The sequence below is a fragment of the Marinoscillum furvescens DSM 4134 genome, from assembly GCF_003386095.1.
GTDB classification, from domain to species: Bacteria; Bacteroidota; Bacteroidia; order Cytophagales; family Cyclobacteriaceae; genus Marinoscillum; species Marinoscillum furvescens.
In genome coordinates, this window is record NZ_QREG01000006.1 from 89,288 (window position 1) to 146,958 (window position 57,671).

A 57,671-nucleotide genomic window follows, 5' to 3' on the forward strand; every position below is an offset into this window, starting at 1 on the left:
TGACAGCTCCTTATTCATTTGCCTGGAACAATGTGGCGGCTGGAAGCTACGACCTCACCACAGTAGCCACCGATGACCAGGGCGCTACGGGCACCTCAGCGGTAGTGTCAATAACCGTAAATAGCACATCAAATGCCAACCCTACAACTTCCATCACTGCACCTGCCAATGGAGCAAGTTTCAATGAAGGTGACAACATTACGATCTCCGCAGATGCTACAGACACTGATGGCACTTTAAGCAAAGTGGAGTTCTTCCAGGGGGCCACCAAGCTGGGCGAGGACCTTACAGCTCCTTATTCATTTGCCTGGAACAATGTGGCGGCTGGAAGCTACGACCTCACCACAGTAGCCACCGATGACCAGGGCGCTACGGGCACCTCAGTGGTAGTGTCTATAACCGTAAATAGCACATCAAATGCCAACCCTACAACTTCCATCACTGCACCTGCCAATGGAGCAAGCTTTAATGAAGGTGACAACATCTCGATCTCCGCAGATGCTTCAGACTCTGATGGTACCGTAAGCAAAGTGGAGTTCTTCCAGGGGGCCACCAAGCTGGGCGAGGACCTTACAGCTCCTTATTCATTTACCTGGAACAGTGTAGCTGCTGGAAACTACGACCTCACCACAGTAGCCACTGATGACCAGGGCGCTACGGGCACCTCAGCGGTAGTGTCTGTCACGGTAGCGGCACCTGCATCAGGACTACAGGCTGGTACTATCTATCAAATCACAGCTAGCCACAGTGGTCAATCCATGGAAATCGTAGATGCTAAAACTGATAACGATGCTGAGGCTGTCCAGAATCACTACACCGGAGCCAATCATCAAAAATGGGAACTGGTAGATGCCGGCAGTGGACTGTTTAAGCTCAAGGCCCTTCACAGTAATAAATATTTACAAATAAAGGATGGTAAAAACGATGAAGGCATGGAGGCTGTGCAAAGCTCCAGCAACTCGTCCAATAACCAAAAATGGGACATTGTCGCACTGAGCAATGGAAACTACAAAATTGTCAATCAAAACAGTTTCAAAGCGCTAGGTGTATTGGATGGAAAAACCGATGATGGAGAAAAGGTGGTACAATATACTTACAACGGCAACTCCTCTATGCAATGGTCCTTCACTTCAGTAGGGAGCAGCTCCAAAATCATGACCATTACACCTGATGAAGTCTCAACTACTTTGAGCGTCTTCCCTAATCCGGCCACCCAGTTCATTGCACTGGAAATGAATGTCTCTGAGGTTGCTGCTTTCAGCGGACAACTCCTGTCTCTGGATGGAAAAGTGATTCGTGATCTGAAGCCCGAAACGCTGCATAAAGGAACTCACACCATCACCATCGACCTGAGTGACTTGCAGCAAGGTGTCTATTTCCTAAAAACCTCTATTGGTGACAACCAACTAGCGCATCGAATTCTGAAAAAGTAAAGGAATCGAGACCTAAACAACCAGCTAATCTTAAGTATCAATTTTACCTAAACTAATAACTATGAAGAACAATCCAACCACGATCCGCAGTACTGTCTCACGTAAGAGCTGGCATTACTTGTCATCCCTTTTCTTTGGACTGACTCTACTGATCTGCTGCAGCTTTATAAGTCAGGCGCAGACCTACAATGCACCTTATGACATCCCGAGGTTTCAGGATTTTATAGGGGAGTGCAAACTTCAAGCTCCTACGAGTTCTACAGAAGCCACCAACTCAGAGCTGAAAGCCGGCTACACATCCAGCTGGTTTTATGTAGTCAATGGTGATAAGGTAGCCTTTAACCAGTCTGGCTCCAAGCAGCGCACAGAACTTCGTGATCTACGCAATTGGGACCTTACCCAGGCTGATCAGTCGCTGTTCGGCAAAATCGACATTGTGCAGCAAACCTGTGATCAGGTGACGGTGATGCAGATTCACGATGATGCCAATGCAGGGAGTGGCCCAAACAAGCCACTGCTACGGATCTACAAGCACAACGCCAAGTCACCCACCAACCACATCTGGGCGGCAATTAAAACTGACAATGGAGGGTCTAACACCACCCACATCGATCTGGGTGCCGACCCGGGTGGATATTTTACTTGCCATGTAAAGTTGGAAAACGGCCGCATGATCATCGATTATGAAGGTGTAGAAAAAGTGAACATGGACGTTTCCTTTTGGGATTTCCCCAGCTACTGGAAGGCAGGCGTATATCTGCAGGACGATGGAGAAGCCACCGCTCATTTTGATGAGCTGCACACGGGCACTCCCTCCTCACCTTCAGACTACACGCTGACTACCAGCACGGTAGGCAATGGCACCATCAGCCTCAACCCCGGAGGAGGCACCTACTCGCCGGGCACCACAGTATCTCTTACTGCCAATCCCGCGTCGGGTTACCAGTTTGATCACTGGAGCGGTGATGCCAGCGGCACATCGGCTACTACTTCGGTGGTGATGGATGCCAACAAATCCGTAACGGCACACTTTGTATCTACGGGTGGCAGCATCCAGATCAGCTATGATGATTTTGAAAATGGCTGGGGCAGCTTCTCTGATGGTGGTAGCGATGCTTCCAGGTATACCGGAGGCAACTACGCTTACGGTGGGGATGCCGCTATCAACATTCAGGACAACAGCTCATCGTCTGTAATGACCTACACTAACAGTGTGGATATCAGCAGCTATTCTTCGCTCACTGTAGACTTTGCCTTCTACCCACGATCTATGGAAAACGGGGAAGATTTTTGGCTGCAGCTCTATGACGGCTCCAGTTATACCACTGTGGGCTCCTGGGCACGCGGCACTGACTTTCAAAACAACAACTTCTATACGGTGAGCGTAACGGTAGATCCTTCTATTGTGAACTTTGCTTCCAACATGAAGGTGCGCTTCAGGTGCGATGCATCAGGAAATGCTGACGATGTATACATCGACAATGTAGAAGTAACGGCCAATGGAAGTGGCAGCCGTACGAGCGGTTCGAGTATTGAGTGGATGGGACGGCTGGAGACTGAGTCTCTCGAGCCTCAGGCGCTAAGCATTAATGCTTTCCCTAATCCCTTTGCGGAGCAGCTAAACATCCAAATAGCGGGAGAAAATACTAAACCAGCACTCTTGCGTATTTATAGCATGGATGGCAAATTGGCCTACAGTAAATCAATAACTCCCAGCCAGGATGGCGTCAATATTACCACCGACCATTTAAAGTCAGGAATGTATTTGATACACCTACAGCAGGGAGTGAAAAAAGCTTCGTTCCGAATACTTAAACAATAGTTCCAAATAAGTTAGAGAGGGTGCTGTCCTGAAGTAATCAGCGGTGATGACAGCACCCTCTTTTTATGTGATACCTTTGCGGTATGTCGCCGAAAGATCCCTCTGCTTTTTATCTTGCTCAACCTGAACCAAATCAAAGCTGCTTTTTGGCCCTACGCCAACTACTCTTAAATTTTCACCACGAAATCAGCGAATGCACCAAATACGGCATGCCTTGTTTTTGCCTAAGACAAAAAGCCTGGTGCTACTTGTGGCACGACAAGAAAACTCAACAGCCGTACCTACTATTGGTAGATGGTCAGCAGCTCAATCATCCCCTCCTGGAGCGTGGAAACCGCGCTCGCATGAAGATATTCAACATCAACCCGACTGAAGACCTCCCGGTGGATTCCCTCGCCCAAATCCTCAATGAAGCTTTAGCAGTTCGCAATAGGTGACCGGATGCTCATAAATCAGGCTAGACCAAAAGTGTGATCTGCTGAAGCAGTAATGTAATAACCATCCGGATCTCGAAATGAAAACTCTTCTATTCCAGAGTTTGGATTCAAATGCACCTCCTCAACTACAGGGAACCCCAGTTTTTCCATTCTCGCACGAATTGCATGCATCTGCGGTGTCCGAAAATAAAGAATCAGCCCGTTTCCAGGAGTATCTGATGGTGCTCGTAGGGTCGGGTGCTCATGCGTTCCCCATTTGTGCAAGCAGAGCATCACCTCACTACCTTGTTGGGTAAGCACCTCAAATTCTTCACCTCCATGGCGAGCCTTCCACTGAAAAACCTGCTCGTACCACATAGCACTAGCACGCACATCTTTCACTCCAATGACCAGGTCTGGTTTCATAGTCTGCTATTCAAATGAAAATCAAACATAGCACTTTAGAATCGCCTATCCCACCTTATAAACAGACCCCTCTCGCACGTAGCCTAGTTTTTCATAGTAAGTGTCCACATCTGAGAGCACATAAACGTCCGTCTCTGGAAAGCTCAAATGGACATGTTCCAGCAACTGCCGTCCAATGCCATGGCCTCTAAAACGAGGAGCCACCAGCAAGTCTATAACCCATACGTAGATGCCATGATCCAAAATGGCCCTTACGTATCCACCACATGCACCCTGACAATACGCCACATAGGTGGATGATCCCGCCAGAGCCTGCTGATAACCCGGCTTCAGGTAGTCTTTCCATTCGTCACCTTCAGACCTAAACAGCTCCTTTAGCGGCTCATAATCTACATCGCTATACGCCTTGATTTCAGCTTTCATGGCTTTAAAATCTTTATAAGTCACACTTTACTCCACCCTTAATTTACTCATTTCACCTGTTGCAGCCAGATGCTAAGCGTGGCGTGCACTATTGATGCTGATAGGCACCGGACGAATAAGTCAGCTCGTAGCTATGGGTATAGATTTCAAAGACGATTCCGAAAGGGTCTTCTACATAAACCATTTTAAACGGTTTTTCCCCAGGGTAATATTCCCTGATAGGCATGCGCTGCTTACCACCAGCCTTCACAATGCGCTCTGTCAACCCTTCGATATCCGGATCTTGCACGCAGAAATGAAACAAGCCCGTCTGAAATGGATTGAATGCCGGGGTCTCTTTGGGTGTTTCTGGAAATGAAAAAAGTTCTACACCTATACCATCAGATGTAGCTAGATGTGCTATCTCAAAAGTTTCCCAATTTTCTCCGAATACATCAATACACATTTGTCCGATGGCTGTCTCCCGTTCCTTTTTCACCTCATTAGGCTCCATAATGAGGTACCACCCCATTGTTTCTGTATAAAATGCTACGGCTTTTTGTATATCAGGAACGGTAATTCCGATATGTGAAAATGATTTTGGATATTGCTTGTTCATCGTCTTTAGTTTATTTGATTTTACCACCTATACGGTAGCCAAAGCCAAAAAGATAGTACCCTACCCGTATGTTACATGGTTACCAAAAGGTGTTAATTGATGATTGTCAGCAACAACAGCATGCTAAAAAAATGAAAGAAAAATTTATTTGTCCACTGCATTACACGATGGAGCTGATTGGAAGCAAATGGAAACCCTTGCTGTTGTTTCACCTACTGAGTGGGCCACTGAGAGCAGGGGAATTGCAGCAATCAATCAGTGGTATTTCCAATAAAATGTTCACCCAAAACATCCGCGAACTGGAGCGTGATGGACTGGTGGAGCGTACCGTTTTTGCAGAAGTACCTCCACGGGTAGAGTACATGCTTACCAATCGAGGGAAATCGCTTGAACACATACTCAGACAAATGGACGAGTGGGGAGCCGAAGAGCTCAAGTCATTTGCTTCAGGGGATAAATAATAAACTCAATACCTTCTCAAAACGAATAGCTCAGCAACACTGCCAACTGGTTCTTTCCAAAATAGCTTTGGCTGCCAGGGTATTTGGTAAACCGAACCTCTGCAGAGATCAGGTTGCGTACCGACACATAGCGCTGTACACCGATCCCCATGGATGCTCCCGCCATCAAATTCGCCACATGAGCTACGTCTGACTCATGCACACTCCCACTGGGGGAGACTTCCTTTAGGTAAGTTTCATTTGCGAGGTGATAAGCAACAGCGCCTCCAAAATTGAGAAACGGTCTCCAATTGTTGGTCTGTAACGTATAGCGCAACAGTACAGGTAGCTCCACTGTCGTATGAGTCATCTTCATAGACAAATCATACTGCCCGGTCACTGCTGAAGCCTCCACTTCAGCTTTTGAGAAAAATAAGCCCGTGTAGAAAGAATAAGCGTTTCGTATAGGCATGTCTGCAAACGCACCAAAAACAACACCCTGAGCAGGGTCGAAAACAAGGTTTTTTAGCTGACTATTGGAAAGCTGACTGGTGGCCATATTGAAGGATACCGAATGGCTGGATTGTGCGAAACCTGCAGTTACTCCCATTCGGGGGAAATTTAACCGGCGATTTTCACCATCGTTGTACATGTCCAGCAGCTGCTCCATGGATTTGGTGCGAAAAGCTACCAGTTCGTGTTGGCCATACGCCCAATCAAAATCTGCAGTATAGTCCATTAGTAATTGCCTGTAATTGTCTTCTGTTAGCATTACCAGTTCAGAGCTATCAGAACTAAGGTAAAACTTTCGACTCCCTGGCTCCTGATAGCTATACAAGGTCAGTCCGCCGTGTGTAAGCCGTTCTAAGAAAACAGGCCTGATTTCACCTCTTAGCTCTATTTCCCTGGATACATAGACGGTACCATCCTTGAGCCCATACTGCGTAAGCTGATGCGGCAGGTAAGTCACAGGCCTTCCCTGCTTGATTCTGGTTATATAATGAGCGTTTTCACTATCGGTTCCTGCCACCAGTTTTACTCCAGACACTAAAGAGGTATCCGTGGCAATGAAGCCACGCTTTTGCGCCTCGGCCAGTACCGTTAGACATGCAAAAACAACAAGCAATACATATCGACTCATGGGGTTATGCGGAATTTGAATCTTAAAAATGAAACTGGAAAAAGTGTGGCTAATTTATAGTTAGGTGCGAACTCACACAAACAAGCAGGGTGTTTATTCTTGAAAACCCACCTGCAATGGCCTTTCTGACAGGTTTGAACAATCCCTCCCCTTTCAATAAAACACCATCCACCCTACCTATGTCCACCAACCGCATACTTTTGATGTATAATCCTTTATTCATAAAACCTTAACTAGTATGCTAAAAAACAGAATTTATACCCTTAGCCTTTGCCTACTCCTTTCATTGTTTTTCGCCAGCTGCGGCAGCAGCAGCGATGACCCAAAAACTGCACAGGAGTTGACTATTGAAGCGCTACAAGGTACATGGACGTTGGACGCATCTCAGTCTGTATTTGCCAATACCGGACTGGATGGTTCCGACCTGACGGTAAACATTAGTGAGACTGGTTTCACCTTATCTGGAAGCATTACCAGTTATGTGAGCGGCGGCACTTATACGGTTTCTGAGGCTGGAGCACTGGCTGATCTGGCGGTGGCCCTGGAGTCTGCTGATCTTGAGCTAAGTGGCAACCCTTCTATTCAGATCAATGATGCGCTAACGCAAATCACTGTTGCTTTTTCTACCAAGCAAGCCGACAGCCGTGTAGCGGGTCTTGGTGAGTTTAAGTTTGTCTTTGTAAAATCAGAATAAGTAACAAGCTCGTCTCATGGTGACTAATTACACCATGAGACACTTTATTCTACCTTCCCTCTCCACCTGGAGTTACTGTCCCCACTCCCCATCATCTGTCCGAAAAGGATATACCGGAAGTCCGTATTCATTGACCAGGTTAACCTTCGGCTTACCTGCAAAGGCATACCTTACATACTTAGGCGAGCCTATTTCAGTAGCAGATAAGACCACACGATTTCCTTCAATTTTTGCCTGGGCCTCTACCCAGTTCTTACTTTCATCAGCTATCCAAAAACCAGAAGGTTTTCTTCCATTGGTTGTTTTCAGCCTATTGGCATCATCAAAATAAACGACCAATTGCCCTTCACGCTGTTCTACTTTTTGCATCACCGGCCCATCAGCCGGCACTTTCAGGTTAAGCGCGCGTTTGGCTGCCAGCAATGCCCCACGCTGCCCAATCGGCAATTTATCAGCCGGGTGAATATCTAGCGCTTCACCCAGGTCAATGGTATTGATCAATGAAGTGTTGGGCAGCTCCAGCACTTTGCTTTGAGACTCCCTCATCCAGGCCCACGATGGCTCGGTAGGACTCTCTGGATCGATCTCCTTTTTCGCTTCTGTTCCTTTCCCAAAGCCAGGCAGCATCACCACCAGAAAATGCATTTGCTCATCAGCCCATCGCTGACGGTAGGTTTGCACCCATTTTTTGAGCACATCTCCATACTCTTCCATGCCACACACGCGGTGAAACCAGTTTTTTTCATCTACCTCCGGCATCCCCGACAGATAGCGGGTGTTGCGCTCGCCCTGACACCAAACCAGCCCCCTGTTGGCAAATGGAATCAGTGGATGCATCATGGCATTGTACAGAATATTGGGCTGGCGGCGTAAAAACACATCTTCCTTGCCCGTACGGCTTTTGCCTTTGGCAACGATTTCCTGCACCCTTTTGGCTGTAGCCGTGTCTGCATCAAACTCCTCCATAATGGTCTTAAAGTGCGGAACCTCCCCGGTCATGCTGCGTGGCATCCACGCCTCTATAGACGAACTTCCCCAGGCAGTAAGAACGATGCCCACGGGCACCTCCGCCAACTCCTGAAGGAAATAAGCAAACGAAAAGGCCACTGCACTCGATGGATGAATCTCCTGCCACTGCCCGATCACTTTTTCCTGCTCCTGGAGACCAACCGTACGAGTCACCTCAAAAGTCCGGATGTTCTGGGCGTAGGGAATCAACCCTCGCACTTCGGGAGACTTATTCGCATTAAACTGCATATTGGACTGCCCGGAACAGATCCAAACCTCTCCCACCAATACATCAGAAATGACCACTTCCTGCCTGCCTGAGACCACCAAATCCCTGCCTTCCAGGGATGCTTTCATAGGGCTCAACCGAACCATCCATCTACCGTCTTTTCCAGCTTTGGTCTTTAGCGTTTGTCCTGCAAAAGAAACCGTTACCTTCTCTCGAGGGGCTGATTTGCCCCAAACAGGAACTTCCTTTTCTCGCTGCAAGACCATGTGATCGGTAAAAATAGATGCCACTTCAAGCTCCTGGCCCAGCGATGTGAATGCCAGAGCGAGCAAGATCACGTAACTTATCGTTTGTTTCATCATTGGAGTATTTTCTAAAATTATAATCTATTGGGTAATGGTATAGCGCAATGCATCTACTGTGTCCAAAGGAGTGCCTTTCCAAAGTCCGTTACCCACCGCCTCAAAGGTCAGCTGCTCAGATACAGGCACTTTGTCCTTCGCCCAGATCAGCACCGGGCCTGCTTCTTCTACATCGATCACTACACGGTCCGCTGAGATGCTTTGTAGTGTATAGCTACTGGCTCCCAGGTATTTGTCTGCCCGCCCGATGATGGACCATCCTTTTTGTATAGGGCTCAGCTGCACCAGTTTTTCTTGTCGGGTGCCCAGGCTGAAAGTATATTCACCATTGAGCATTTGAGCTTTTTGCTCGAAGTAGTCATATAGCAGCAAACCTTCGGCTGGAATCTCCCATTTCCCTTCATAGGGCTGAAGCATGCCTGAGGCATGGGTGTAGTCCTCAACCATAAAGCTGGCTTGCACTTCTGTATCGCGATTGAGGTTAAAAGCCAGGATAACTGCCGACTGATTTTTCAGCGGGGCAATAACCCGAAAAGCCTCACCTCCTGTATAAGGATCCTGCATCAGCGTTTCCGGTAGCGGTACTGCCGGGGCAAGTGTGCCTAAAAGCCTACCATCTTCATACATCAATGGTTTCAGGTAAGTATCATCGATGTTTTTGGTTTCGTCAGAGAGGTACACAGGCCCACCCGATACAGCCCGCGCCACTGCCATGAGTCGGGCCGTTTCCTTAAAACTGGTATGAAACATGTCCTGATCGGTCCAGTGCACATGCCCCAGCCAAAGCGCATTGGTGAAATTTTGCGCAAGGGTAAGGTCTACCCGATCCAGGTCGTTTTTATAATCTACACTCGAGCGAATCACCGAAGAGTAGGTCTGATGAAAAACGTTGAAATTTTGCATGGCTATGCAATTGATCATGTGGAGGCCCTTCGCCTTTACCTGCTCCTCTAGTGCTTTTTGGTTTTGATATACCGCTCTTATGGCATTGGATTTTCCGCTGTTGTATCGCCAGTTGTCCGACTGAAAATCCACCTTGATGATATCAAAGCCATTGTCATAAGTATCATTGATCATTTTTTCATAAAACTGATCCGAAGCAGCTTGTGATACTTTAGTGGTGAGTAGAGATCTTTTCCGTGACTGCCACATACTCTCTTCCAGCTGAGGTGCCAGCTCGGTCATGGTATGATCGGGAGATATTCCGCCCATGTAGCCATTGAAATTCCTCCAGATACCGAGCCATTTCACTTTGTCATCTTTCAGTTGGGTGATCGGCCCCCAGCCATTGGGAAATTTCTTTTCATCCACACCGAAAGAAAGCAGCTGCCCTTTATGCTGATGTAGATAGCCATCGTCCACCATCACCCAGCGGATGGGCAAATCACTTTGCTGAATATCTTTAATGGAGTTGGCAATGATGTCCTCATTGATTTTTTGTCTAAAATGCTCCCATGAGCACCAGCCCAGGTATTGGAAAGGTTCCGGGAAAGTTTTGTCACTTCGCCAGTTGATCTGACCTGCCAAAACGGGATGACTTTTGGCCAGCTCCCATACCCGACGTGTCGCTGCATAGGGACTTTCATCTTCGGCATACGCCAAAAGCGGGATTTCGATATCCACCGTATCTGTCCCGTAAGTAGCCGTTTGAAGGTAAAAAGCGCTATCCTTCACCGAAAAGGTGTTGCCCACCTCCTTAGATACCAGCGGCATCACTGCCAAAAACTGACCATTGGTTTTTCTCAGTAGCATAAACGCCCCGAACTGCATATTGTCATCCTCACGAGGCCTCTTGAGCTCATAGTTTTGTAGCTCCGCAGGGCTGCTAAACCACAGCGCCTCCATTCGATTGCCAGAGGCCACTCGATCAGAAAACGGACGGTAGTACATCCCTTTTTCGTAAGCGGGAAGCTTAATGGGAATTGTCGCGATCACCCCAACAGAGTCGGGAGTAAATTCCTGCTTGTTAATGGAAAAAATGCCTTCTCTGGAAACCTCGTTCACCGCCAATAGCGAAGGAATTTGATCAAAGTTCCCAACTTCATTTGCTTGTAAGGCCTGCTCTTTTTTTACTTCACAGGCAAGCAAGAATGCTGTGAGTAAGGTGATGAAGTGAACGTATTTTCTCATTGTAAATTCGGTTTTTCTCTTTTTGTTGAGCAATAACATCATTCGGAGTTCTAGTTCGGAGCTCCACTCTTCCAAAGTGTGATTTCTTCTAAGTCGTTATCTGATAAAATGCCTCGCCTGGTGTGCCCCATGGCTATATCTGACTTCAGGTCCTTCAGTAGTTTGTCTACCACTTCCGGCCTGGATTCAAACAGGTTTTTCGTCTCTCCAGGATCAGCATAGAGGTCGTAAAGCTGTGCTGCTGGCGCGTCTTCTGGCATGTCTTTCTCACGAGGTGCTGTCCACCCTCCCGAACCTTTGGCCAACAAGAGTTTCCACTTGCCCTGACGATACGCAAAATGCCCGCTGATCGAATGGTGGATAACACCTTTCCTTTCCGACTCAATTGGCTTTCCGTAAAGCGCTGGCAAGAAACTAAAACTATCCTCAGCCCCGGTGGCGGGAAGCTCCGTCTGCGTGATATCAGCCACGGTAGCAAAAAGATCGGTAAGGCAAATCAATTCATCAGACACTGATCCAGCCTGCACTTTTCCGGGCCAACTCACAATGAAAGGCACTCTGTGACCACCGTCCCAAAGGTCGGCCTTCGATCCGCGCATGTGTGCGCTGACCAAATGGCCCTGCTGGGCCAGCTCCGGGATGCCGGCAGCTTTTGAGCAGCCATTGTCACTGGTAAAAATGATCAGCGTGTTTTCATCCAGCCCGTTGGCTTCCAGCGCCTTCACCACCTCACCGATTACGTTATCCGTTTCCATCACAAAATCACCGTACTTACCCAACCCGCTTTTGCCTTGCCACGCAGCTGATGGCACAATCGGTGTATGGGGTGATCCCAAAGGCAAATACAAGAAAAATGGCGTGTCTTTGTCTTTAGCCCGTTCGTGGATATAAGCTACTGACTTCCGCGTGAGTGTTGGGAGCATGTTGATCTCCGGCTCATGGCTGATCACCCGGGTGTTTTCGATCACCTCTTGCATGCTCCCGGCATGGTGAAACCCATAGTAATAATCAAACCCACGCGTCAAAGGGCCATCCAGTATCTCTGTTCCAACCGGTGCTTTAAACGGTTTCCTTTTTGGTTTTTCCAAAAACTGGCCGGTCTCAGGATCCTGGTATTGAAAATTAAGGTGCCACTTGCCAAGGATTGCGGTATGATAACCGAGCTCCTTTAGGTGACTGGCCACTGTGGCTCTCTCGGGCGCGATCAGGTTGTCTGCATAGCCCTGCACCACGCCTCTCTGTAGCCTGGTTCGCCAGCTGTAACGACCCGTCAGCACACCATAACGCGTGGGTGTGCATACGGATGAGCCGGAGTGTGCATCTGTAAAAACCATCCCAGCGCCGGCTAACTGGTCTGCGTGTGGCGTAGAAATCCTGGAAGTCTCAGGAGCCAGCGCATGCACATCGCCATAGCCCAGGTCATCACAAATGATGTAAATGATATTAGGGTGACGGGGGGAGTCACACGAAACGAATGCTAGACTCAGGATAAGCAATACAACATTGAGTGTAAATACCTGCAAATAATTGATCTTCACCTTCGTTGGTAGCATTTATCCTTTTTTAATGGTGAAAGTCACCGGTTCATCCTGATTGAAGGCCTTTGCCTTTTTAAATCTCACCGTGCCAAACCCGTCCAGTTCGAAGGACTTCAGATTCATTTTGCCATTGAGTAGGGAAAGCGTAACCTCTTTTTTGGAATCCTTTCCAGCTATTTTCACTGTTCCGAATTGATAGCCATTGGACCAGAAGTACGTGCCCGGCTCGGAAGTAATCGACATGGACTTGTCTACGGCCGAATAATGGAATTTTGTAGTAGCCAGCACGGCTCCCCATGCCATCATGCTGCGGGCGTAGTGATTCCCATACTCTGCTTCATTAAATGGGTTTCGCTTGTGGCCATCATAGCGATCTCGAATATCCGAAATGGTTTTGAGTCCGGCTTCCGTTTGGTCTTCATAAAGCATACCCACCGCTGCGGTATGCTCAAATCCGGTCATTACTTCCGTAAAATAAGGGAAAGGCTGCTTCGGTCGCTCTTTGGGGTAAGCTGCCATGAGTAGCGCTGATTCATCGCCATAGGCATAGGAGCGCATGAAATTTGGATGCTTTGTCAAGCTTTCACGGTAGTTGTACTTCAGAATAGCTTCGTTGGTCTTTGCTATGTGAGATTCCTCAGCCAAATAGCCCAAATCAAGGATATGAGCCATCACCTGCCCTACCAGCTGATCTACCAACACCCCTTCTCCGAGCTGATACTGCGGATCATCTGGAACCAGCCTTCTTTTCACCCGAATCAGTCCATCGGCGATACTGTCCAGCGACATGGGAGGCACGATTTGCTGGATGTAATATTCTCCATTGAACAAATTTTCATCCATCCATGCCGACCCACTTTCATACAGTGACCGGCAAGTATTGGCAAATGATTCGTCTCCGAGGTAGCGGGACATCTCTTCACAGGCTCTGAGCGCACCGAGGTACCAAAAGCCCATCTGTGGATTGGGTCCGTAGTACTCTACGTCCATGGTGTTGTGCTGGGCACCTTCCATGATACCATCTTTGTCCGGGTCCCAGCCGTTTTTGATCCAGCAAAACTCCAGCGCCCGTTTTACTTTGCCCCAGTTTTGTTTCAGAAAATCATCATCACCCGAAAGCTGCCACTCTCTGTAGTACTGCATAATACTGCCGGTCTGCCCATCAGCAGCACCCAGTTTAAAACTGGTTCCCTTGGTAGCCAATGGCAAATCGATGCGGTAGTTCATCATGCCCCGGTCATCCAGTGCATAACCAAACTCTACCTCGCGCATATTTTTAGCTACTTCCCCGAAGAGGAAAGGAACGGTTTGTTCGTAGTTCCAAACGTGTGTACAGGTACCAGTCCCACTCCCCCGGTCATCTCTGGTTCCTTCCCAACCATGATAGTATCCAAACTTCGTTTTGAAAAAGAGCTGAGTGCGCAAATGCGCCAGGTTAAACAGTGCCGCTTCTTTGACTACCTGAGGAATGTCACTATTCACAAAAGCATTGACGAAAGAAGTGGTCTGCTGCTCCAATTCGGGAAGTCTCGGAATCACCTGACGGGCCACATCCCATGAGTCTTCAAATCTGGTCGTGTAGTAGTTGCCCACGTTTCCTTTATTGGTCCAGTTGGGACGGTTAGGGAAATGCCAGGTCAGGTAAAAGCGAAACGTTTTTTCTTCATTGGCTTCCAGGGTGGTTTTTAGGGCCAGTGAGCCCATTGGCCGGTCACTATTCGATGTTCGGTCACCGAGCATGCCATCATCGGTAAAATCATCCCAAAACTCCACAGTGCTGTTACCCCATTCTCCCGGCTTCCAGTCCGTGCGATAAGAAAACTCCCCCTCAGCATCAGTAGTCAGGCTAAAGGTGCCCCACTGCATGCTCTTCTGATCTACGCTATCCGAAACAAAGTGAATCCCTCTGATTCCGTCTTCTTCTCGATAGATATTCCTATTGCTTTTCGCCTTTCCTTCTACCCCATCTTCTCCAATAAAATTGGGAATGTTTCCTACCAATGAAATGGTTAGTGGCTTGTTGCTCACGTTTTTGACCTTGTAAGTAAGAATAGCGATGGGCAGGCTACTATCGTCCACATTTCCCGGGATGAGCGGATTGAACGCTTCCACACTAACGGCTACCGGAACCTCCTCGTCTTTTAGGTTTACCCGTCCGAAAGGATAGGCGGTCTCAAAAATTGCTTCATCGAATCTCGGCAAACCGTGATTGGCAGCTGTGGAGCCATAATAGCCTTCGTCATAACGCACAGGTATCGGGCCTTCCATGGCCAGGGCCTGTCCTGCTTTGTTTTCCTCTTTGAAGTATATCGCAAAAAAAGGTGCACGCTTCAAGACACCTAGACCCATTTGTGGATTATACCCTTTGGCCGGGCGGCTCATGATCTCCCAGTCCTCAATGGCACCACGCCCCGTAAGAGAAACCGTACCCGTACCAATCCCTCCAATCGGCATGGCAATCCGATCAAGGTGCTCCCGGTCATAGGTTTTCAGGACCGGCCAATTTTCTGACTGTTGGCCATACAGCAGCTGCGAAAGAGTAAAAAGAGAACAAAATGTTATGATCGATTTCAACTTCATCTTTATTTTAAAGTAAGAGGCCTGGGACTATCCACCACCCCAACAGGTCGTGCGTTTGCAGTGATTTCTTTGTCAAATTTTTGCATGGCGGCTTTGAGCTGCGTCACAATTTCTGGATGCTGATCGGCAAGGTTTTGCGTTTCAGAAGTATCCGATTTCAGGTTGTACAGCGCTTCCTTGCCATTTACTATTCTAAGTTTCCAATCTTTCCAGCGTACGGCTTCCAGTGTTCCCCAATGCGAATAGAAAAAATACTCGTGAGGACTTGACTCCCCTGCCGTGAGAACTGGGAAAATATCCTTCCCGTCGATGATCCGATCATTGGGCACCTCAGCGCCCATGAGACCTGCAAAAGTGGGCAGCAAGTCCATTGCGGTGATCAGTTCATCGGTATCACTTCCGGCCTTGATGCCCTTGGGCCAGCGAATCACCGTGGGCATACGCATACCACCTTCCAGGGTACTTCCTTTGCCACCTGATAAGGGACGAAGCGAATTTTTTCTATGCCGGCCAGCTCCATTATCACTGGTGAAAAGCACGATGGTATTTTCATCAATGCCATGCTTTTTGAGAGCCGAAAGGATTTGACCTACCGACCAGTCAATCTCATGAATAGCCGTCTCGTATATTTTTGATGAGGCCTCTACCCCATTGGCGAGGGCTTCAGCATAAGCTTTTTTGATTTCCGCGGAAGCCGCCACCGGACCATGAGGTATAGGATGTGGCACGTACAAAAAAAAGTTTTCGTCTTGATGCTCCTCGATAAACTGTACTGCTCGTTCGGTTATCCTTCGCGTGAGGTAATCCGCATCAGGATCCAATTCAATCACTTCCTCGCCTTCCAGCAACGGCAATGGAGGGAAATTGAAGTACTCCTGTCTTTTGTGTCTGGGCATGATATCATGGCTATAAGGAAGCCCAAAGAATTCATCAAACCCCTGGCGGGTAGGTAAAAACTCCGGTTGATCTCCCAAATGCCATTTCCCAAACATCCCGGTTCGGTAACCAGCAGATTTTGCAATCTCGGCGATGGTAATTTCGTCTGGATGCAGCCCATGGCCATCTGCTGCGAGACAAACTGGAAAACGCTTGCCTTCCGGGACATGGGGCAAAGCCACCACCCTGCTTGAGGGCGGCTCCATGCTGACGCGTCTGGGATAACACCCCGTCATCAGCGCTGCTCGTGAAGGAGTACACAGGGGTGCGGCTACATAAAAACTCGTCAGTCGAGCTCCTTCCTTTGCCATTTGGTCTATGTGGGGAGTGTAGACGTGATCGCCACCAAAGCAACCAAGGTCTGCATAGCCCTGATCATCTGTGAAGATGATGACGATGTTGGGGCGGTCTTCTTTCGGCGTACAACCCGCATTTACTACGAAAGAAACAATGATTAAAAAAGCAATTCTGACATATTTCATGGTTAAATCATTTCTTTAATTCAGCAGGATCACGCTCCTGAGGTGCTTCCAGGTTTGGTACGCGTTGGTCTGTCCCGATTACGTTCACATCACCCAGTTCTGCACGAATGGCTTCAGCTTGTGTTTTTAGCATGGCAACCACTTCTGGATTTTGGTCGGCTACATTGGTCGTTTCGCCCACATCTTCTTGCAAATTGTAAAGCACGTAATCATCCAGAGTAATGAACCCCTTGTCCACTTTCGGGTGGGTAGATTTGGACCAAAAAGGCTGATCTGCCACCGTTCTGGGCAGGTGCAGTTTCCATTTGCCTTTTCGAACGGCCTGGAGATTGGTCCCATTATAATAATAGGTAAACTCATGTGGAGATTGCTCCGACTCTCCTTTGAGGATATCAAAAATGTCTTTGCCATCTATGGTTCTGGCATTTGGTAGCTCTGCTCCGGCCAGTTTGCAAAAAGTAGGCAAAAGATCCATACTTGAAATGAGGGTATTTGAAACCTGCCCTCCGGGTATTTGCCCTGGCCAATAAAAAATTCCCGGCACGCGATGGCCACCCTCCATGGTGCAGTATTTTCCACCATTGAGTCCTCCGGTTTGGCCTTTCCAGGTGGGGCCATTGTCGGAGGTAAAAACCACCAGGGTGTTTTTGTCCAAGCCATTTGCCTTTAAGGCCTCCATGATGCGGCCAGTGCTATAATCCAGCTCTTGCACGAAATCGCCATAAGCACCACGATCAGAAGTTCCCTTAAACGCTTCGCTGGGCAACAGTGGACTATGCACGATATGGTGGGATACATAGATGAAGAAAGGCTTTTCTTTTTGTTCTTCAATAAATGAAACCACTTTATCCGTATAGGCTGATGTCAGCATTTCACAGGCTACATTCTCCTGCAAGACTTCTTTGTTGTGATAGAGGGTATTGTTATCACCCCAACCTTTGGGATCGTAGTTTCTTGGAATCCCCAGCCACTCATCAAATCCAGCATCCAAGGGGTGCGAACCCGGCACATTCATGCCGAGGTGCCATTTCCCCACCATAAGCGATCGATAACCCGCAGGTTTTAACAGCTCCGGAATGGTCAGCTCCTCAGCGGCTAAACCATAGTCCTTATACTTGAAAAACTGGGGTTTGGTGGCAATCGGATAGCCATTTCTCATGGGATACCTGCCTGTAAGCAGCGAAGCTCGTGATGGACTGCAAACATTGGCCGGGATGAAGAAATCAGTGCTTCGAAATCCTCCTGTAGCCAATGCATCTACATTAGGGGTCTTGATACCCTCTGCCCCATAGCACCCTATGTCGCCATAGCCCAGATCATCTGCAAAGATGACAATGATGTTAGGGGGTATGGCATTCGTTTCCTTACTTTCAGGGTTTGAGTTACAAGCTGAAAGAATTACTATCAGGCAAGCAACACATAAGCTCTCTAATTTCTGAATGTATTTCATCATGTGATCAGTCTAATGTCTGTTTCTCTGTGTTTAGCAGTGCTTTCAATCCTTCCGGATCAGGCGTTCTGTTGGAAGTGGTAGTGGCATCACCGTACCAGTATACTCCCACTCCATATTCCATTTGGCAATCGGTCCAGCTCCACACTTCCATATCCAACTGCAGTGAGCTACCAAATGGCATCACATCCAATGCTCTTGTGCGTGTTTCGGTGCTGTACAGCTGAGTGTTGCGATCGCCAAATTCTGCTTCGGTTTTACGGTTGTTTTTATTGTAAACATTGCTGGCAGGCTGCGCATGGAAGGGATGCTCGTAAAAATCATTACTCATGCCACCCCAGGAGTATCCGTAGTAGTCTTCCGTACCGGTACCAAATATGGAAGGGAAATCTTCACCATCGACCCATATTTTTTCATCGCCTTCACCCCACCATTTTTTTACCGGGTTCCAAATGGTCAATGCATCCCCCACATAGACGCCACGCCCCTTTAGCGTAACATAGTTCCAGTCTGAAAATGGACGCGTAGCTACCGGGTACTCCCCTCTCCAGGTGGCATTGAAGTACATGCTGTTTTCGTCCCAGGTGTAGTCTGCGACCTCTGCCTCTAGTTCAATCTCTACTGCCGCTTCACCCAGGTTTACGACAGAAACCTTCGCTGATTCCTGATAGGGCATCACCCACCGGCAGGACATGGTGCCATCGTCAGCGACTGTGCGGTACCACCCCTGAAAAGGATTGAGCCCAATGCCACTGCCGAAAAAATCACCTATTGGGCACCATACGGTTGGCTGTCCATCAAATTCCATTTTGAGCACCACGGATCGGGTCACTGTAGAATCCTGGTAGCTGCCCAGTTTGAGCTTCAAATTTCGAATTGCCTTCGATCCTGAAGGCAAGGACATAGAGACTTCATCGCCTGTTGTCAACCGCTGTTTTAAAGATTGAGGTGCTCCCTCCTGGTAGCTCTGTGGAGCCAGCAACATATCCCCAACACTAGCTATCTGTTTTTCCTTCGCCTGAAAATCCTCCATTGTGAACGTCTTTACCTTTGTCCCCTCCTCATATTCCCGGTAAGTAAACTGGAAGAAAAAGGGCTTTTCGGTGACGGTGACTTTGCAGCTTTTGGCATACGGAATGGGGAAAAAGGAAATAGCCGAGCGCAGTGACTGGTGGGCAAACGGAAAGGGAATCAAGCCTGTACCGTCCAGAAGTCCCAGCATGTTGCCTTCCAGAGCAGGCTCCTCTGCACCATCCAGGTAAAACTTAATCACGCTATTGGTTCCTGGCTTTTTAGGACCATTGAAAGGCATCCAGGTTCTCACGATGGCTCCCGGCCCCTGATGGTCCATTAGTACCCATTCCTTCGCTCCATTTTTCTCTTCGATACGAACAAAGTTCTGATCCGTTTCTTTACTGTTGAAATCATGGTTGGTAAACCAGCCTACGGTATCCTCTGGAGTCTTTGAGGCTCTATTGTAGCTGCTCTCCTGCTTCAACCGAAAGTCTTTTTCGGGAAACCGGGTGATCGCCTCACGATCAACCATTTCGTTGAGCAGTGATTCGATGCTGATCTGTACTGGTTCAGGTTGCGAACAGGCAGTGATAGCAAATACCAACAAAACCGCAAAAAGCGGATGCTTCACCTTTGCAAAGGTTATAATGTTAGATTGTCCGTTCATCCAAAGCGCATTTTCAAATAGTGATCTCATTTCTTAGTCAGGTTTGTTCTCATTTCGTTCAGACGTGCATCCATATGGGCCACTACATCCGGATATTCATTGTACAAATTCTGGGTTTGATTGGGGTCGGCCTCAAGGTCGTATAGCTGAGCAGGAGGTGAATCCGCTTTGATCTTCCCACCCTCGATATCGCTGTTTGTGCCACTTACCAACTGCACCCCGGCCGGGCCACCCCACGCATGATGGTGTGGCTTGGACCCACCAAAGCCGCCACTTCCCTGAGCGGGTATGTACATCCACTTGCCTTGTCTGAGTCCCAGGTTTTTCTCTTTTCTTGGTGCCAAAAGCAACTCTTCCCGTTTACTCTTTTCATCACTCAAAAAGGTGGGAAGTACGTTGACACTATTTTTCGCTGATAAACTCAAATCTTGCTCCTGACCAGTCAGTGCCGTAAAAGTGGCCAGCATGTCGATGTTGGAAATCAGCTCGTCAGATACTGTACCTGCCGGTACTTTACCCGGCCACTTGACGATGAAAGGTACCCGGTGACCACCTTCCCACACACCAAACTTGAAGCCCAGCAAGTCACCGTTGATTTTGTGCCCTTTTTCCACTGCTATGCGACCGCCCAGATTGAGCATGCCTCCATTGTCACTGGTAAAAATGATTATGGTATTTTCTGTCAGTCCGTTTGCTTCCAAAGACTTTACAATCTCTCCCACCATCCAGTCGAGCTCATGGATGTAATCACCATAAAGGCCGGCCTGGCTGGTGCCTTTGAAGCGTGGTGCCGGAGTAAAAGGATGGTGAATATTGGTAGTGGCGAAATACAGAAAGAATGGATTGTCCTTGTTTTTGGAAATCCACTCCGTGGCTTTCTCCGTGAGATAAGTTCCGGTTTTTTCGTCATCGTAGATCTGATGGGCTTTGTGCGCCCCGGCAAACCAGTTTTCTGTTTTAACGGACGCTTCTTTAGGGAATGTGGGTGTAGGTGAAGGCTCCAGATCTCCCTGATAATTTCTTCCTAAAAAGACCAGCGGATCATTAGGGTCATGGCCAACTACTGTTTTGTTTTCGACATACACGTAAGGGCTGCCACTATTCACAAAAGGTATGCCCCAGTAGTAGTCAAAGCCCACCTCATTGGGTCCGGGTGTCAGAGGTACCTGCCAGTCATTTTCATCCTTACCAAACCCTAAATGCCACTTGCCCAGACATGCCGTGGAGTAGCCTTTCTGCTGGAAAAGCTTACCCACGGTGAGTGTAGCGGTATCAATAATGAGCTTTGAAAGCGTAGGCAATGGCCCCCAGCTATCCACCCGGATGGGATACTCTCCTGTAAGCAATGCATAGCGGGAAGGTGTACAAACGGCAGAAACGGTGTGGGCATCTGTAAATCTTCGGCCCTGCGCTGCCAGTTGGTCGATGTTTGGTGTTTGCACTTTCGTAGCGCCCTGGCAGCTCAGGTCCCCATAACCCAGATCATCCGCATAGATGAGGATGACATTGGGAGGAGTATCTTTAGATTCATTTGTCTGAGAACAACTGATCAACAAAACACCAATAATGAACACTCCTAATAAGTGAGGTAAATGTTTAATCCAACGTTTCTGATTCATATTTATGGTTTTTCAGCGTATGGTGATTCTTTTAGTTCAGCGAGGCCTTTGGTAATACCCGGGTTTTACCGGTAAAATGTCCGTTTGCCAGGTCTCCGCCACAGGCTTCAATCAATTTAGCCTTTAGTGCTATGTACTTCTCCTCGTGATCAGCTATGAGGTCGTTTTCTTCTTTGTAATCCTCTGGCAGATAGTACAGCTGGAATAAGTCCTGTTGGATAAAATAGCGCAGCTTCCATCCATCATTGGTGACCAGAGCCGGTCCCATAAACGAAGCATACACGGTAAAGTCCCTACTCGCTGATTCGGGTTCTCCCATCAAATGAGGTAGGTAAGATCTGCTGTGCTTATCTGCCGGCAGCTGTATGTCCAGCAGGTCAGCAAAAGTTGCCATCATGTCATAGTTAGCCACCAATTGATTGATGGTTTTACCTCCTTCGATATTTCCATTCCAGTAGTAGATCAGAGGCACACGCACTCCTCCTTCCCAGTTGCTGCGCTTAAGTCCAGCCATGCCATCATTGCCATCAAAGACATCCACTGCGGTTTCACTGTAATATTTGACGTTGATGTTATCTATTTTCTCTCCGTAAATATTCTTTTTGACAGGCTTGGGCAGCTTGCCTTCACTTGGGTAGTATAGCTCATGGCCATTATCAGAAGAAAACACAATGATTGTGTTGTCCATCAAATCCAGTTCCTCGAGCTTATTGACGATGGCGCCTACATGGTCATCCAGCATTTTCACCATCGAAGCATAAGTTTTTTCGATCTCCGTCAGGTTTGGGTTGTCTACAAAGTCAGGGTGAATTTCCGGCACAGCAGATGGGCCATGTGGCAGCTGGGTAGGATGATATAAAAAGAATGGTTCGTTTTGGTGATCTTCCAGAAAGGTTAAAATCTTGTCCAGAAAAAGGTTTTGGGAGTATTGCTTTTTGCCGGTCATGTCCCAGCGCTTTTCATAGCCTCCATTTTCATCATATTCGGGTGTTTTGCCACAATCAGCACGGGTATTTCCTGCTATGTCTACCTGATGGCCATTTTCGAATAAAAACGGCGGGTAGAACCCATGGCACCTCACATGGTCATAGTAGCCAAAATAGTAGTCCCAGCCGTGTCTTTTGAGCCGGTTGTGGGTGGTAGCAAAGCCCCAATCCAACTTCCCCACCTGGCCCGTCACATAGCCGGCTTGCTGAAAAACCTCAGCCAAAAACACTTCATCCTCCGGAATCTCACCATACTGTGCGTTTAGTGCGTTTTGGATCATGGTGTGGTTTACCGTGTCATTCGTCGTAATTGCTTTATAAATCCCTCCGTTTGAAATTTTCCACTTATCGGTCTGACAGTCATGGTAGCCTGTCAGCAAACTGGCCCTGGCCGGCGCACAATACATGCTTCCGTATGCGTTTTCGAAACGCACGCCGGCTTTTGACAGTTTGTCAATATGGGGTGTAGCGATGATCTGCTGCCCTTCACTCGATAGCAATCCCCTGCCCAGGTCATCGGCATAGATAAAAACGACATTGGGTGTTTTTGGAGCTCCCGTCGTTTTTGAGAATGTACAACTCCCCAACACGAGCAAAGCACCAACAATCAGTAGGTAGTTTAGGGCTTTCATCTGCTTATTTTTTGTTCATTTCAAATCTCATCAGGTAGGCATAGCCTCTTCCCTGTGTCATGGAAATTCCCCATCCGGGAGTTGTTACATCTGGATTTCCAGATTCCAGATGAGGTCGATATAGACCAGGAGCCATAGGAATGTTTTCCAGGCTATCGTACTTCATGGTAAAGTTCAGGCCATCTGCAGCGTGGTTGATCGATTGGCTCAAAGAAGCCAAACAGGAGACACCCTCCCCTTCCTTCCAGATCAGGACTTCATGACCTCTGTCCAGCAGAGAGCCTTTTTTCTCAAACGGGCCTTCCGGAGAATCGGCGATAGCCACTCCCATTTCGGTGAGTTTGGGTCCTTTTTTACCATGCTCAATACATCTCCCTTTATAATAAAGCCAAATTTTCCCATCTCGCACCAGCAAACTGGCGTCATCTACCCGGTAGCTGTCAAAGTCAGATGAAACCTCACTATGTGCGATCACCGGATTGTTTGGCAAACGCTCAAATGGTCCATCCGGGCTATCTGCTACAGCCACACCGATGGCCGTAAAGTCATTGGTGCTGTTGCCCTCAAACTTACCCTCGGGATTGCTGGGAGTAGGACGCACCGCAGTGTAGTAGAGGTAGTATTTTCCATTGTATACCAAAATATTAGGCGTAAATACCGAATGACTATCAAAAGCACCAGCTTCGCCCAGCCCTAAGGCCATGCCCTGCTCCTGCCAGGTATAGCCTTCATCCTCTGAGGTAGCGTACCAGATGGTACCCCAGTAGCCCGAGCGAACGGGGCTGTCCATACGTGTGTAATACACATAGTACTTTCCGTTTACCTTGATGATATCACTGGGATCCCGCCGATTGTAAACAGAATCTCTTCCGATTCCTGCTACATCCTGATAAGAAAAGGTTACCGTCTCAGTAGGTCGCTGTTCCTGAGTATCTTCTGCTTTACTACTTTTTGAGCTGCAGCCTGAGGTCACAGCCAGAGCATGCACCAAGGCGAAAAGTATAAATGAATTCAAGGATATTTTCATCGTCGTGCTTTTATCAATTCTCGATCTCTAAAAGGTGATTGAAGGTCAAAACTTCTCCTTTGTCCATTTCATAGGTCTTGTAGATGTTTCCATACCTGATCTTTGCCGTGTTGCCCAGCAATGATTTTACCGTGAGCCGGGTCAGTTTACCTTCTGCCCAGGCTATGTCCACTTCAAACCCTCCACGGGCGACAATGCCTTTGATACTGCCCGTAGGCCATGCCTGAGGAAGTGCCGGCAGTACTAATATTTCTCCATCCTGGCTTTGCATGAGCATCTCGGTGATACCTGACACCACCCCAAAGTTGCCATCTATCTGAAATGGCGGGTGCAGGTCCAGGAGGTTGGGCAAAGTAGACTTTCGCTGTAGTGCCAGTATGTTTTCATGCGCCTTTTCGGCATCCTGTAGCCTGGCGAAGAAGTTGATGATCCAGGCCCGGCTCCAGCCAGTATGTCCACCACCGTGAGCAAGTCGGTAATCAATGGTTTTTCTGGCAGCATCAAACAGTTCAGGCGTTTTTACTTTAGAAATCTGGTTGGATGGATGTAAGCCATACAGGTGTGAAATATGGCGATGGCCGGGCATAGGTTCTTCAAACTCTTCTACCCATTCCATCAATCGTCCATCACTGCCAATCTCCAATGGTGGCATTTGGTCCATTTTCATTTTTAGCGTATCAGCGAACGCCTGATCGATACCCAGAATATCGGCTGCTTTGATACAGTTGCTAAAAAGTTCAAAGATGATCTCTCGGTCCATCGTTGGTCCCATGTTGATGGTAGCTATTTTGCCATCATCGGTATTGAAGTTGTTTTCTGGAGAGACAGAAGGGCCTGACACCAACAACCCCGTCTCCGGATGCGGCACCATAAAATCAATCATAAAAAGTGCAGCCTCCTTCATGACGGGATAGGCATAGTTTCTCAAATACGCTTCATCCTCAGTGTACTCATAGTGGGTAAACAAGTGCTGACAACTCCAGGCAGCTCCCATTGGCCACATGCCATACCGGGCTTTGCCAAATGGAGCTGTAGCATGCCAGGCATCGCTGGTATGATGGGCTACAAATCCCCTGGCTCCATAGATTTCACGTGCTGTGATACGTCCCATTTCCCGGAGGTCTCCGATATACTCCAAAAATGGTTTGTGTAGCTCTGCGAGGTTGGTCATCTCCGCCATCCAGTAGTTCATCTGGATGTTGATGTTGATGTGGTAGTCGGAGTTCCACGGTGGCTTGAAACCGGTGGCCCAAATGCCCTGCAGGTTAGCTGGCAAAGTACCCGGACGCGAACTGCTGATCAATAAATACCGACCATACTGATACTGTAAGTGGGTCAGGTAATTATCTACATTTCCTGCCTTCACATTTTCCAATCGCTGATCAGTTGGCAAATCATTCCCGACGCTATCAGAAAGGTCAAGGCTTACCCGATCGAAAAGCGACTGATAGTCCGCAACATGACTTTCCAGCAAGCTTTCATAAGGCTTACCTAATGCCTGAGACAGGTACTGATCCGTGAGTGCTTGTGGATCATCTCCCCTGTAGTCGCTGGCCGCCACTATTCGCAGCACCACTTCGTCTGCCTCCTCTATCGCGAGGGAATTCTCCTTTACCACGGTACGACCTCCTTTTAGGTCAAAATGAATGATCGCATCGAATGTTACTCCATAGCCATTCGAGACGTGCTCGGAGAAGCGAATGGTGTTTTCGTCTACCGCAATTTTCGTGTTTTCTGTACGGTCTATGGCTGCAGAAAAGTTGATATTTCCGGGTTGGTCTGCTGTGTATTTGATGACCATTACCTTGTCTAGGAAGCTTGAGAAACTCTCCTGAGTGTATCCCACGCCATTTTGTTCAAATTCGGTAGTGGCTACAGACTTTCTAATGTCCAGCGTCCTCTTGTAGTTGCTAACATCGGTCAGGTCAGGGCGTGTGATGAGCAGATTGCCCAACATCTGATAGCTGTGCGTACCCGATGGCAAACGCTCAGCCAGCACCTTTGCCTGCACCAGCTCTTCCGCCTCCACATATTTACCATCAAAAAGGAGCTGTCTGATAGAGTCCATGTACAAATGCGCATCGGGCATGTCACGGTCATACTGCTTTTCTCCAGACCAGATGGTCTCCTCATTCATGCAGATGATTTCCCTGTCAGGGCTGCCGTAAAACATCGCTCCCAGGCTCCCATTGCCAATAGGCAGCCCTTCATTCCACTTCGTGGTAGGTGCATCGAACCAAATGGTAAGCGGTGTTTTTGGTTGGTCAGCCCCCTCTTGCTTGCAGGCTATCAGACCCGAGATAAAAAGCAGAATAAGTAATTTGATAAATAGCTTCATGTTAGTCGTTAATTCATAAAATAGTACTCGCCATCAGCTTTCCAGCAGAGAAGCTTGTGGCAATGGCACATTGTTTTCCTTTCTCCATTTCGTCAGTTCCATCAGCAGCCGCGAAGCGATTTCTGGTTTATCATCCACCAGGTTTTCACGCTCCGCCAGATCTTTTTCCAGGTCATACAGCTCCACTTTGCCATCGTTCAGAAATTGAATGAGTTTCCATTTCCTCTTTCTAATAATGCTACAAGGCGGGTTTTTGTAGCGGCTGCCGATGTGCCAATACAGTGGTCGTTCCTCTGAGGACTTGTTTAGATAATGAGGCACCAGACTTTGGCCATCGAGCACGCCAGTGTAATCGCTGATCCCAGCTAGCTCCAGAAAAGTTGGAAAATAGTCGAGCCCTGAAATGAGGACATCAGTCTGTCCGGGGCTGATCTTACCACGCCAATGAGCCAATGCAGGCACCCTTAACCCTCCTTCGTAAACGGTTCCTTTCGCTCCTCTAAGGCGATTGTTCGTACTCTGTAGTCCGTTAAAGCCATTGTCTGAGGTTAATACAATCAGCGTGTTTTGGCGTAAACCTTGCGCATCCAAATGCTCCAGCAAACGCCCGACATTATCGTCCAGCGACTGGATCATCGTAGCATACCCCGCGATCTCTTCCAGCCTTTTGGTGCCTTGCCCTGTGACAGAGTCTGGTAGCTTGTTCATAAACTTTTCCCACCAGACAGAGTCCCGAACTACTGTAGGCCGATGTGGCGCGTAGTAGTGCAGGTTGACAAAAAATGGATTCTCCTGATTGCGATCTATAAAGTCAATGGCTTCATCCGTGAGCCGATCCGTGAGCCACTCATCAGATGGCTTATCTTCGATAAACGGATTTTTGAACGGGGCTATATAACCACCGCTGGGCGCTTTGTAGCCCAAATCATATCCCCTAGCCGGATCTCCCCACCAGGTACCTCCCACATTTTTATGGAATCCACGCCCCTTCGGATAGTAGGCTTGCACTTCATCCGATAAATGACTTTTAAGCCAGCTCAAGTCTCCATTTGCCGGCTGACTTAGTGGCTCTTCAAAAGGGTATTCTTTTGCTGTTTCCGCTAAAGGGTCCGGCCCTACTATGTGCCATTTTCCTATGTGAATGAGGTTGTATCCCGAATCTCTTAAAGGTTCGGAATATACTGTATGTTCCTTGCCCACCGTCCAGCGTGAATAGAGGTTTTGCTCTGGGGCATGCTTTTTTTCCAACACAGGCACGTTGTAAACCTGCGTCCTAAACGACTGCTTGCCTGTAAGCAGTGCTGCGCGAGAAGGTGAGCATGTGGGGTACATATACGCCTGATTGAAAACCAGACTTTGTTTTGCCAGGGCATCCAGATTTGGCGTTTCAAACCACTGACTGCCCATAAAACCAACATCCTGCCACCCCAAATCATCGGCCATGATGAAGATGATGTTGGGCTTATCGGACGTAGGCTCGGCACACGCTGTACTCAGCAGTACCAGCAAAAGTATGATGAGCTTATTTCGATATATTATGTCCACATTGGTTTTCATTTGCATACTAGCACCTGCTTAATGATTCCCATCCAAATCCACCTTTTTCGTGCCTTTAAAGGCATTGTCTACATTCTGCTCTATCGCATTTGGTGTGTGCTGCTCACGGCTGGTCTGTATCTCAAAAGCCCAGGCATGCTGACTTTTACCTAAGTCAGCAGGTGGAACGATGGTAAGTCCATTCGAATCCATACTCCATTCGACAGCCCCATCAGCCCCAAGTAGCTTCACGGATTTAACCTCATTCTGCCCCCAGTCTTCAGTTCCCTCAATGGTGAATTCACCTGTAGGCCGATCCAAAGCGATGGCGTAGAGGTTTTTTCCTTTGGTGGTGAAGGCCAGGTTTCCTGCCTCCTGGTGGTTGATCTTCCAGTAGCGGGTGCCATAAATAGCCTCACCGTTGATACTCAGCCACTCACCCATCGCCTTTAGGCGCTCCACTTGCTCGGGCACCAATGTACCATCTGCCTTCGGACCAATGTTGATCAGGAAGTTGCCATTGCGACTTATCACTTCCACCATTTCGTGGATCACACCCGCTATACTTTTGTAGGTATCACCTTCCAGGTATCCGAAAGACGTACCAAACGTGGTGCAGCTTTGCCATTTAGGGCCTATGGTTTTGAGCTTCAGGTTATCTTTTTCAAAACAGCCCACTCCATCTGGCCAATTGCGATTTCTACCTTTATTGTTGACATAAACTTCCTGTCCGTTAGCTGCTCCATTGTTCATAAAGTCGGTGATCAGCAGTCGGCATTGGTCATACAGGTATTTGATCTCTGGCTTGAAAACTTTTGGCTCCACCTGAGTATTGTTGCCATCGCGAGTGAAGATCGGAATATCATCTATCCACAGCATATCGGGCTGATATTTTGCCTGAATCTCTTTCCATCGAGCTACATACTCATCAATGGCTTCTTTGCTAAAGCCAAAGGGCCCATAAAGTCTTTCTGCTTCGGGCATGCGCTCAATTTCCTCCAGAATGTCTGGACGCGGCTTAGCATCCACCACGTACTTTTTCGTGGTAAAAAAGCTGGTGTGTCTTTCTCTATGATAGGAAGGAGCGTATTTCAGTCCCTTCTTTCGCACGGCTACCCCCAGATCCCCAACAAGGTCCCTTTTTGGGCCCATATCCACGGCATTCCACGGAGTGATTTCAGAATCCCAGTTGGCCCATCCGTCATGGTGCTCGGCTGTAAACACCACATATTTGGCGCCCACCTCAGCAAAAAGCTGTGCCCACTCGTCCGGGTTCCACTTTTCTGCTTTGAACATGGGGATGATGTCCTTGTAACCAAACTCCGGAGGTGCCGCTCCGAATCGCTCTCTCAGGTACGGATAGTAGTGGGCAGTATCATCATAAATCAGTTTCGGCACGTGCTCAGCATATCCCCTTCCGCCTTTGCGATAGCCGATGGCACTATAGGGCCCCCAGTGTATGAATATGCCAATTTTACCGTCATTGAACCAATCTGGCACGGGCATTTGCTGGAGCGACTCCCAACTACCATCATAGGGAGGCTGTTGTGCTTCAGCTTGAGCACCTTTCGGCTGACAGGACACCATCCAAAGGCTAACAAGGAGCACGTTAAGCAAGACAACCACTGATCTACAGATACTTAAATTCGATTTCATTTTAACTGCTTTTTCAAATAGTTAGAAATGTGTTTCCCTAGCTTCTCACTTCCCTTTTCGGTATAGTGCACATCATCATCTCCTTTGCCGTATTTGCGGTGAATTCGCCTGGATTTGGCGTAGATATCGTTAACTGCTACACCGTGCGCTTTCATGATTTTCTTAGCCACTGCATTGTAGCGCTGCGCGTCTTCAGAAAACCTTCCAGCTTCTTCTTCCGGCACGTAGGTTGTAGTTACGAAGATGAGCTCAGCATCTGAGTACTTTTTGATGAGCCGCACCAGCGAGTCCAGATTGGTTTCGTATTCTTCCAGACTGTAGGTAATGGTACCGTTTACTTTGTCTCTCTGACCTTGCACCTGTGACTCAGGATGTCGATAGCACAAATCCCACAATCCCCAATTGAAGTGAATGATGTCCCAATCCGTTTCGCCGATCCAATCTTTGATATGCTTCAGGCCATTTCCGGTATGCTTACCATTCCCCGGATTGTGAACAACTTCTGCGATCCCGTCCAGGTTTTGTTGAACAAATGGCGTATAGCCATTGGAAATAGAATCCCCGATGATGAGCACTTGCTTTTTCTTGGTTTGAAAAGCAGCAACGGTTGTCAGTAGAATTAATAAAACACCTACTCTTATAATGGTCTTATTCATTTATCAATAGTTTTGGTTCCGGCCATTTCAGGTCATAGCGACGTAAAAACGGAAGGCTGCCTTCTTCACTGGCAATCTCAAGCCCCCAGGTAATTGGACTAATATTCGCACTTCCTGCAAAGTGATTTGAGCGATAGGCTCCAGCTGCTGCTGGGCCATTTACCTGATAGTGTTTTTTGAAGTGTAAACCGTCCGAAGCATACATCACCGAACGGGTGATTTCCGGAGGACCTGTACCATCGATCATGGCTGCTACTCCTGAACCTTGCGGCCATACCAGCACCGCATGATTACCGGGGATAATTGGGTTATCCTCATATTTCTTGTAAGGACCTTCCGGGTTGTCTGCCACAGCCACTCCCATCTTGGTTTCATGAGGGCTTTTATCGATTTGGCGTCCTTTGTAGTACAGCCAATACTTCCCTTCCCTGACAATCATGCAAGCATCATCTATCAGGTAGCTATCAAAGTCTTCCGCCTGCTGGCTGTTTGTAAGAATGGGATTGATTGATAGCTTTTCCCATGGCCCGTCAGGAGTGTCTGATACCGCCAATCCAATTTTGGAATCAGGCTTAAATCCTTTTCCATAGTTTTTAGAAACCCCCGTATAAAAAAGCCAATAACGTCCTTTCGCCACCATGATGTTCGGGGTAAAAACACTACCCGCATCCCACGATCCTGCCTGACCTTTAGCAATACACTCTCCTCGTTCTGTCCAGGTGTACCCATCAGGAGAAGTCGCATACCACACCGTAGCATTGTAGCCGGTCTTCTGCGGACCTTTGGAGTACCACACGTAATACTGACTGTCCACCTTAATGATGTCACTAGGATCTCTGCGCATTACTCCCTGCTCCCGGCCAATTCCCGTCACCTCAGTATAAGATACCTTAACAGTATCAAGTCCATCCTGAAAGGGATCGGTTATTAATAGAAAACAGAGCATAAGTAAAGTGGAGAGACTCGTCATCATTTCTCCTTATTTAAAACGGACTCTATTTCCACGAGCGACACACCTAAAACCTGTACGGCAATACGATTGAGAGCTTTTTCATCCCCTTCGAAATGGCACGTGAGCTGCACGTGAGTTCCAGCTTCGCCAGACTTGAGGGCGAGTGCCGGTGAGGATGTTTCCAGTTCGTAAAACGGTCCTAATGGCTTGGCTCCAGGCTCTGGAGGTCCATCATTGTAAGAATTGACTACATCACCGGCATAAGGCGCGTCCTGAATCTCCCACATGGAGTTTACATAATCTGTCACACCTTCCGGTTGATTGTATTTTACGATCGTCAAGATACCATTGGCGGCATCATACGAACCCAGCACATCTTTGGCCCGCTGTGGCGACAAACCAATCTTGCTGCGGAACTGGCCATCACCAGAGAAGAACAGCACACTGTCCCTAACTACCAGCCGATCCTCAGGCACTTTGCCAAAATAAGCGTCATTGACAGCAGGCCCAAGGTCTTCGGCACTGCCAGGCTTGAAAGGAATCACCACGGTGGTGGCAGGCGAGTGGTTAAACATACCCAAAAGCCAAATAGACAGCAGTCCCGATTCTTTTTCCCAATCCTGATTTCCTACATTGGTCAGCGAGTTGGTAGTTTGGTAAGCTACTACGCTGAGTTCCTTTTGTGGGGCTACACCCAACGCCTCAAAAACCTCTTCTGCCGCCAGCACTTCTACTTTGCGCTCAATGGCCATATCAAACTCGAAACCAGAGTAGTTGGTTAGGGACGCATTTTTAGTAAATACAGCACTGCTTTTCGTCTGCGATAATATCTCAAAAGGCTCCAGATCGATCAGTCTGGGTGTGTACCAGTTGTCAAGGTTAAAGTCTGCACCATTTTCGAAGAAAATAGAATACTGACCACCCTCCGGCCCCAACCAAAAGCGCTCCTCACCACCGTAGACGTTGATGTGCTCCATGGTGTCACCTGAGGCAAAAAGCTCGCGGTTGATCCAGCCGAAACTACGTCCTTCACGCCCGCGGGCACTACTCGTCATCACACGACCCTGAAGCGCTGGAGATACAGCCACTCTGCCTTGTCCGTCAGGAGCATTGAGGTTAAGTATGTCGGTGTACTTGCTCATAAAGTCCACATCGTCGGCATACGTGTCGTATGCTTCAGGTGTAGACGTCTGCTGGTCGGACTTTTGAGGGGTACAGCCTATCATGCCTAAAACACATGCCAGTACCAGGGGTGTGATGATGTTTATTTTCATTGCTTTTATCTTTTGACGTTAAAGGCAACCGTCTTGCCTTCTTCAAATTCTTTTTTAGCATCGAATTTCACCGTTCCAAAGTCCCTCAATTCGAAGGCTTGAAGTGACATACTGCCGCTTAGCACGGTAATGGCTACTTGCTTCAGCTCGTCCTCTCCTGAAATTTCCACCGTGCCATACTGATAGCCATTGGACCAGAAAAAGGAGCCGTTTGCGTCGTTAAATTTCATGGATTGATCTACCGCTGAGTATTGAAAACCTGTGGTAGCCAATATCCCTGCCCAGGCCACCATGCTTCTGGCATAGTGATGCCCGGCCTCCGCCTCATTGAAAGGACTTCTTTTCCGTCCGTCGTAGCGTTCTCTGATGTTTCGAATGCATTTGAGGCCATCTTCCGTCTGGCCTTCCTGAAGCATGCCTATAGCAGCTGTATACTCAAAGCCAGTCATCACCTCGGTAAAATAAGGGAATGGCTTTGCAGGTCGCTCTCCCGGATAAGCCGCCATCAGCAAGGCAGACTCATCGCCCAGTGCATAGGAACGGTGAAAATTGGCATGGGAAGCCATCTTTTCCACGTAATTGTATTTCATGATGGACTGTAGGGTGGTCTTTATGTTTTCCTCATTGGCCAAATATCCCAGCCCAACAAGGTGAGCAAAAAACTGTCCTACCAGCTGATCTACCAGTACACCTTCCCCCAGCTGAAAATCTGGTGAGGTGAGGTCGATCGCATTTTTACCGCTGGTAATCTCCATGAGTGATTCAGCTACATTATCTGCTGACATGGGTGGTTGGATGATCTGTTCGTAGTACTCTCCATTGAACAGGTTGGCATCCATCCATGCGGATCCATTTTTGTATAGTTTTTGGCAGGTTTTTGCGAATTTCCTATCACCTAAGTAGGTCGCCATTTCGGCAGACGCCTTCAGCGCACCGAGGTACCAAAAGGCCATTTGCGGATTGGGGCCAAAGTACTCTACGTCCATGGTGTTGTGCTGCGAACCTTCCATCACACCGTCTTTGTCGGCATCCCATCCACCGGGAATCCAGCAAAACTCCAAAGTTTTTTTCACCATTGGCCAGTGCTCTTTCAAGAACGCATCATCTCCTGACAGGTGCCAGTCGCGGTAAAACTTCATGACAGCCCCCATCTGCCCATCGGCAGCTGCCTTCCCCCACTTCTGTGCTGAGTCTAGCGGAAGGTAGGCTCGGAAACTCATCAGGCCAGTATCATCGGTAGCATATCCATACTCCACGTCCCGCATCGTTTTCGCTAATTCACCAAAGAGAAAGGCGGTGGTCTGTTCGTAATTCCACACATGAGTACAGGAACCAAAGCAAGAGCCATGACCATCAAAAAGCCCTTCCCAACCCAAAAAGTGACCGCTTTCGATCCTAAATGCGAGTTGTGTTCGCAAATGCGCCAGGTTAAACAGCGCGGCCTCTTTTACCTCCTCGGGAATGTCACTTCCCAACACGGCATTTACAAAAGTCACGGTTTTAGTTTCCAGCTCGTCTAATCGTGGAAGTGTTTTGGCAAGCACATCCCAAGAGTCTGTATAGTGCTTAGCGTAGTAGTTGCCCACAGTTGCTTTGATCAGTTTTTGAAATCCGGGCTTGTCCCAGGTTTGTCGGTTGGGGAAGTGCCAGCTAATCAAAAAACGAAAGTTTTTGGTCTCACCTGCTCTGAGTGTAGTTTTTACAGCTAGTGAACCCATTGGAGCATTGGCGTTCGGGTTTTCTCGCGGTTCCAATACGCCATCAGCGCTGAAGTCATCCCAAAAATCCAATCGTTTTTTATCCCATCGACTGGTCATAGGTTGCCAGGCTGTGCGGTAGGTAGTTTGCCCTTCATTGAGCGAAACAAAACTCATGGTTCCCCATTGCTCGCTGGCGGGATCTACACATTCTGAAGTATAATGAATGCCTTTCACTCCATCTTCTTCTCTGTAGTGGTTGACATTCCCTTGAGCCTTACCTCTATTCCCGTCAAACCCAATGAAATTTTGGATGGACCCAGATAAAGAAATGGTCAGATCTTCATTGCTTGTATTTTTTACCTGATAGTTGAGCACAAAAACCGGGATACTACTGTCGTCAATGTTGCCGGGAATCAGTGGATTGAAGGCTCCTACTGTTACCTCCACAGGCAGGTCCTCATCGCTAAGGATGGCACGACCAAAGGGATATGCGGCCTCAAACCGGGCCTTCCCAAATCTCGGCAGTCCATGCTGGTTCCCTGTGGCTCCCCAAGCCGCTTCGTAGTTATTGATATCTACTGGGCCTTCCAGTAGTCTGGTATGATTATTTCCCTGGTCATCTTCTATGTAAATGGCGAAAAATGGTCCCTTTTCTTTTACCGGACCTCTGTTCTCCAGAGTAGGATTAAAGCCTTTGGCGGGGCGGTTCATGATCTCCCAGTCTTCCAGCCCACCTCTACCGGTCAGCGATATGGTGCCTGTACCGATACCACCCACGGGCATTTTGATCTTTTGGATGTGCTCCTGATCATAGGTTTTCAGTACAGGCCATTGGTCTTGTTGGGCGAATGCAATTTGCGCACCGCTCAACAAAAGCACGAATCCTAAAAGGAAATGGCGGCTGATTTGCATGTTTTTGAAAATAGATTGGGCTTTACACATCACTTGTCAGGATTTTCTGTCTTAATAATTTCATTAGGTGTCCAGTAGGGTTCGTCTCCAAGGGGACGCGCATTTGCTCCTCTTTGCTCCCCATCACCTATGTCTTTTCGAGCCCACTCCAGATGAGCTTTCAACTCAGCTACAACCTCTGGATAGTCTGCTGCCACATTGGTGGTCTCGGCAATATCTTGCTCTAGGTCATACAGCACGTACGTATCAAACATCTCCCGGTCTTCGGGCGCCACATGTATGGGCCATTTGGTGTAGACGATGGACTTGCCCTCTGGCCGATGCGGGAGATGAAGCTTCCACTTGCCTTTGCGTACCGCTCGGAGTTCCTGATGCTGATAGTAAAAGAACGTTCGATCAAGCTCTTCTCCTTTTCCATGAATTACTTCAGTGATATCTATTCCATCGATTACCCGGTCTGAGGGAGTTTCAGCCCCAGCCAAATGAGCAATGGTGGGTAACCAGTCGATGGTGGCGAGCACCTGATCTGATTGAGTGCCCGCAGGTACTTTTCCTGGAGCCCATACAATGGCTGGTACACGAATTCCACCTTCCCATGCCGAAGTTTTTGCGCCACGCAGTGGTGCCGCACTGCCGGCATGCTCTTTTTTGATCCACCAGGGTCCATTATCACTCATAAAGATTACATAGGTGTTTTCATCCAGTTTTTTTTCTTTAAGAAAGTCCTGTATGCGCCCCACCTCATGGTCTATCTCCTCAATTACATCGCCATACAGCCCACGCTCCGACTGGCCTTTGAACTCGTCTGAAACCGCCAGTTTGGTGTGAGGCATGGTATGCGCCAGGTATAGAAAAAAGGGCTGCTCCTGATTGCCTTCTAGAAATTGAATCGCCTCATCTGTGTAGCGACGCGTCAATGTAGACATGTCGGCATGCATCTCCACAAGTGTTTTATTTCGGATCAGGTGTACTCTATTGTCATTGCTACTGGGGGTGAAAAAAGAATAGTCAAATCCCTGATCTGCAGGCAGCAGGTTGGCGTTAAATTTTTCAGGATTGTGTCCGGCCAGGTCCCACTTACCCATCATGGCCGTGGTGTATCCTGCTTGCTTCAGCACTTCTGCAATGGTCACCTCGCTGAGCGCCAGCTTGGGGTGAGGAGCTACTCCGTTATCATTGCGAGCATTGCGCAAAGGATAGCTGCCCGTCATGAGTGCTGCCCGAGAGGGGCCGCACACAGTCTGTGCGTAAAAGCTGGTGAGCTTCATGCCTTCTGCAGCCATTTGATCGATATTGGGAGTTTTGATATTTGGTGAACCAAAACACCCTAGATCATTGTACCCCTGGTCATCCGTGAAGATGATGATAAAATTGGGCTTTTGAGTATCTGCAGCAAAGCACCCGCTGGTAAACAGCAGGCATATCAGGAATGTACAAATCAATGATGAGTACTTCATATAAATTATTCTTTCGGTCTGATCCACATGCAATGACCTCCACCTGGTGCCATCACAGCTTTAATTACATCTCCTTTTTTCACCGTTCCGCTTCTTACCTGATAAGCTTCAGGGTTAGTCGTACCGTGTGTCTCGTTGGTATCTTCATAGAAAGTCACCAGGTATTCCTGATCGTCATTCAGAAAATCCAGAGCTATCTCCAAAGTACCGCCTCGCTCATCGTATACTGAGCCTACAAACCACTCTTCACCGGCTCTTCGGGCCGTAGTGATGAAGTCACCCATCTGGGCATGCAAAACCTTACTCTCATCCCATTTTCCTACAGGCTGCATTTGAATGAATTCAAACAAATCAGCCTTCGCGGCATACGCTTCCGGCGCATCAGGAATACATACCAGACCACTGTGAATGACCAGCGTACGGGCGGCCTCAGACACCACGGTGGACATATAGGAGTTGGTTTTGCGTGGGCCTTTTTCCCTTTTGCCCTGATTGATACCGGTCAGATCAAAGTTTCCGTTGTTCATGTCCAGCGGCCCCTGAATGGCATTGATAAGTGCCATTTTGATGAAAGTCTCAGGGGTAAATGCCCGCCTGGAATCCTGCTGCGCATGACAAAACTCACGGGTGATGGCATTGGGCATGGTTCGTGCCACACCAGTCATGGGCACTGGGCCGTCATGAAAATCAATGAGCAGTTTACTTTCGGCACTTTGGCTAATGGCCTTGCGGGTAAAGGGTTCGTTGCTGCCCATGAAGCCGTATTTGATGCCCTTCATGTCGAGAGAAGCATAGTACTCGAACAGCTTGTCATCTCCGTACTCGCCATGCCTACGGTCATAATACAACAGCAGCTCCACGTCTTTTTCGGCAGCATAATCTATTACCTCCTGGAGATCGAGTTTATCCGAAAGTTCGAAATGTCCTGGTGTTACTTTCGTGTACCACGCATCATCGATCAAAAAGTATTCGATATCTTTTTCGGCAGCAAAATCAATAAACCGCTTATAGCTTTCGGTGTTGATGCCATAGGTAAAGCCGTCTTCAGCAGTAAATCCATGCACACGCCAGTCCCACAGGGTTTTCCCAGGCTTGATCCAGGAAGGGTCCTCCAACTGAAGCGGTGTAGCCAGATTGAGCGGTACCTGATTGGTGACCAGGTCACCCAGTTTTTCATTAATCAAAATCACCCGCCAGGGAGTGGTATTCTCATCTCCTCCTAACTGCGCTTTATTTTCTGATACCAGTGCCCCATATACATCGTCATACCGCACCTTCATCGTCTTAAACGCAGTGGCACTATACAGGTCAGACTCCAGCAAAGACAGGTATGGAGTCCCAGCTTTCTCCACCACGAGCGGAATCTTCAGCCTGACCTCTTCCTCATTGCCTAAGTCGCTTAGTTTCACCGGACCGAGAGGTACGCGCTCTCCACTGGGTGAGTAGATGGCAGCCTCTGGAATTAGTTGATATTGACACAGAAAAGTCACCTCTTGAGCCTCTTCAGCATTGGGCAGTGTGTAACGAAAACCAATGCCATTGTTATACACCCGCACAAACAGCTGAGCAGCCACCCCTTCATAATCAACATCTAAAACGAGCTCATTGTAGTGGTCCTGAACCTTGCTAAACTGTCCCCAAACCGGCTCCCAGCTGCTGTTGTTGCTGGACGTCCTGCTATTAATGATTGTGGCTTGCTGATCGGGGAAAAGTGAAATTTCAGACGGCTCGATCAGGTTCTGATCCTTGGAGAGCACCTCATATCTCAGTTTTCCTTCATTATTTGTCAGCTTGATCGCCACACCGCCATCAGGAGAGCTGAGGGTAAGGTCATTGGGCTTACAGCCAAATGCAAATACACCGAGTACGGCTACTAAAAGCGTAAAGATTCGAGCTTTCATGGATATCATTTGGTCATTGAAGTTTTTAGGGTATCAAATTTTCCGGGCATCTCTGCGTTGACTGTCGCCTGCCAGGCCCGAAGTTTTCTCATCATAGCCTCCATTTTGTCCTGGTGTTGAAAAGCCAGGTTTTTGGTTTCGGACAGGTCTTCGTCGAGGTTGTACAGGAAGACACTGTTGGTCTCAAAATCCCATATGAGCTTCCACTCCCCTTCACGAATCACCGCACCCATGTCCAGCCCACTTTTTCTGAAATGAGGGAAATGCCAATAAAGTGCTCGATCTTTTAGCTCACCAGCATCAGTGAGTAAAGGCCAAAGACTCTCTCCTTCCAGGTCTGATGGTTTTTCTTCGATATTGGCCGTTTCTATTAGCGTAGGAAACAGGTCTACACTCGTTACAGGCGTCTCTACTTTTCCAGGTTTTATCTTTTCTGGCCAGCTAATCACCAGCGGCACGCGAATGCCCCCTTCGTGTAGTGAGCCTTTGTCACCTCGCAGCGGCGGGTTGCCCCAGAGTCCTCCATTATCTGAGTAAAATACCACCAGCGTGTTATCTCTTAGTCCTTTGCGCTCCAGTGCACCCATCACCTTGCCCACATTTTCATCCAACTTCTCAATCATGGCATGGTAGGTATTGCCATCATTTCGCTCAATCACATCTTTAGGCGCACGCAGTGGCGTGTGTACCGTGTAGGTAGACAAGTACAGAAAAAATGGTTCGTGCTCGTGCTCATTGATGAAGGCAACTGCCTCATCGCCCATGCGGTCTGTGAGGTATTCACCCTCGGTTTTGTCTACCAGCGTGGCATTCTTATAAGGCGCAAACCAACTCGCAGGTTGCCCGTAAGCACATCCGCCTTTATTGATATCAAACCCCTGATTATCGGGGTGGTACTGAGCATTGATTACTCCGTCACTTTTGCTACGTGCCGAACCCGACCCGGCCAAATGCCACTTGCCCAAAAAACCGGTGGCATATCCTGATGTTTTTAGCACCTCGGCGATCGTTTCTTCCGCTAACGGAAGGTGGTCTTTGAAATAAGCTTCCTCTATAGCCTTGCCCTTATGCTGGCGCTGAAAGTATTGATCCATCGGTAAGCCCGGAATGTGACAGGTGAGCTGAAGACTGGCTGGTGACTTACCTGTGAGGATGCTGGCGCGTGTAGGTGAACAAACCGGTGCTGCTGCATACGCCTGTGTAAAGACCTTTCCACTTTGCGCCAGTCGATCAATGTTGGGTGTATGGAGCCCTTCTTTGAAGCCCATGTAGCCCACATCGGAGTACCCCAGGTCGTCTACCAAAACAAAAACGATATTGGGCCTGTTTTCTTCTTTGGGGTGGCACCCCAAAAGTGAAGCTGCGATACAGAGTATAAACAATCGGATGACCATCATGCTCCTAATTAATGATTGGTTCTATTTGGCTCCAGCCCTCCATCCCCTCATTTTTCTGAGGTTTCCCAGGGGTGCTTCTACCGTTTAAGATGATTTCCTTGAGTGCGGACTTAAGCTCGGCGGCTTTTTCCGGATAAGTAGCTATCAGATTGTTGGTTTCTCCAGCATCCTCACTCAAGTTGTAAAGCTGCATGTCTGGCAAATCGAGCTGTTCGTTTTTGATGTCCTGAGGCCTTGGGTAGCTCCAGCCACCTGAACCCGGACATGCGATGAGCTTCCAGTCGCCCTGACGAATGGCAAAAGAGCCATTGATAGAGTGATGTACCGTATATTCTCGGATTTCCTTTTGGCTTTTACCGTTGATCAGCGGCAGCATGCTGTAGCTATCCTCGCCTTCTGAGTCTTTTATCTTGTAGCCAGTGATATCCGCACAAGTCGCAAACAAGTCTGTAGTGCAAATAACCTGATCAGAAATGGTATTTTTTGCAGCTACTGCGGGCCACTCTACAATGAACGGAACGCGGTGGCCACCTTCGTAAATATCTGCTTTACTGCCTCTGAATTGACCACTTGGGTAGTGGTCTACTTTTGCCAGCTCGTCAAAATCTGCCCGTGGCGAGCAGCCATTGTCACTGGTGAAAATGAGTAAAGTATTTTCTGCGATTCCTTGCTGCCGTAGTGCCTCTCTGATCTGGCGGACCACATCGTCTACCTGCATCACAAAATCACCGTACATATTGGTATTGCTCTTGCCCAAAAACGCTGTAGTGGGCAAAATAGGCGTATGTGGCGCTGGCAATGGAAAGTATAGGAAGAATGGTTTTTCATCGCTGGCTTGTTGACCGATATATTTCACCGCCTTATCGGTGAGATCCTGAAGCACATTGGTATGGTCAAAATCATCTGCGGTCAGGCCTTTTCTCCAGAAACCCTTCTCATCTACCGAGCGTGTCATTTTGGTGGGCACCATCGTAGGCATGTCGTTTTCTATGTATACATAAGGCGCCATGTCCAAAGAGCCACAAAAACCAAAGGAATAATCAAACCCATGGGTATTTGGGCCGTTTTCCACCGGTTTAGTAAAATCCACTTCAGGACTTGCATTGAGCTTATTGATGCCGCTGGCATCCGCGTCTTTCAGTGCCCAGTCCCACCCGAGGTGCCATTTGCCGATAAACGCCGTGGCATAACCCTGAGTCTGGAGCATATCTGCTACGGTAGTGCGGTTTTTCTTAATGAGCGATTTGGAGTAGCCACCCAAAACTGATTTTTTCAGGATTGTTCGCCAGTTGTACCGTCCTGTCAAAATGCCATAACGCGTAGGCGTACATACCGATGACGAGGTGTGCGCATCGGTAAATCGGATGCCATTGGCCGACATTTCGTCCAGGTGTGGTGTGGGGATTTTACCTTCGGGGTTATAAGCCTTTACATCTCCATAGCCCATATCATCGGCCAGGATGTAGATGATGTTGGGCTGATCTACGCCGGCACTTTTCTGTGCCACACCACTGATGTAGGAACAACCGGCCAATAAGCCCAGCAACATCAATCCTATTTTGTTCATAAACTGTGTTTTTTCAATTATCAAAGTATTGCTCAGATTCCGCTGGATTCGTAAAATTCCGACACGATCTCACCCCTCAAATTAGCAGTTTTCAAGTGCCAAACCGGCCTAAAACCATACGAATCGGCGTGCACTCCTGTGCGCATTTTCTTAATCAAAATCAAGGCAATCAAACCACCACATTCAGTGGAGCTTATGGCTATCAATCATTACTGATATTTCGGTGTGGCGGCTCGCTGTATTTTGGAGCTCCATTGGTCATAATCAGTGCTTTCACCGCGTATTTATCGTTACCCCTAAGGTCTTTCGCAGGGATGGATACCATATAACTATTGTCTGAAATCTGCTCGGTGAAGTAGGTCCGCTCTTCTACGTTGAGATAGGAGACATTGCTGATCGCCACACCGAAATACACATCACCATCTGTGGGAAAGTTCTGGAAGCTCACTTTCACTTTGAACTCTTCTCCCTCACGCTCGATACTCGCCACTTCGAGTTTCAACAATTCATCAGAGCGAATCACTGTAGCAGTACTGGCAAAGAAATTGGTCTCGCCTGCCAAATTGTAGGCTTTCACAGAATAGTAAACTTCTTCGGTGTCCTGATTTTCATCCAGATAAGCATCACCAACAATATCATTGGCGATCGGCTTTAGGTTATAGGGAGAAGCACCACGGAATACCTTGTATTTCACATCCGGATTGATGGTGTCTTGAACCAGCCAACACAGCTCTACACCACCCCGTGTTTCCTTGGCAGAAATATTTCGAGGAGGAATCGGAAGTTCTTCTTTACATGTGATAACCACCTGGCTGGATGGCTCACCTTCTCCAAAGCCGTTGTACGCACGTACCCAAAACTCATAGGGCTGGTCATAAGTCAGGTTTTCTACTCTATAGCCAAATACATTGCCCGCATCATGCACTTCAAGATTACCGTTGGTATCTTTTTGATACACATAGTAGCCATTGGCATCTGGGACACTTCGCCACATCAGCGTAACTGTTTGGTAGCGTCTTGCCGTTTTAAATATTGCTGGACTTGCGGGCTCTGCCATCACAAAAGAAACCGGAGTTGATGACTTGCCTTCTCCCCGATCATTGAATCCGGATACACTTACCTCATAGCGCTCACCGGGCTGCAACCCCTCAAGCTGATAGTTGGTTACATCAGCTCCTACCTCCAGCACATCTGTACCGTTTTTGGAGGTCACCTTTAGTTGATAACCTTTTACATTTTCTAGTTTCCACCACTTCAGTTCGGCTCCATCTTCGGCAATGCTCTTGCTGAATATGCGTGTTTGGGTGGGGACGATTTCCTGTTCCTTTGCCCATTTGACGAATGTCACACTGTAAGGCTTCACCTGAAAATCTGCTGCACGGGAAGTAAAACTCATAATCTCTGAAGCCCTGCCTTTGCCATCTTCATTGAAAATATGCATCCCTTCGAGCGTTCCATCAAGAGGTTTTCCATTGTAAGAAATAGCAGGCGAAATAGTTTCTCCAGATCGGTTGCAAATCACGAGGTAATCGTAAGCCCCTACACCTTTAAACCCTCTGGCATACCAGCCCTTTTCTTCAGCGCCTTTCATGCCAGGAACCATAGGTCCGTTGATTGTTTCTGACTTAAAAGTAAAATCGGACTGGTTGGTAGCCTGATGAACGAGGTAAATGGCTTTGCCTTCATCGGAAAATCGGATGCCTGTTCGTAACGAATCCGTATTTAGCTCCTTCCCTGATCTAAACGCTTCCAGGACTTCATCATTCCAACCTTTAGCCGGATGCGCCTTGTTGCTGATTTCATGTGACCCTATCAAGAAAGCATTTTCATGCTCGAGCTGACGCAGGGTGTATTCAGCATTGTAAACTGCCGAATAAATTCTACTGAGTGCTCTGTTCCAGGTACCAAATTCGGTGACCATCAGTGGCACTCCCTCCCAGGTAAAATCCTCGATCTGCTTCATGGCCTTCAGGGATGTGGCCTGAATCAGTTTGGTATTTCCCCTGCGGTATGCAGACTCAGCCGATTCTCGCCCACCAATGTGAGGGGCATAGCTATGTTTGGAAAAAACATTCCAGTAACGGCCTTCCTCTTCCTGATAAGAATGAATCTCGCGCATAAAGCCCCAAATGCCATCCCAGGTAAAGTTGAGCGCGAGTTTCGCATCTGGAAAAACGGCTCGAATGGAATCGGCAAAGGGCTTCATTTTGGCGGCATAGTCTGCACCGTCGTTCCACCAGTACCGGTCCCGGTTGGGCACATAAAAATAGGGTTCGTTACAAAACTGCCAGGCTTCCACCTCGATATGGTTGTTTTTGCAAAACCGAGCCAGTTCAGCAGCGATTTCTGGGGTTTCGGTAAAGCCATTGATTGTCACCACCAGCTTACCACCTACGCGACCTAATACCTGATACAAGTCTGCTACTGTATGTGGGCCTTTTACGTGGGTAAAAGCATAGCCGTTGAGGTATTGCTTCTGATGATCAAACTGCCAGGCATAGTCATAGTCATAAAGTCCGGTGGCAGCATTGAAAGCGTCTCCCATGGTACCCGAAAAGTACCTGAGCCAGCCCGGCTTCATGCTATCTACCGCTGCAATGAAATCCGGATGCGTATAGCTCCACACTTTATCCGCAATGCGCACATTAAAGCCACTGGCACCTTTGATGAGCGCATGCCCGCCCTCATCTGAGAGGTTGATCTGGGGGCTTTTTTGACCCATGCCTTTCAATACCAGTACCGATAAAAGTGTAATGAGAAGTAGTCTACTCATGATGTGTATTAACTAATGACGTTGATTTGTTTTGGTTTTTTGCTGTATAGCTTTCGCTTCAAATGAAGCATCGTAGGCTTTATTTTCTGGCAGCTTCCAGGGGGCATTCATTTGCTTACGCCAGACCTTCAATTCTTTTTTCAAGTCTCTCACTACCCTGGGAAACTGTGCAGCTACATCCTGCTGTTCTCCCGGATCGTTTGCCAGGTTAAACAGCAAGTATTCATCCTCCTCCAGGTAATGATGTAGTTTCCATTCTCCCTTCAGTACGACCGTACCTGGTCTGGTACGAAACAGCGGATCTCTAGCCCCATCTTTTTGTCCGTTATAGGCTTGTAAGTAAATGGGAAAGTGCCAGAAAAATGCGCGCTCTGAGAAATCCTGAGAATTCCCTCTGAGCGTGGGTAAAATACTCTTTCCGTCAACTGGCTGCTCAGGTGCCATTCCCAGCATTTCTAAAAATGTAGGATAAAAATCGAGGTTTACAGTAGGCGTAGTGGTATGCACACCTTTAGGAGCTACCCTTGGCCAGCGTACGAGTAATGGCACTTTCAGCCCTCCCTGAAAATACGAGCCTTTCCCTGCTCTGGCAGGTGCCTGACTGGAAATAGCCGCGATACCCCCATTGTCAGCCGTGAAGATCAGCAGCGTTTTTTTTGACAACTGCATGGAGTCCAATGCGTCCAGTAGCCGACCGATATTTTCATCAAGTCCGTGGACCATGGCGGCATATTTGGCCTGAGCCTTTGACTCGTAAACCGGGTTTTCCCTGTAAGCCTCATAAATATCTGGACGAGGAAGCAATGGCGTATGCACCGTATAGTATGGAAGATAGGCAAAAAAGCGCCGCTCCTTGTTTCGGCCAAAAAAAGAAATAGCCTCTTTGGTTAGCCGATCTGTTAAATATTCTCCTTCCGGACCATCCTCAATATTTGGGATACTATAAGGAGAAAAATAGCCTCCTTTACCAGGATTACCATTTTTACCACCTCCTACATTCACATCAATGCCCTGTGTGCCGGGGTTTTCTCCCACATGCCATTTCCCAAAATTGGCCGTTACATAACCCGCCTTCTGAAACAGCTCAGGCAGCGTAATGATCGCTTCTGTAAGATGATCAGTATTTGGCACAGGCACCAGTTTCCTGGTTTTGGCATTTCCCCGGGCAGAAGGACTCACCGTATACACGCCATGTCTGGGTGTATTTTGTCCACTGATGAGGCATGCCCTACTGGGTGCACAATTGGCAGCACCAGCATATGCATGAACAAATTCCAAGCCCTCTGCTCGTAAACGATCGATATTGGGTGTATGGAAAAGTTCGGGTTGTTGATAGCCCAGATCCATCCAGCCCAGGTCATCCACATTGATGAACAGGACATTTGGCAGCTCCTGGCTCTTCACTAAAGTGAAAACCAGCAAAGCTATCAGTGAAAATCCAACCTTTTGCGACATTTGATGCATGTAAACTTCTGGTGTCGGTTTTGAACTGAATGTAAACTACCTGAACCTTGGTCTTAAAAAAATAAGATGTAGACAGGGCCACTGCTCCAGGTTTGCAAAACCAGCGATCAGCCACCCTGCATGAATGTCTTATTCGTAATACTCAGTCATCACTGGTTTCCCTGCCCAGTCTTTAACTTCATAGACATAATCAGCTTCTGGTTTTACTTCATCTTCGGCTGTGTAGAACTTCAGACTAGTGGTGTAGTAATACTCTTGCGATTGCAGCTTGTATTCGTCGTGCGTGTGCGCTCGCCAGGAGTTATCACCTCCCACACCCATCTGTTCGTAATCTATGTTGAGCACAATATAATCGCGCTTTTGCAAGTCTGTGGTATGTGTTCGTTGCTTTTTCACCGTGCTACTAAAGTCTTCTTTTTCATAGTAAGACGCATTGAATGCAAACACAGGATAGCCACTCACCATCAGGCCATTGCCTTCCTGGTCACGAAGCTTTAGCCAGCGTACATCTGTGCGGTAGCCACCTTCCTGTGGTCTGATGTACTGAAAATACAAATCCTCTACCGGTGCTTCATAAATGCCCACTTTGGCAGAAAGCTTTCGATCGATGTAGTTTTCATGAGGGCCTCGGCCGTACCACTTTGCCTGGCTGAGGTCTCCACTAAGTCCAAGATTCATACCCACACGTGGTATTTCTGGCAATTTGCGGTTGGGCGCTGTGATGTATGCATAATCCAGCACGATTTCACCATTGCCGCCTACTTCATAGTCTAGCATCAACAAAGCACCTACGTCCTCAATCGTATAGCGAACAGAAACTTTAGCCGTACCTCGGCTTGTAGCGGTTACTTCAAATTCGTCGAGCGTTTTGCTCTTATGTGCATCTTTCCATACACCGAGTCGCGCCACCATTTTATTACCATAGTCATTATCAGTAGGCACGCGCCAAAAATCAGCCTGTGGTGACCTTACCAGAAACTGCTTTTCACCCTTTTGGATGTTGGTAAGCTCACCAGAATTGGCGTCAAAAGCTACTTCAAAGTCTCCTGATGTAATTTTCACCTGATTATCAGTTTCTTTGATACGCACTTTTGCTTTACTCATCAATGGAGCCTGTGTTTTCTGGGGACTTTCTAAAAGCAGCTGTTCCTCAGCTATGGTGACAGGTCCCGATTGAAAGGTTTCTTGATGAGATATGAGTCGCAGGTTGAGGAAAACCTCTTTGTCTGCAGGCCATTCTTTGCTAAACGGAACTGTTATTACCTCAGCGGCTCCTGGTGCCAAAGCTACATTCAAAATGCCCTCCTCTGTAACCGCTCCATTGGCGACAACCTCCCACACCAGCTCCATTTCCTCATATGAGCGGAAAGAAAACTCATTTGTTATCAGCACTTTGCCTTCCTGGGCATTTACCAGTTCGGCTTTGAAATTTTGATAGACATACCGCACTTCATGGGCATGTGGGTTCAGTTTGCGATCAGGGTTTACAATACCATTGATGCAAAAGTTATTGTCATTTCGAAGGGTATCTGGGCCAAAATCACCACCATAGGCAAAATAGCGCTCTCCAGAATCCGTAAAGGCCTCCATGCCCTGGTCTACCCAGTCCCAAATGAAACCGCCCTGGAGTTTTGGGTATTGCTCTATGGCATCCCAGTAGTCTTGTAGGTTACCGATGCTATTGCCCATAGCATGTGCGTACTCGCACTGGATCAGCGGACGATAGTGGTAGTTGTGTTTGGCGTAGTTGACCATATCATCCAGACTCATGTACATTGGCGCAAAGATATCGGTGTGGGTTTTTAGATTGGCCTGCTCAAACATCACCGGACGACTGTCCTGAGCCTTTAGCCAGTCATATGCCTTAATAAAGTTGATACCGTCACCACATTCATTTCCTAAAGACCAGGCAATGACAGACGGATGGTTTTTGTCGCGCTCGTACATACGCTGTACCCGGTCCAGGTGTGCCAACTCCCATTCAGGATCATTGGCGATGTGCTTGTCAGCGTCGTAAGGGCGTTGTTTGGCCGCACCTAGCGCATGCGACTCTATATTAGCTTCATCCACCACGTACAGTCCATACTGATCACAGAGGTCATACCAGTAGGGATCGTTGGGATAGTGACTGGTACGTACAGCATTGATATTCAATGATTTCATCAGTTTGGCGTCCTTCTCCATGAGCTCTCTGGTGAGGTAATGTCCCGTAGTAGGATCATGCTCATGACGGTTAGCTCCCTTTACCAAAACAGCTTTCCCGTTTACAAGCATCTGTGCATTCTTGATTTCTACACTGCGAAAGCCAATCTTTTTCTTGATCACCTTGCCATTGCCGTAGCTGATTTGAAGGTCATACAGGTTTGGTACCTCCGCAGACCACCGCATACAAGCTTCTACTACGGTTGCAAAACTCACATTTAGGTTTGCTCCTGCCTTGATATTCAATGACTTTGTCTCGTTGTAGACCTCCGTTCCATCCGGAGCTCTTAATGAAACGCTTACGGATTCACTCGTCTTTTTCTCACTCTTGTTTTCAAGCTCTACTTCCAGATCAAAGACCCCATTTATATAATCCGATGACAGTCCGGCCCTCACATTGAGATCAGACACAAATGTCTTTGGAGTGCGGTACAAATAAACGTCACGCTGTACACCGCTAAGCCGCCAAAAATCCTGACACTCCAAAAACGAACCATCAGAAAAACGAAATACCTGAAAAGCAATGGTGTTTTTTCCTTCCTTCAGCACATGTGAAATATCCCATTCCGTAGGCGTTTTAGATCCTTGCGAGTACCCTACATAGGCTCCATTTACCCACAGATAGATGGCGGATTTTACTGATCCAAAATGAATAACCGTACGCTCGTTTACCCAATGTTGGTCAAGCTCAATTTCACGTATGTACGACCCTACTGGATTCCAATGGTCTGGTACCTTTGGAGGTTCGGGCTTTCGTGTAAATTCATAAGGATGATTAAGATATATAGGCACACCATAACCTTCCAGCTCCATATTAGCCGGCACGTTGATTTGATTCCACCCACTGTAGTCATACCCTTCGCGGAAAAAGTCCAGTGGACGATCTGCAGGCTTAAACACCCACTTAAAAGACCACTGACCATTCAGCGATTGGTAATTTTCAGAAGACGGATACTCGAGATGCTCCAGCTTTTCGTTCTGTTCGAAAACAAACACCCGATCATGCGGAAGCACTTTGTTTACGCCCACGATAGATGGATCCATGAACTCCTTGAAAGTCTGGCCAAAGGTCAGCTTACAAGCGAGCAAAAAAATGATGGGTACAAATAGTCGTTTCATGGCAAAAATATCAGTCTACATAATAGGGTTTGCTATTGTCTTTTCCCTCTTCAGGATAAAACGGGAATGTCTGATTTGTCTTATGTTGTGCAAGTAGCAGGGTGTGAAGTTCCTCTCTTTTTGCAGGCATCTCCTCCGACAAATCATTCTTTTCAAATGGATCCTCCACGACATTGTAAAGTTCCAGTCTAGTCTTTTTCGGGTTTTTCACCTGCAGCTTTACGAGTTTAAAATCGCCTTTTCTCAGTGCTTGTCGGCCGCCTCGCTCGTGAAACTCCCAGTAGAGCACATCATGGGTATTCTTCTGGGGCTTTCCAGTCATGCTAGGCCAGATAGATATACCATCTGTAGGAGCATCCAGCGTGATGCCCAGCATGTCTGCATACGTAGCATTCATATCCCAAAACGCACTCAGTGTGTTCGACTCAATACCTGCAGGCACCTTGCCTGGCAAATGCGCTACAAATGGCACTCTTACACCACCTTCATACAGGTCTCTTTTATAACCTCTTAGGTCTCCGCTGCTATTGAAAAAGTCTGGATCGGCGCCACCTTCCTGATGGGGGCCATTATCGCTCGTAAAAATAACCAGTGTGTTTTCAGTTAACCCATGCTCTTCCAGCTTGGCCATTACCTCTCCTACATACTGATCTATACGGGTAACCATAGCGGCAAAGTGCGCACGTGGCTCTGGCTGTGAGCAGTAGCGACCTATGATCATATCAGGGCCGTAATCGCCACCTTCTTTTGCTACGTAAGGCTCACCAGGGTTGTCACGAAATACTTCCCGGTAGTAATCTAAAATGGAATCCTCAGGTGCCAGAATCTCAGCATGTGGACCTACATAAGGCAAAAACAGATAAAATGCAGAGTCTTTTTTGGCATCTATAAAGTCCAGAGCCTTCTCATGAATCACATCCTGGGCGTAGGTTTCAGTGGTAGTTAAGTCATTGCCCGGTAGGTCTACTTTTTGCTGATTGTGCCACAGGTGATCTGGGTAATAGCGGTGCGCTTCGCGCTGGCAATTGTACCCAAAAAACTCATCGAACCCCTGATTAGTAGCATCTCCTGTAGTGCCTATGAATCCTAGCCCCCACTTGCCAAATGCTCCAGTCACATAGCCTTTAGACTTGAAAAGTTTAGCAGTGGTGAGCACCGTATCGGGCATAGGTTCTTGTCCTTCCGGAAAGTACTCTTTATTGCCCCGAATGGGCGTATGGCCGGTATGCAAGCCTGTAAGCAATGCCGAGCGTGAGGGTGCGCAGACTGTACTGCCAGAGTAGTGGTAGTTAAACTTTACGCCTTTAGCTGCTAATCTGTCAATGTTTGGGGTAAGGATGTACTCCTGACCATAGCACCCCAGGTCTCCATATCCCAGATCGTCTGCCAGAATATAGATCACGTTGAGTTTCTGAGGCTCGGAACTTTTGCTTACTCTGCTGGGGCTTTTACAACCCCACATGCCCAAAACCACTAAGGCTCCGAATATAAAAAAATGTGTTATCGTTTTAATTGCTCGCATTCGATGATTATTTGACAATGATTCCAACTTTGTAAATGGTCCTCAACGAGAACGCCTTTTCGTAGGTCAGGCTATCGGTTTGAAGGTCCATGGTCCTATCTACATAATAGGTTTTGCGCAGATCGTCCAGATCAAAAGAATTAGGATTCTCTTCATATTCGAGGTAGTATGCACTAAAGTCATTTTGGGTCTCACCCGAAATCTGCACTCCTCCTTTTTCTATGGAAACGGTCTCTACACCTTCTGCATCAGGCACTGAAAAAGTGGGTTTTAAGCTTCGCAACCAGGTTCGTGCCGTTTGTCCTTCGGGGATCTGATCTGCCGGAAGCTCTACGTCTATGTGATATACCGCCAGGTTGCCAGCGGATTCCAGGCTGATGGTTCCTGCTACACCTTCTACTTCATAGTTTTCGAAACCTGGAACTTCGAGGGCTTTTACGTGCACCTCAGAATCTACATGGAAAACAGATTCATAATCTTCCTGCTCAAACTCTAGCTGAAACGTAACCACATTGGTAAAATCTAGCGCATCCGTGCCATTAGAGACGTCTGCACCATTATGATAAACCGAAGTTTCAGCTGGATAAAACAATGAAAATGTAGGTGTGAGGCTTGTCAGGTCCTGACCTGCTGACGCTGGAGCCGTGAGGAAAAAGACCTGATCATCAGACGGATGTACCTTGTTGATACTAGCCACTCCATTCAGGGTGAATTCCTCAAATTCAGGAATTTCTACAACACTAACCAGATAATCATTGCCCTCACCATTGGCAGGTTTTACGGTGTAAGTAAGCGGACGGAAGCGTTCTTCAAAATTGGTATGAATCACGCGATCACCCCTGGTATAATTCTGATTTTTTTCGATGATAATCTCTGCTGCTTCAGATGCTACCGAAATTGTTGGCACCAGTGGTAACGAAGATCGGTTTTGATATCCAAAGTGTCGGTAATTGAGCACTGGCACCAAAACCTCCTTTTGTGCATTGGGGATGCTTTCTACAGCATAAAACGAAGCATTCGTATTGCCACTTCTATAGTACTCACCTATGTCCTGAAAAGAAATCTTGGAGAGCGTATTCAGCGTATCATGTACGCTAACACTCTTAAATGAAACGCTTTCTTTTACCTCACCATCAGCATAGGTGCTTACCACAAATGCTACCTCGTAAACACCAGGTTTCGTATAAGAAAACGAGGCATCCCCGTTTTGATTACCAGGTATCCCGGAATCGCCCTGCTCTCTATTCGCATATTGGCTGCCTTCTGCTCCGGTATATATGGTATAGAATTCTCCTGCACCGGTATTCTTTAAGTTGACCACCTCGAAGGTGTTCACGGTGGTTTTGCTCAGGCTAAATGAAGCTACCGGATCCAGGTCATCATCGTATTGCTGACAGCCCACAAGTACTATCAGACTTAGTATAAACAGTTTTATTCTTGTCATAACGAAATCCATATTTTAATAGCCGGGGTTTTGAAGTACTACTCCTCCTGATGCATCCACTTCCGTTTGTGGGATAGGCAGCACTTCGCTTACTCCTTTCACAAAGTCTTTGCGGTATTCGGCCTCTACTACGCCATTGTATGCAGCTATAGCACTCTGCGCCTGACCTGTGCGCACCAAATCCCAAAAACGATCAAACTCAAAACAAAGCTCAATTCGTCGTTCATTCCAGATACGCTTTCGGGTATCCAGGTAGTTAGCCAGACCATAATCAGCGGGCTCTGTAGAAGATGACACACGTGGATCCCCTGCATTTACAATGTTTCTGGCTCTTGCTCTGATGCGGTTGAGTTGCTCGGTAGCACCCGGCTGATCTCCTGTTTCATTGAGCGCTTCTGCATAAAGCAATACCACATCTGCATACCTCATGATGGTGAAGTTTTTCACTCCCGCTCGCTCATTGTTGAGTGTGTGCCACTTGTAGCAGGCTGTCTTATCCGGGAACGGGGGATTTCCCACTACCGTACCATCAGGCAAAGTAGTACCACTGGTCATGACCATAATGCGGGCACGCGGGTCAGAAATGTAATTGGACGCAAAAGCCTTGGTAGGCTGCAAAATGTTACTAGATCCCACTCCGGTATGAAATGGTGAACTCAGGTTGACCGTATTGTCGGGAAGTACAACGTGATTGACCTCAAAGATCGCTTCAGAGGAGAAGTCAGCCGATTCACGGTTTAGGAAAGCATACTGAAAGTTGAGATCATAAGAGTTATTGGAATCTCCCATACCTGCCGTGCTACCATCTAAGAACTCTTCATCGGTCAGATGTTCAAACACTAAATCTTGCTTTATGCGCTCGAGCTCTGCTGGGTCTTCATAAAGCTGGTCAAAATTTAGAATCTCACGGAAACTCAGGGCGGCGTTGGTTCTGGCCACAATATGATCTCCTACTGCTTTGGCTTGCTGCCATTTCACAGAGCCATCTCCAGGGTTAGCCTGATATACCAGTACTTTCAGCAACATGGACCATGCTGCTCCCTCAGTGATTTTCCCCAGGATCGATACGTCATTGCCTCCTACCTGTCTGCGATCCAGCGCAATAGCTGCTTCACGAAGGTCTTTTTCTATGTAGGCATACACTTCCTCTACCGAACTACGCGGTTGGATGAAATTGTCTTCATCACCTTTCAGCACCAGTTCTTCAGGCTTAATCGGCACCCCACCATAGGTACGCACCAGGTTGAAGTAGTAAAATGCCCGTAGAAACTTCGCCTCACCCATCATGATGCGCAAGTTCTCCTGGTTATTCTGCAGGTTGTTACTATCAAATGTACGCATGTAGCGTGCTTTTGAAATCACCTGATTGGCACGAAAAATCCCACGATAATTTTGACTCCAAAAACCGCTCACCATAGGGTCCAGAGAATTGGCTGTTAACTTAAAAAGGTCGGCTGTGGGTGTAAATCGTTGGCTTTCTACCACCACCATGTTGTCTCCACGGCCGGTTCCTATGTAGGCATAACCGTTTTGAAAAGTCCCATTGGTGAGCACTTCATAGATAGCATTTACCCCCAACTGCACCTCGTTTAGGCTAGAGTAAAATTCATCAGAAACTGGGCTACCCAGTGGTTCTTCATCCAAAAACTCACAAGAGCTCAGGACCAAAAAAGTGACTATGAATAGTTTATATAGCTTAGTCATAAATCTTATAAATTGAAATCAACACCAATCAAATACAATCGCCCTTGCGGGTAACTACCGTAATCGATTCCGGCAGCAATACCGCCTCCACCGCCCACTTCGGGATCAAATCCTTCGTATTTGGTAAATGTCAGTAGGTTTTGTGCCGACACATACAGGCGCAGCGATCTGAGCTGCAGACGAGAAAGCACCCGATCGTCAAATGTGTACCCCAGCTGTACGTTTTTCACTCTTAGGTATGAAGCATCTTCTACATAAAAGTCGGAGGCATGTCGGTAGCTTTCATCATTATTGGCAGACATAGCCCGTGGCAAAGTAGGGTTCTGATTACCCCCCTGGTACTTGTTCGCAATATCTGCTGGCACTTCACTTCCTTCAAAGTTGAGATCGGTGGTCCATACATCATCCAAAATGCTACTGAGGCCACGAGTTCCATTAAAACCATGAGTATGGTAACGCAACACGTTGAAAACGGAGTTACCATGCACTCCCTGAAGCTGCGCCACAAAATCAAAGTTTCTATAGCCCAGATTAATTACACCTCCATAGGTAACGTTGGGAATAGGGCTTCCAAGGTAGGTGCGGTCATCCAGGGTGATCTTCCCGTCATTGTTGAGGTCTTTGAAAATGAAATTTCCATTTTCGTCGAGTCCATCCGTCACCCGCCCATAAAAAGTTCCAATCGGACGTCCCACTACCGTTTTGGTTACGTTACCCATAACCACCGGGATGGCGTTATTGACGTACCCGCCATACACTGGATCATTGTTCACGCCAAGTTCCAATACATTATTGATGAGGTAAGTACCATTAGCAGATAGGTCAATCGACAGATCACCGATGCTATTGCGGTAACTCGCCGAAAGCTCTATACCATCATTAATGACCTCCCCAATGTTTCGTCGGGGTGTTGAAGAAAACCCAATCGATTGTGGTACTGGTACGTTGAGGAGCATATCCTTGGTATGTCTCCTAAAAACGTCCGTAGTGAGAAACACATGTCCATAAAGGTCCAAATCAACTCCAAGGTTATAAGAGTAGGTACGCTCCCAGGAAATATCCGAATTACCGATTTCTGTAGCGGCATAACCTGTGTAGTAGTTGAAGTTATCATCAGCACCATAGGCGTAAACTGAACCATTGCCCAAGGTCGTAACGCTTTCATAGTTGTTAATACGGTTGTTACCCAGCACTCCGTAGCTTACTCTGAGCTTACCGTTTTGCAAAACTGCATTGCCAGGAAGTAGGTCTTCTGAAAACACCCAGGCGGCAGATGCCGATGGGAAGAATCCCCAGCGGTTGCCTTTTGCGAAGCGAGACGAACCATCTGATCGAAGGTTTGCCTGAAAGACGTATTTACCCTGAATACTATAATTGGAGCGAAAAACAACTCCCATTTGACTCCATGCTGTAGTGGCACCGTTTACGTTTAGCGACCGGAAAGCATTGCTGAGGTATGCAGTAGACTCATCTCTACCCAATGGACTAGAGCCTTTCGCTACCACGTTCTGTTTTTCCTGGCGCTCCATTGAAAATGCACCTGTGAGTGACAGGTTGTTTCCACTGATTTTTTTATTGAAAGAAAGCACTTGCTCCCAAAGCACTTTATTAGTTAGTGTAGAAGTCTCGGTGACCGCTGCAAAGGAATTAGGGCTCAATGTCTGCTCCACAGCTGTCCCTGGCTTAGAAAACTGGTGACGGTCTACTCGGTTTTGGTCCATACCAAAACGAGAGGTGAACTTCAATTCAGGTGAGATTTTGTAATTAAAGAAGAACTTTGTTTGTAAGTTGTGAATTCCACGTTCGTCCACATTGTCTTTGGCCTTCAGCAATGGGGTATTGTTTAAAAAACCATCTTCATCCACCAGCTCCTTGTCTGGTGAGTCTATCACCACTCTTCTAAAAAGGCTATACTTAGATTCCGTGTCCTGTACATTTCTCTTAGCATTGCTGTAGAGTACGTTTGCCCTCAGGTTAATATTATCTGTAATGTCAAACGTGAGGTCACTCAGTACATTTATTCGAGTAAAGTCACTGTTGATGACTATTCCTTTTTCGTTGAAAAAATTAGAGGAAAGTCTGTAAGTCATTCTTTCTGTTCCTCCTGAGAAGGAAAGGCTATGTTGCTGTCGGGTACCTGTTCGAGTGATCAGGTCGAGCCAGTCATTGTCTTCTGCTGTTTCCAGGTTAGTCAGCAGGTTTCCCATTACTTCCGGACTACCACCGTTAGCCAGTCCCTTCAGCTGGAAAAACTCACTGGTGTTCATCAGATCCGGTTCATTCCACAGGTTTTGCAGTCCGTATTGTGAGGTTACGTTGATTTTCACATCACCTGCACTACCCTGTTTTGTCTGGATCACCACTACACCATTGGCTGCTCGTGATCCATAGAGTGATGCCACGCTGGCATCTTTCATGATTTCAATGCTTTTTATGTCGTTTTGAGAGAGGTAGTTGATTTCATTGACCACCACCCCATCTACTACATAGAGAGGAGAGGCATCTCCAGTGATGGTACCTACACCTCTAATTCTAATCGCTGTACCAGCACCAGGTGATCCTGAGTTTGGCGTTACCTGCACACCCGCTATTCTACCTTGCAATGCTTGTGATACATCAGATACGGCTACATTTTTGATTTCGTCGATATCTACGCTGCTGACCGCTCCGGTTAGATCACTTTTACTTATTTCTCCATACCCGGTAACCACTACCTCATCCAGAGCAGTTACGTCTGGTTGCAATATCACTTCGATATCGGATCGCCCATTGACAGGAATGGATTGAGGTGTGTAGCCTACAAATGTCACGTTGAGTACGTCATTTGACTTTACAGTCAGGCTAAAGTTGCCATCAAAATCCGTAATGGTGCCTGTGGTGGTGCCTTCTACCATAATCGTAGCTCCTGGCAGCCCTTCATTGATATCGGGATCAATTATTTTACCCTTCAACGTATAGCTCTCCGCATCCTGGGCATATCCCAACAACGCCATGAAGGCTAAAAGAAAATATAAGTTTAGTGCCTTTAACTGCATACAACTAACTTGTCAAAAATTGAAAAGGATGAAAACAAGCCACCCCGAAGGGCGGCTTGTTGGTTGAAAATCTATCCGTGATTTATTTGATGATCAGCTTGCTATGTCCAAGAATCTCACCTGCTACATTACGTGTAGACACTGAATAAATACCTTTTTCCAGATGCTGTACAGGCAGTGAGTTCACACCTTCTGTAAGCTCTGTCTGAAGTACTGTTCTGCCAGCCATATCAATCAAAGAGATCATGACCACTTCATTTCTATCGTTACTGATATTTACAAACCCACTTGTCACAGGGTTTGGATACACGATCATGCCTTTGGCCAATTCATTGGAAAGTACCAGCTTTTCGTAGATTACGGTTCGTGTCTCGGACTCACTAGACGCGCCCTGAATATCAGTAGCTACTGCTTTGATCACTGCAGTGCCTTCCACTGTGAGGCCATCCCACTCAAATCCAAAAGGTGCTTCTTCGTCTTTGAAAAGCAGCTCATCTCCGTTGTAGAACTCTACTACCAGGCCGTCCAACTCGTCACTTGCTGTAGCAGCAATCTCCACAGATTCACCAATCAACAAAGTGGTATTGTCATTTGGAAGAGTCATCTCTACCGATGGAGGCGTATTTCCTATCACCAGTACATCTATAGGCATAGAGAATGAAGAGTCGTTGGCATCATAAGCCACAGCCGTGATGCGTGTAGGCTCCCCTTCTGCACCTGCAGGTATATTTTCCCAGTTGAAGGTAAACTCACCCTCGGTAGCTACTCCTACCTGTACCCAGGAGTTGTAGTAGTCTCCAGTATAGTATTCTACCTTAGAGATGGCATCACCTTCTGCATCGTTGAGTGCCACAGCCAGGGGCACAGTAGCTCCTTCTATCAGTGTAGCACCGTTTTCAGGACTGGTAAAAGACGCCATAGGTGCAGCATTCAAATGTGCATTGGCACCAATCTCTACCGCAGGCCCTACTGCTTTAGGGTCCTGATATTCGCCGGTTTTTTCAAGCCC

38 protein-coding genes (1 of these 38 cut by a window edge) are annotated in these 57,671 nt (G+C 47.6%); 5 read left to right on the plus strand and 33 right to left on the minus strand.

Annotation, left to right across the window (positions count from 1 at the left end; genetic code table 11):
- From C7460_RS23715 to C7460_RS08465, 3 genes are all read left to right on the plus strand, one after another.
- A partial coding sequence (locus tag C7460_RS23715) for an Ig-like domain-containing protein (RefSeq protein WP_115867659.1) occupies positions 1-1,433 on the plus strand: 1,433 nt, incomplete at its 5' end.
- 61 nt (positions 1,434-1,494) lie between these two features.
- Positions 1,495-3,255, plus strand: coding sequence for a polysaccharide lyase family 7 protein (locus C7460_RS08460; protein ID WP_115867660.1), 1,761 nt, complete (start codon positions 1,495-1,497; stop codon positions 3,253-3,255).
- 83 nt (positions 3,256-3,338) lie between these two features.
- Positions 3,339-3,692, plus strand: a complete 354-nt coding sequence (locus C7460_RS08465) for a DUF1801 domain-containing protein (protein WP_115867661.1) — start codon at positions 3,339-3,341, stop codon at positions 3,690-3,692.
- Positions 3,693-3,707: 15 nt separating this feature from the next.
- Here C7460_RS08465 and C7460_RS08470 read toward each other — a convergent pair whose 3' ends face one another.
- From C7460_RS08470 to C7460_RS08480, 3 genes are all read right to left on the minus strand, one after another.
- Positions 3,708-4,097 (minus strand): VOC family protein, encoded by a 390-nt coding sequence (locus C7460_RS08470; protein WP_115867662.1) that lies wholly within the window; start codon positions 4,095-4,097, stop codon positions 3,708-3,710.
- A gap of 45 nt (positions 4,098-4,142) precedes the next feature.
- A complete protein-coding gene (locus tag C7460_RS08475; protein WP_115867663.1) occupies positions 4,143-4,520 on the minus strand; it encodes a GNAT family N-acetyltransferase in 378 nt (125 codons plus the stop codon).
- 88 nt (positions 4,521-4,608) lie between these two features.
- Entirely contained in the window at positions 4,609-5,118 is a 510-nt protein-coding gene (locus C7460_RS08480; RefSeq protein ID WP_115867740.1) for a lactoylglutathione lyase family protein, read from the minus strand.
- A 131-nt stretch (positions 5,119-5,249) separates the two neighbouring features.
- Here C7460_RS08480 and C7460_RS08485 point away from each other — a divergent pair, with 131 nt between their 5' ends.
- Positions 5,250-5,579 (plus strand): winged helix-turn-helix transcriptional regulator, encoded by a 330-nt coding sequence (locus tag C7460_RS08485; RefSeq protein ID WP_115867664.1) that lies wholly within the window; start codon positions 5,250-5,252, stop codon positions 5,577-5,579.
- A gap of 16 nt (positions 5,580-5,595) precedes the next feature.
- On the opposite strand, the gene C7460_RS08490 is transcribed toward C7460_RS08485, so the two are convergent.
- Positions 5,596-6,699, minus strand: coding sequence for a porin family protein (locus C7460_RS08490; RefSeq protein WP_115867665.1), 1,104 nt, complete (start codon positions 6,697-6,699; stop codon positions 5,596-5,598).
- 238 nt (positions 6,700-6,937) lie between these two features.
- On the opposite strand from C7460_RS08490, the gene C7460_RS08495 reads away from it, so the two are divergent.
- Positions 6,938-7,393: a hypothetical protein gene (locus tag C7460_RS08495; protein WP_115867666.1), complete on the plus strand. Its 456-nt coding sequence runs from the start codon at positions 6,938-6,940 to the stop codon at positions 7,391-7,393.
- A 72-nt stretch (positions 7,394-7,465) separates the two neighbouring features.
- Here C7460_RS08495 and C7460_RS08500 read toward each other — a convergent pair whose 3' ends face one another.
- The 29 genes from C7460_RS08500 to C7460_RS08640 form a co-directional block, all read right to left on the minus strand.
- Positions 7,466-8,992 (minus strand): sialate O-acetylesterase, encoded by a 1,527-nt coding sequence (locus C7460_RS08500; RefSeq protein WP_245986254.1) that lies wholly within the window; start codon positions 8,990-8,992, stop codon positions 7,466-7,468.
- A gap of 24 nt (positions 8,993-9,016) precedes the next feature.
- On the minus strand, positions 9,017-11,122 hold the full coding sequence (locus tag C7460_RS08505; RefSeq protein WP_170147941.1) for a Sip1-related alpha-galactosidase: 2,106 nt from the start codon (positions 11,120-11,122) through the stop codon (positions 9,017-9,019).
- Between the two features lie 50 nt (positions 11,123-11,172).
- Positions 11,173-12,675 carry a sulfatase family protein gene (locus C7460_RS08510; RefSeq protein ID WP_115867669.1) on the minus strand — a complete coding sequence of 501 codons (1,503 nt, stop codon included), beginning with the start codon at positions 12,673-12,675 and terminating at the stop codon, positions 11,173-11,175.
- On the minus strand, positions 12,676-15,234 hold the full coding sequence (locus C7460_RS08515; protein WP_245986257.1) for a GH116 family glycosyl-hydrolase: 2,559 nt from the start codon (positions 15,232-15,234) through the stop codon (positions 12,676-12,678).
- An 8-nt stretch (positions 15,235-15,242) separates the two neighbouring features.
- Entirely contained in the window at positions 15,243-16,658 is a 1,416-nt protein-coding gene (locus tag C7460_RS08520; RefSeq protein ID WP_115867671.1) for a sulfatase family protein, read from the minus strand.
- A gap of 7 nt (positions 16,659-16,665) precedes the next feature.
- A complete protein-coding gene (locus C7460_RS08525; protein ID WP_245986260.1) occupies positions 16,666-18,111 on the minus strand; it encodes a sulfatase family protein in 1,446 nt (481 codons plus the stop codon).
- Positions 18,112-18,115: 4 nt separating this feature from the next.
- On the minus strand, positions 18,116-19,819 hold the full coding sequence (locus tag C7460_RS08530; RefSeq protein ID WP_245986262.1) for a glycoside hydrolase family 172 protein: 1,704 nt from the start codon (positions 19,817-19,819) through the stop codon (positions 18,116-18,118).
- Complete coding sequence (locus C7460_RS08535; RefSeq protein ID WP_115867673.1) at positions 19,816-21,408, minus strand: sulfatase-like hydrolase/transferase; 1,593 nt, start codon at positions 21,406-21,408, stop codon at positions 19,816-19,818. Before C7460_RS08535 ends, C7460_RS08530 begins: the two co-directional genes overlap by 4 nt.
- A 31-nt stretch (positions 21,409-21,439) precedes the next feature.
- Positions 21,440-23,026 carry an arylsulfatase gene (locus C7460_RS08540; RefSeq protein WP_115867674.1) on the minus strand — a complete coding sequence of 529 codons (1,587 nt, stop codon included), beginning with the start codon at positions 23,024-23,026 and terminating at the stop codon, positions 21,440-21,442.
- 4 nt (positions 23,027-23,030) lie between these two features.
- Entirely contained in the window at positions 23,031-24,053 is a 1,023-nt protein-coding gene (locus tag C7460_RS08545; RefSeq protein ID WP_115867675.1) for a family 43 glycosylhydrolase, read from the minus strand.
- Positions 24,054-24,066: 13 nt separating this feature from the next.
- Entirely contained in the window at positions 24,067-26,391 is a 2,325-nt protein-coding gene (locus tag C7460_RS08550; protein ID WP_115867676.1) for a glycoside hydrolase family 95 protein, read from the minus strand.
- A gap of 33 nt (positions 26,392-26,424) precedes the next feature.
- Positions 26,425-27,936: a sulfatase gene (locus C7460_RS08555; RefSeq protein ID WP_245986263.1), complete on the minus strand. Its 1,512-nt coding sequence runs from the start codon at positions 27,934-27,936 to the stop codon at positions 26,425-26,427.
- Between the two features lie 30 nt (positions 27,937-27,966).
- Complete coding sequence (locus tag C7460_RS08560; protein WP_115867678.1) at positions 27,967-29,583, minus strand: alpha-L-fucosidase; 1,617 nt, start codon at positions 29,581-29,583, stop codon at positions 27,967-27,969.
- On the minus strand, positions 29,580-30,239 hold the full coding sequence (locus tag C7460_RS08565) for an SGNH/GDSL hydrolase family protein (protein ID WP_115867679.1): 660 nt from the start codon (positions 30,237-30,239) through the stop codon (positions 29,580-29,582). The genes C7460_RS08560 and C7460_RS08565 overlap by 4 nt, the downstream gene beginning before the upstream one ends.
- Complete coding sequence (locus C7460_RS08570) at positions 30,232-31,212, minus strand: family 43 glycosylhydrolase (protein ID WP_115867680.1); 981 nt, start codon at positions 31,210-31,212, stop codon at positions 30,232-30,234. Before C7460_RS08570 ends, C7460_RS08565 begins: the two co-directional genes overlap by 8 nt.
- Positions 31,209-32,465, minus strand: a complete 1,257-nt coding sequence (locus tag C7460_RS08575) for a DUF6786 family protein (RefSeq protein ID WP_221409484.1) — start codon at positions 32,463-32,465, stop codon at positions 31,209-31,211. The genes C7460_RS08570 and C7460_RS08575 overlap by 4 nt, the downstream gene beginning before the upstream one ends.
- A gap of 5 nt (positions 32,466-32,470) precedes the next feature.
- Complete coding sequence (locus tag C7460_RS08580; protein WP_115867681.1) at positions 32,471-35,107, minus strand: GH116 family glycosyl-hydrolase; 2,637 nt, start codon at positions 35,105-35,107, stop codon at positions 32,471-32,473.
- Positions 35,107-36,534 carry a sulfatase family protein gene (locus C7460_RS08585; protein WP_115867682.1) on the minus strand — a complete coding sequence of 476 codons (1,428 nt, stop codon included), beginning with the start codon at positions 36,532-36,534 and terminating at the stop codon, positions 35,107-35,109. Before C7460_RS08585 ends, C7460_RS08580 begins: the two co-directional genes overlap by 1 nt.
- Before the next feature lie 5 nt (positions 36,535-36,539).
- Complete coding sequence (locus tag C7460_RS08590) at positions 36,540-38,435, minus strand: glycoside hydrolase family 97 protein (RefSeq protein WP_115867743.1); 1,896 nt, start codon at positions 38,433-38,435, stop codon at positions 36,540-36,542.
- A gap of 5 nt (positions 38,436-38,440) precedes the next feature.
- A complete protein-coding gene (locus C7460_RS08595) occupies positions 38,441-39,832 on the minus strand; it encodes a sulfatase (protein ID WP_115867683.1) in 1,392 nt (463 codons plus the stop codon).
- Positions 39,833-39,836: 4 nt separating this feature from the next.
- Positions 39,837-41,399 carry a sulfatase family protein gene (locus C7460_RS08600; RefSeq protein WP_115867684.1) on the minus strand — a complete coding sequence of 521 codons (1,563 nt, stop codon included), beginning with the start codon at positions 41,397-41,399 and terminating at the stop codon, positions 39,837-39,839.
- A gap of 202 nt (positions 41,400-41,601) precedes the next feature.
- Positions 41,602-44,172, minus strand: a complete 2,571-nt coding sequence (locus C7460_RS08605) for a fibronectin type III domain-containing protein (RefSeq protein WP_115867685.1) — start codon at positions 44,170-44,172, stop codon at positions 41,602-41,604.
- A gap of 12 nt (positions 44,173-44,184) precedes the next feature.
- Complete coding sequence (locus C7460_RS08610; RefSeq protein WP_115867744.1) at positions 44,185-45,627, minus strand: sulfatase; 1,443 nt, start codon at positions 45,625-45,627, stop codon at positions 44,185-44,187.
- A 138-nt stretch (positions 45,628-45,765) separates the two neighbouring features.
- Complete coding sequence (locus tag C7460_RS08615; RefSeq protein WP_115867686.1) at positions 45,766-48,957, minus strand: glycoside hydrolase family 2 TIM barrel-domain containing protein; 3,192 nt, start codon at positions 48,955-48,957, stop codon at positions 45,766-45,768.
- Between the two features lie 10 nt (positions 48,958-48,967).
- Positions 48,968-50,479, minus strand: a complete 1,512-nt coding sequence (locus C7460_RS08620; RefSeq protein WP_245986265.1) for an arylsulfatase — start codon at positions 50,477-50,479, stop codon at positions 48,968-48,970.
- A 7-nt stretch (positions 50,480-50,486) separates the two neighbouring features.
- Positions 50,487-51,923, minus strand: a complete 1,437-nt coding sequence (locus C7460_RS08625; protein WP_115867688.1) for a hypothetical protein — start codon at positions 51,921-51,923, stop codon at positions 50,487-50,489.
- A gap of 15 nt (positions 51,924-51,938) precedes the next feature.
- Positions 51,939-53,627: a RagB/SusD family nutrient uptake outer membrane protein gene (locus C7460_RS08630; protein ID WP_115867689.1), complete on the minus strand. Its 1,689-nt coding sequence runs from the start codon at positions 53,625-53,627 to the stop codon at positions 51,939-51,941.
- A 5-nt stretch (positions 53,628-53,632) separates the two neighbouring features.
- Positions 53,633-56,662 (minus strand): SusC/RagA family TonB-linked outer membrane protein, encoded by a 3,030-nt coding sequence (locus C7460_RS08635; protein WP_115867690.1) that lies wholly within the window; start codon positions 56,660-56,662, stop codon positions 53,633-53,635.
- An 82-nt stretch (positions 56,663-56,744) separates the two neighbouring features.
- Positions 56,745-57,671 carry the 3' portion of an ELWxxDGT repeat protein gene (locus tag C7460_RS08640; RefSeq protein ID WP_115867691.1) on the minus strand. It continues 1,653 nt past the right edge of the window, so 927 of the gene's 2,580 nt are visible here — the last part of the coding sequence; its start codon lies off the right edge, out of view; it ends in the stop codon at positions 56,745-56,747.

Coding starts and splice junctions, on each gene's coding strand:
- C7460_RS08590 (WP_115867743.1), bottom strand. CDS start 38,435: ATGAAAGCTCGAATCTTTACGCTTTTAGTAGCCGTACTCGGTGTATTT.
- C7460_RS08490 (WP_115867665.1), bottom strand. CDS start 6,699: ATGAGTCGATATGTATTGCTTGTTGTTTTTGCATGTCTAACGGTACTG.
- C7460_RS08610 (WP_115867744.1), bottom strand. CDS start 45,627: ATGTCGCAAAAGGTTGGATTTTCACTGATAGCTTTGCTGGTTTTCACT.
- C7460_RS08560 (WP_115867678.1), bottom strand. CDS start 29,583: ATGAAATCGAATTTAAGTATCTGTAGATCAGTGGTTGTCTTGCTTAAC.
- C7460_RS08600 (WP_115867684.1), bottom strand. CDS start 41,399: ATGAACAAAATAGGATTGATGTTGCTGGGCTTATTGGCCGGTTGTTCC.
- C7460_RS08500 (WP_245986254.1), bottom strand. CDS start 8,992: ATGATGAAACAAACGATAAGTTACGTGATCTTGCTCGCTCTGGCATTC.
- C7460_RS08485 (WP_115867664.1), top strand. CDS start 5,250: ATGAAAGAAAAATTTATTTGTCCACTGCATTACACGATGGAGCTGATT.
- C7460_RS08535 (WP_115867673.1), bottom strand. CDS start 21,408: ATGAATCAGAAACGTTGGATTAAACATTTACCTCACTTATTAGGAGTG.
- C7460_RS08620 (WP_245986265.1), bottom strand. CDS start 50,479: ATGCGAGCAATTAAAACGATAACACATTTTTTTATATTCGGAGCCTTA.
- C7460_RS08605 (WP_115867685.1), bottom strand. CDS start 44,172: ATGAGTAGACTACTTCTCATTACACTTTTATCGGTACTGGTATTGAAA.
- C7460_RS08575 (WP_221409484.1), bottom strand. CDS start 32,465: ATGAAAATAAACATCATCACACCCCTGGTACTGGCATGTGTTTTAGGC.
- C7460_RS08545 (WP_115867675.1), bottom strand. CDS start 24,053: ATGAAAATATCCTTGAATTCATTTATACTTTTCGCCTTGGTGCATGCT.
- C7460_RS08520 (WP_115867671.1), bottom strand. CDS start 16,658: ATGAAATATGTCAGAATTGCTTTTTTAATCATTGTTTCTTTCGTAGTA.
- C7460_RS08530 (WP_245986262.1), bottom strand. CDS start 19,819: ATGAGATCACTATTTGAAAATGCGCTTTGGATGAACGGACAATCTAAC.
- C7460_RS08540 (WP_115867674.1), bottom strand. CDS start 23,026: ATGAAAGCCCTAAACTACCTACTGATTGTTGGTGCTTTGCTCGTGTTG.
- C7460_RS08470 (WP_115867662.1), bottom strand. CDS start 4,097: ATGAAACCAGACCTGGTCATTGGAGTGAAAGATGTGCGTGCTAGTGCT.
- C7460_RS08570 (WP_115867680.1), bottom strand. CDS start 31,212: ATGATGACGAGTCTCTCCACTTTACTTATGCTCTGTTTTCTATTAATA.
- C7460_RS08585 (WP_115867682.1), bottom strand. CDS start 36,534: ATGAAGTACTCATCATTGATTTGTACATTCCTGATATGCCTGCTGTTT.
- C7460_RS08495 (WP_115867666.1), top strand. CDS start 6,938: ATGCTAAAAAACAGAATTTATACCCTTAGCCTTTGCCTACTCCTTTCA.
- C7460_RS08630 (WP_115867689.1), bottom strand. CDS start 53,627: ATGACTAAGCTATATAAACTATTCATAGTCACTTTTTTGGTCCTGAGC.
- C7460_RS08565 (WP_115867679.1), bottom strand. CDS start 30,239: ATGAATAAGACCATTATAAGAGTAGGTGTTTTATTAATTCTACTGACA.
- C7460_RS08625 (WP_115867688.1), bottom strand. CDS start 51,923: ATGACAAGAATAAAACTGTTTATACTAAGTCTGATAGTACTTGTGGGC.
- C7460_RS08460 (WP_115867660.1), top strand. CDS start 1,495: ATGAAGAACAATCCAACCACGATCCGCAGTACTGTCTCACGTAAGAGC.
- C7460_RS08550 (WP_115867676.1), bottom strand. CDS start 26,391: ATGAAGCTATTTATCAAATTACTTATTCTGCTTTTTATCTCGGGTCTG.
- C7460_RS08505 (WP_170147941.1), bottom strand. CDS start 11,122: ATGAGAAAATACGTTCACTTCATCACCTTACTCACAGCATTCTTGCTT.
- C7460_RS08475 (WP_115867663.1), bottom strand. CDS start 4,520: ATGAAAGCTGAAATCAAGGCGTATAGCGATGTAGATTATGAGCCGCTA.
- C7460_RS08635 (WP_115867690.1), bottom strand. CDS start 56,662: ATGCAGTTAAAGGCACTAAACTTATATTTTCTTTTAGCCTTCATGGCG.
- C7460_RS08510 (WP_115867669.1), bottom strand. CDS start 12,675: ATGCTACCAACGAAGGTGAAGATCAATTATTTGCAGGTATTTACACTC.
- C7460_RS08615 (WP_115867686.1), bottom strand. CDS start 48,957: ATGAAACGACTATTTGTACCCATCATTTTTTTGCTCGCTTGTAAGCTG.
- C7460_RS08525 (WP_245986260.1), bottom strand. CDS start 18,111: ATGATGAAATACATTCAGAAATTAGAGAGCTTATGTGTTGCTTGCCTG.
- C7460_RS08480 (WP_115867740.1), bottom strand. CDS start 5,118: ATGAACAAGCAATATCCAAAATCATTTTCACATATCGGAATTACCGTT.
- C7460_RS08465 (WP_115867661.1), top strand. CDS start 3,339: ATGTCGCCGAAAGATCCCTCTGCTTTTTATCTTGCTCAACCTGAACCA.
- C7460_RS08580 (WP_115867681.1), bottom strand. CDS start 35,107: ATGTGTAAAGCCCAATCTATTTTCAAAAACATGCAAATCAGCCGCCAT.
- C7460_RS08595 (WP_115867683.1), bottom strand. CDS start 39,832: ATGATGGTCATCCGATTGTTTATACTCTGTATCGCAGCTTCACTTTTG.